The sequence below is a fragment of the Enterobacter sp. 186315 genome, from assembly GCF_053290175.1.
Map to the genome: position 1 here is coordinate 1 of NZ_JBPTTK010000004.1, position 56,021 is coordinate 56,021.

Here is a 56,021-nt window from a genome sequence, read left to right on the forward strand (position 1 = left end):
CCGAACTCAGAAGTGAAACGCCGTAGCGCCGATGGTAGTGTGGGGTCTCCCCATGTGAGAGTAGGGAACTGCCAGGCATCAAATTAAGTAGTAAGCCGGTGCATAAATCCGGTGGTTACAGAAGTCTTCGGTGGAGCGGTAGTTCAGTCGGTTAGAATACCTGCCTGTCACGCAGGGGGTCGCGGGTTCGAGTCCCGTCCGTTCCGCCACTTTTTGAAAGCCCTGAGCTAACGCTCAGGGCTTTTTTCTTGTTTGTAAGATAATTATTGCGAAATTAGCAAAAATCCTCTGCGTTTTACGTCCTTTTTCACCATAACAAGACCCGCCATAATCCTCCTTAGTTAACGAAAACTATGATTAACGAGGAATAATATGAGTATCCCTGCATTTGGTCTCGGCACTTTCCGCCTGAAAGACGACGTTGTAATTGAATCTGTAAAAACTGCTCTTGAGCTGGGCTATCGCACCATTGATACGGCACAGATCTATGAGAATGAAGCCGCCGTTGGCCAGGCCATCGAAGAGAGCGGTGTACCCCGCAATGAATTATTCATTACCACTAAGATCTGGATTGAGAATCTCAGCAAAGAAAAGCTGATCCCAAGCCTGAAAGAGAGCCTGAAAAAGCTGCGTACTGACTATGTCGATCTGACGCTGGTTCACTGGCCATCACCAAACGATGCTGTCTCTGTTGAAGAGTTCATGCAGGCGTTACTGGAAGCGAAAGAGCAAGGTTTAACCCGCGAAATCGGTATCTCGAACTTCACGATCCCGCTGATGGAAAAAGCGATCGCGGCCGTCGGGGCGGAAAACATTGCTACAAACCAGATCGAGCTGTCGCCATACCTGCAAAACAGAAAAGTCGTGGACTGGGCAAAACAACATGGCATTCATATCACCTCTTACATGACGCTGGCCTACGGTAAGGCGCTGAAAGATGAGGTGATTAATCGCATTGCAGAGAAACATAGTGCAACAGCTGCTCAGGTGATTCTGGCGTGGGCGATGGGGGAAGGCTATGCCGTCATCCCATCATCAACCAAACGCGTAAACCTGGCGAGCAACCTGCTGGCGCAGGATCTTAAGCTGGATGACGAAGACAAAAAAGCGATCGCCGCTCTGGATTGCAACGATCGCCTGGTGAGTCCGGAAGGCCTGGCTCCGCACTGGGATTAATAATACCCTCTCCCTCTATGCCCTAAACCCTCATACAGCTCCTTCGGGAGCTGTTTTTGCATGTTCACTCAGGAAGTCGATAAAGGCACGTATGCGCGTACTTACCGCCCTGTCGCTGTAATATACCGCGCTAAACGGCATCTCGACCGGCAGTCGCTTATCCGCCATTAACTCCACCAGTTCCCCTCTGGCGATCTCTTTGTCGATCATATAATCGGACAAACACGCGATGCCATTCCCTTCCAGGCAGAGCTGCTTGAGGGTCTCCCCGCTGTTTGACGATAAACCGCAGTTAATTACATGCAATTGTCCATCGCTACACGCCACGGGCCAGGTATTGAGTGATACCGGCTCGGTAAATCCCAGGCAAAGATGCTGCTTTAAATCCTCAACCGTTTCAGGCTTGCCGTGCCGGGCAATGTACTCCGGCGAAGCGATAATTTTTCGGTAGCTGGCAAACAGAGGACGCGCGCGCAAGCTGGAATCCGTTAGCGTGCCTGCGCGGATCGCCACATCAACTTTCCGTTCGATTAAGTTGATAAATGTTTCGGATGACACTAAAGACAGTGTCATTTCCGGATAGCGCTCCCGGAAGGGCTTTATCAAGGGCATCAGATAATGAAGCACTACTGGTGTCGCGGCATCGATGCGCAGTAAACCGCGCGGCGTGCTGCGCGATTCCATAATCTCTGTTTCCGCTGCCGCCATTTCCTGCAACACCGACTGCACCCGGCGAAAATAGCGCTCGCCTTCTTCCGTAAGGCTTAGCTGCCGGGTTGTCCGGTTGAGCAGGCTGACGCCCAGCTTCATCTCCAGCTTTTTGACAGAACGGCTTATGGCGGAGTTTGCCTGCCCAAGCTGTTCGGCCGCCCGGCTGAAGCTACCGCTTTCCACTACGGCGACAAAGATTGCCAGCTCTTCGGATGTTGCTTTCATTGTTGCTCCACCTGCAAAATTCTATTGATACTTTGACCATTTTTGTTATTTAAGCACTGGCGCATACTTCCTGTCATCTTAATCCTGATGATACGGAGTATTTTATGCCGCTGGCGCTACTTGCCCTGACGATCAGTGCCTTCGCAATTGGCACAACCGAGTTTGTTATTGTGGGTCTGGTCCCGACCATCGCTGACCAACTCGCTATTTCGCTGCCTTCTGCCGGGCTGTTGGTTTCTATCTATGCACTGGGTGTTGCCGTAGGCGCACCTGTACTAACCGCACTGACCGGCCGTTTTCCGCGTAAGCAATTATTGATGGCCCTGATGGTTCTGTTCACTGCCGGGAACATTCTGGCGTGGCAGGCCCCTGACTACAACACGCTGGTTATTGCCCGATTACTGACCGGCCTTGCCCACGGTGTGTTCTTCTCCATTGGGTCAACGATCGCAACCAGCCTGGTGCCGAAAGAAAAAGCGGCATCTGCTATCGCGATTATGTTCGGCGGGTTGACCGTGGCGCTGGTGACGGGCGTTCCACTGGGCACGTTCATCGGTCAACACTTTGGCTGGCGTGAAACCTTCCTCGCCGTATCGCTGCTGGGGGTGATTGCTCTGGTCGCCAGCCTGCTGCTGGTACCCTCGAACATACCAGGACGTGCCAGCGCAAGCCTGCGCGATCAGGTGAAGGTACTGACGCATCCGCGCCTGCTGATCATCTATGCCGTTACCGCTCTTGGTTACGGCGGCGTGTTTACTGCCTTCACCTTCCTGGCGCCGATGATGCAGGATCTGGCGGGCTTCTCGCCGAGTGCTGTCAGCTGGATATTGCTGGGATACGGTGTTTCGGTGGCAATTGGAAATATCTGGGGCGGTAAACTTGCCGATAAACACGGCGCTGTCCCCGCGCTGAAGTTCATTTTTGCTGCACTGGTTGTGCTGCTGATGGTCTTCCAGTTCACCGCGTCGATGCAATATGCCGCGCTGGCAACCGTACTGATGATGGGCATCTTCGCGTTCGGCAACGTCCCTGGCCTTCAGGTCTACGTCGTGCAAAAAGCAGAACTGTATACGCCCAATGCCGTCGACGTTGCGTCGGGCCTGAACATCGCCGCGTTTAATATTGGTATCGCGCTGGGTTCTATTATCGGTGGGCAGACCGTGGAGCATTTTGGTTTGACGCAGACGCCGTGGATTGGCGCCGTGATTGTTCTTGTCGCTTTCTTACTGATTGGCGTGAGCGGACGCCTTGATAAACCCGCTCGCGTGGCGATAGGTTGAGATGCAGTAAGCGCTTGCTTACAAAACAAGAAAGGGGTTTCTCAGTAATTGCGTTGAAAGTATGACCTAAAATCCCTATAACATTAGAACCAGTCCGTTTTTCGGGCTGGTTCATGTTATAGAGGCTGTTTCCTAAAGTGCGAAAAAATACCTATGCCATGCGTTATGTTGCCGGATTACCTGCGGAGCGTATTTTGCCTCCAGGGTCGTTTTCGAGCCTCAGTCAGGCATTGCCGGCTGGTACACCGCTGAGCAGTGATGACAAGATCCGCGTGCTGGTGTGGAACATCTTTAAACAGCAGCGTGCCGATTGGTTATCCGTTCTCAAAAACTTCGGTAAAGATGCGCATCTCGTTCTCCTGCAAGAGGCGCAAACCACGCCCGAGCTGGTGAGGTTTGCGACCACTAACTATCTCGCGGCCGATCAGGTTCCAGCCTTCGTCTTGCCGCAACATCCCTCGGGCGTGATGACGCTCTCGGCTGCACATCCTGTCTACTGTTGCCCGCTTCGTGAACGCGAACCCATTTTGCGCCTGGCAAAATCAGCGCTGGTGACCGTTTATCCACTGCCGGACAGCCGTCTGCTGATGGTCGTGAATATTCACGCAGTGAATTTCAGTCTCGGCGTGGATGTCTACAGTAAACAGTTATTACCGATTGGCGATCAGATCGCCCATCACAGCGGACCTATCATCATGGCCGGGGATTTTAATGCCTGGAGCCGCCCGCGTATGAATGCGCTGTACCGCTTTGCGCGTGAGATGTCGCTGCGTGAAGTTCGTTTTGGTGATGACCAGCGCAAGAAAGCCTTTGGTCGTCCGCTCGATTTTGTGTTCTATCGCGGTTTAAGCGTTCACGATGCCTCCGTGCTGGTCACGCGCGCGTCCGATCACAATCCTCTACTCGTTGAATTCAGTCCCGGCAAACCTGAGAAATAATGGTGTGTCAGGTCTGCCGTGGGGCAGGCCTGTTCGGGTGCTGCCCTTTGATTTTTCCAACAACAAAAGGACAGTAAGATGACAACAACACGCTCCCATCATGACAATGTAGAAAAACAGTTTGGCTCTCAGGCAAGCGCTTATCTGAGCAGCGCCGTTCACGCGTCGGGCCGCGATCTGACGCGACTGAGCGAGCGTCTGGCCGCTTTCCCGCAGGCACACTTGCTGGATTTAGGCTGTGGGGCAGGGCACGCCAGCTTTACCGCTGCGCAGCAGGTTGCTCAGGTTACGGCATATGATTTATCCGCCCAGATGCTGCAAGTGGTGAGTGACGCCGCGAAAGCGAAGGGGCTGAATAACGTGGCGACGCGTCAGGGTTACGCAGAATCATTACCCTTTGCCGATGAATCGTTCAAGGTTGTCATCAGCCGCTACTCTGCACACCACTGGCACGATGTCGGGCAGGCCCTGCGCGAGGTAAAACGCGTATTGAAGCCGGGTGGGATTTTCATCGTTATGGACGTAATGTCGCCCGGTCATCCGGTCAGGGACGTCTGGCTGCAAACGGTTGAAGCGCTGCGCGATACGTCGCATGTTCGCAACTATTCAAGCGGGGAGTGGTTACAGATGACGGCGGAGGCCGGGCTGATTTCACGCTCGTTGATCACCGACCGTTTGCCGCTGGAATACAGCTCCTGGATTGCGCGTATGCGCACACCTGAAGCATTAAGCGAGGCGATTCGGCTGTATCAGGAGAGTGCATCCGCAGAGGTGAAGGCCTATTTTGAGTTGCAGGCAGACGGCTCGTTTACCAGCGATACCATCATGGCTGAAGTGCAGAAAGCCGGATAACGTAACGCAGGCCAAATAAAAAAGGCACCGAGGGGAATCGTTGCCTTTTTTGTTCAGAGTTTTTTATCAGGAATCAGGCGTTGCGCTATTTTTAACAAACAGCGTCAGCTGATCGCCCGGTTGCAGATTCGCAGTATCGTTATTCCAGCGCATCACATCTTTGATGTTCACGCCGTGACGTTTTGCGATACTGGACAGCGAGTCACCTTTACGCACGCGATAGGTAATACTATCGCTGTTGTTGGCAAGACGCTGCGCGCTGCTACCTGCGCCAACCGTCAGATTCTGACCCACTTTCAAACCCGATCCGCGCAGATTGTTCCACTGCTGAAGATCTTTTGCACTCACGCCAAGACGTGAAGCAATGCCTGAAAGCGTATCACCTGAACGAACCTTATAGCTGCGGCTGTTCACTGTTGAGGTGTCTGCGATCAGCGTTGACTGAACTGCGGCAATCTCACCAGAGGCTAAGGACTCACGTAACTGCTCTGCATGTTTCTGCGGAACCATTACGTACTGAGGGCCACTGGCACCCAGCGTAGAGCCTTTAACACCGGCATTAAAGGTTTTAAGTTTACTTACCGACATTCCCGTCATATCGGCAACCTGTTGAATATCAACCGGGCTGCTGAGGCGGACGCGCGCCAGTGCACGACTTTCGTCTGGTGTTGGCAGTTGTACACCATAACGCTTGCTGTTCTTGAGAATATCGCTCAATGCCAGCATTTTCGGTACGTAAATCTTGGTTTCCTGTGGCAGTGAGAGCGACCAAAAATCGGTGGATTTTCCACGGGCTTTATTCGCTTTCATTGCCTTCATAACACGACCTTCACCGCTATTGTACGCTGCGACAGTTAATAACCAGTCGCCGTCAAACATCTTGTTCAGACGTTGCATCATGTCGAGAGCGGCAGTCGTGGAGGCGACTACATCGCGACGCGCATCGTAGCTGCGGGTCTGTTTCAAACCATAATTGCGCCCTGTGCTCGGAATGATCTGCCAAATGCCTGCGGCATTGGCACCAGACGTTGCGTGTGGGTCAAAAGCGCTCTCCACTATGGGTAGGAGTACCAGCTCCATCGGCATGTTACGTTTCTTAACTTGCCCGGCTATCCAGTACATATACGGCTCTGCCCGTAACGTTACATCGTGGAGATAGCTCTTATTTCTCAAATACTTCTGCTTCTGTTCGCGAATCCGGGTATTTTCCGGAATTCCCATCTTTAGCTCGTCGCCAATAGAGGCCCACAAGTCTTGTTCCTGCGCGAAAGTTGTCCCATCGTCCAACCATCGCGCCTGACTTGTAAACTTCCCTGCTTCCCCTTGACCAGCCGCAGAAAGGCTCTGTGCGTGCTGTTGTACGTTACTGCCATTCTGAGACTGGCAGCCAACAAGCAGGACAGAGGCGAGTAATATCGCTTTTGCCTTCATGTGTGTGTCAATAGTTGCTTAAAAGACGAGCGATGATAACGGCGAAATTTTCAAAAGGCAACCCGGATTTATCGGAAGTTATCTTTCTTTGACCTTAACCATGCAAAACGCTCTTCTGGGTGTTGCAAATTTGTTTCTTTGTTAATTTTATCAATTAAATCAATATCATTAGTTCGTAAAAATAAATTTATTCTTCGCTCATTTTTAAGAATTACGGGTAGTGTTTTTTGGTTTTTTGCACGTAACTCCTTCACTTTGTGGTAATAATCTTGAATCGCTTGATCCTCGGGCAAGATGCTCGCGGCAAACTTCATATTCCCTAAAGTATACTCATGTGCGCAACATATGACGGTATCATCGGGCAGTGCGCAAATCTTCTGTAAAGACTGATACATCTGGACGGGCGTGCCCTCGAACAGCCTCCCGCAGCCGCCAGAGAACAGCGTGTCGCCGCAGAATAGATAAGGTTTACTGTAGAAACACAGATGTCCAGAAGTGTGACCGGGCGTAGCAAATATGGAAAATTCCGACCCGCGTATGAGGATTTTTTCGCCCTCTTCGACTACTTGCGTTGTTCCCTTATCTTGTGTCTCAGCCGGTCCATACACTACAAGATGCGGATATTTCGCCCGTAACGCAGGAACACCGCCCGTGTGATCGTTATGGTGGTGGGTAAGTAGGATGGCGTCGGGATGCCAGTTATTTTCTGAAATTGCGCGTAAAACCGGTGCCGATTCGCCAGGATCGACAATAATGCAGTGCCGATCGTCGTCAACTAAAACCCAGATGTAGTTGTCCTCGAAGGCGGGAATACTGATAAGATTCATAAATTACCTCTATTTACGTGGCAGGTGTTTTGATGAAACCGGCAAGGATACCTCTGACTGTCGCAGCACCGGAACGTTGGGCAGAAATGCCCTGGGGTGAATACTATCGCGAAGCCTTAGAACAACAGCTTAAGCCCTGGCTCGCAAAAATGTATGGTTTTCACCTGCTTAAGATTGGCAATCTCAGCGCGGAAATCAACACGGAAAGCTGTGCTATTTCCCATCAGGTGAATGTCTCTCTTAGCGGAATGCCTGCCCAGGTAAAGGCCGATCCGCTGCATTTACCCTTTGCTGAAAAATCCGTTGATGCCTGCTTGCTGGCGCATACGCTGCCGTGGTGCAGCGATCCGCATCGCCTGCTGCGTGAAGCCGATCGCGTGTTGATTGATGACGGCTGGCTTATTCTCAGCGGTTTTAATCCAATGAGCCTGATGGGATTACGCAAGCTGGTGCCCGTACTGCGCCGTACCTCTCCCTATAACAGCCGCATGTTCTCCATGATGCGCCAGCTCGACTGGCTTTCTCTGCTGAATTTTGAAGTAATGAGCTACGGGGGTTTTCAGGTTTTGCCCTGGGCGCGGCAGGGCGGGCAGCTGCTGAGTACACATCTGCCCGCGCTGGGCTGTATGCAGTTTATCGTGGCGCGTAAACGGACGATCCCCCTTACGCTTAATCCGATGAAACAGAGCAAATCGAAGACGCGAATTCGCCAGACCGTTGGCGCAACGCGGCAGTACCGCAAGCCCTGATCAGGACTCCGCCTGATAACCCACGTCTTCCAGGGTCGGATTCGACGCCGCAGCGCGAGCCAGCTCGTCGCAGCGTTCGTTTTCCGGGTGGCCGGCGTGGCCTTTTACCCACTCCCATTTGATTTGATGCTGCCCCAGGGCCGCATCCAGGCGTTTCCAGAGATCGACATTCTTAACCGGCTTTTTGTCAGCCGTTTTCCAGCCACGTTTTTTCCAGTTAAAGATCCACTGGGTAATCCCCTGGCGAACGTACTGGCTGTCGGTGCTCAACACCACGTCACAGTGCTCTTTTAACGCTTCCAGCGCTACGATCGCGGCCATCAGCTCCATGCGATTGTTGGTCGTCAGGCGATAACCTTCGCTGAAGGTTTTTTCATGCTGGAGATAGCGCATAATCGCGCCGTAACCGCCTGGTCCCGGGTTCCCGAGACAAGATCCATCGGTGAAAATTTCTACCTGTTTGCGCATCTCTGGTAGACTTCCTGTATTTGAAACGTTCAGTAAAACGATAAGTCTGACATAAATGACCGATATGAGCACTGCAATTACTCGCCAGATTGTTCTCGATACCGAAACCACCGGTATGAACCAGATCGGCGCACACTACGAAGGCCACAAGATTATCGAAATCGGTGCCGTTGAAGTGGTGAACCGCCGTCTGACCGGGAACAACTTCCATGTGTATCTCAAACCCGATCGGCTGGTGGATCCCGAAGCGTTTGGCGTCCACGGTATTGCCGACGAGTTCCTGCTGGATAAGCCGACTTTCGCCGATGTCGCTGACGAATTTCTGGAATACATCAGAGGCGCTGAGCTGGTCATTCACAACGCATCGTTCGATATCGGCTTCATGGACTACGAGTTCAGCAAGCTTAACCGCGATATTCCGAAGACCAACACCTTCTGTAAAGTGACCGATAGCCTGGCGCTGGCAAGGAAGATGTTCCCCGGCAAGCGTAACAGCCTTGATGCGCTCTGCTCGCGCTATGAAATAGATAACACCAAACGAACCCTGCACGGCGCATTGCTCGATGCCCAGATCCTGGCGGATGTCTACCTGACCATGACCGGCGGTCAGACGTCGATGGCGTTCAGCATGGAAAATGAAGGGCAGCAGACGCAGGGCGAATCGGGTATTCAGCGGGTAGTGCGTCAGGCGAGCCGCCTGCGCGTGGTGTTAGCCAGTGACGAAGAGCTGGTGAATCACGAATCCCGTCTGGATCTGGTGCAGAAGAAGGGCGGCAGCTGCATGTGGCGTGCATAAAAAGTGCCGGGATGGTTGTAAAAGCATCGTCCGGGCGATTTTTGCAGCAAACGATTCAAAACTGAAGAAAAAGCGTTGACGAGTTTGGTAGTAGTCCGTAATATCCGCCTCGTTCCCCACACGGGAACAGTGGAGCGGTAGTTCAGTCGGTTAGAATACCTGCCTGTCACGCAGGGGGTCGCGGGTTCGAGTCCCGTCCGTTCCGCCACTATTCAGAAAGCCTGAATCAGAAATGATTCAGGCTTTCGTCGTTTTATCCCCTCAGAAATACTTATCTAACCCTCTTGTTTGTTAACAAAAAATTAATATGCGTAGTGCAATTAATTAACATTTGCACATTAATAGTGCGTTATTTGCACTGATTGTGTGCAAAATATCCCCACGTCGTAAATACTCTCGTTTCAATGTGTAACAATCTTGTAAAAATAACTCTCTTTAAATCATCCAGTTAACGAGCATTTTCCAGAAAGTTCCTGAACCAATGGTTTATTGGTTCGTAATTTGCTTAATCATTAGGACGGTAAGTGTTGGGGTATATCCATAACTTATTGTTAATAAAAATAAAGAAATGATGACAGCGAGCGAACCAATATGGAAAAACCGTCACGGTTTCTGGCAAATTCCAGTACCGCGCTTGAGCAGTTGCGCGGGCTAATCAACCAGCATGAGTCAACACCAGGCATTCCGCTGCCCACTGAACGTGAGCTGTCGGAGACACTCGGCGTAGGACGACGTGAAGTCCGTCGTGCGCTGGACGTGCTGGAAGAAGAAGGGCGGATTTGGCGTAAGCAGGGCAAAGGCACGTTTATCGGCCCGGCTGCTCCCGTAGAGCCGCTGGCGCTTCAGGGGCTGATACAACAGACCAATTTGCTGGAAGTGATGGAAGCTCGTCTGCAACTCGAGCCGGGCCTCGCCCGTCTTGCGGCACTGCGTGCCACCAGGGAAAACCTCGCGCTCATGCAGCGCATGCTGGAACGCATCGATAAGGTCAGCCCGGATGACCGCGATCTCAATGAACTGTGGGATAGCGCCTTTCACCGCGCCATAGCGGAAGCTGCGGGCAACCGCCTGATGCTGGGGCTGTTCGATGCCATAGATGCGGTCAGGCGTGAACCCGGCTGGCAGCATCTGCGCGAACTGGCCCGCACCCCCGAACGCGTTGATCACTACAACGACCATCATCACAAGATCATGACTGCCATCGTGCATCGCCAGCCCAATGAGGCCGCCGCCGCGATGCGCGAACACCTGCTCAGCCTGCAAACAGCCCTGATTCAGGCTATCCATCTTGAGGACGATTTCACCCTATGACGACGATCCCGTTTAAGGAAACTACGCCCGTTCTGCGGCTGCAAAATCTCAACGTCCAGTTTGCGGGGTCTCCCGTGAGCGTGCTCGATGGTATCTCGTTGACCGTCAAGGCGGGCGAAACGCTGGCGCTGGTGGGGGAATCGGGCTGCGGAAAAAGTATTACCTCGCTCGCGCTGATGGGGCTGCTGCCCGCCAGCGCGAGGATCCTCAGCGGTGAGATGCAGTTTCGCCGTCACGATCTGCGAAAGCTCTCCCCGCGGGAATACGCCGACCTGCGCGGCAGCGAGCTGGCGATGATTTTTCAGGAGCCGATGACCTCGCTTAACCCGGCCTTCACGCTTGGCGATCAGCTGAGCGAGGCGGTGATGCGCCACCAGAACGTTTCTCGTGAAGAGGCGATGGACGCCGCGCTGCGCATTCTGGAAAAAGTCCAAATCCCGGCGGCGGAAATGCGCCTTAAGGCCTATCCGCACCAGCTCTCGGGCGGCATGCGCCAGCGCGTAATGATTGCGATGGCGCTGATCAACCATCCGCGCTTGCTGATTGCCGACGAACCGACCACCGCGCTGGACGTGACCATTCAGGCGCAAATTCTCTCCCTGCTCAACACCTTAAAAGAAGACACGGGCACGGCGGTATTGATGATCACCCACGACCTGGGCGTGGTGGCGGAGGTCGCGCAGCAGGTGGCGGTGATGTATGCCGGGCAGGTGGTGGAGCAGGGAAGCGTGGAGGCGATATTTGCCGATCCGCAGCACCCGTACACTATCGGCCTGATGGGCTCCATTCCCTCCCTGGGCGCGCGTAAAGGCCAGCTCTCCACCATTCCGGGGGCCGTCCCGCTGCCGGAATCAATGCCGAAAGGCTGCCGTTTTGCCACCCGCTGCCCGTTCGCGCAGACGCGCTGTCACGAAGAAAAACCATCCCTTACTACGCTGGGCGCCGGACATCAGGTGGCCTGTTTCCGCGTGCCGCTTGAGCACCACATTGCGCTGGGAGAGATCGCATGACGACACCCATTCTCGAAGCCCGCGACCTGAGCAAGCTGTTTCCCGGCCCGAAAAAGCTCTTTACCCCGTCGCGTTTTGTCACCGCCGTTGACCGCGTTTCCCTTGCCGTAATGCCGGGCGAAACGCTGGCGATTGTCGGGGAGTCCGGTTCCGGTAAATCCACGCTTGGCCGTCTGCTGCTGCGCCTGCTGGCGGCGAGCGAAGGACGCGTCTTTTATCAGGGCGAAGAGATCACCCACGCCTCCGGCGCGCGCCTGAACCAGCTCCGACGCGAGCTGCAAATTATTTTTCAGGATCCTTTTGCCTCGCTGAACCCGCGCATGACCGTCGAGCAGATTGTCGGCGAGCCGCTGTGGCTGCATCAGAATATGAAGAAAGCCGATCGCCAGTACCGCGTGGCGGAGTTGCTCAATACCGTCGGGCTGCCCGCCGCCTGGGCCGGGCGCTATCCGCACGAGTTTTCCGGTGGACAGCGGCAGCGTATCGGCATTGCCCGCGCGCTGGCGTCAGGGCCAAAGCTGCTGCTGGGGGATGAACCCGTGTCGGCGCTGGACGTGTCCGTGCAGGCGCAGGTCGTTAACCTGCTCGAAAGCCTGAAGCACCAACTGGGGCTGACGATGGTGATTGTCGCCCACGGCCTGGCGGTGATCCGCCATATGAGCGACCGCGTGGCGGTGATGTATCTCGGGCAAATCGTGGAGCTTGCCACCGTCGATGAGATTTTTGACGCGCCGCTGCACCCCTATACCCAGGCGCTGATCGCCTCCGCGCCGCAGATGCAGCCGGGAGCGGAGCGCACGATGCCGCTCTTACAGGGCGATCTGCCCAACCCGGCGAATCCGCCGTCAGGGTGTCGTTTCCATACCCGCTGCCCGTACGTGACGGACGAATGCCGCCAGGTTGAGCCCATCAATCAGGTGCTGGACGGCGGGCGCCAGGTGGCCTGTCACCGCTGGCAGGAGATCAATCGCGACCGCAGTGTGATCCAGATTGCACCGCCGTCTGCCGCATTTTTGCGCCGCCGCGCGCTGTTTGAACACGCGGCCACTCACTCCTCCCTTCCTTCAAGGAACTCATGATAATGACAATGCGTAATTCTCTTTTGACCGTACTGGGAAGTGTAATGTTGCTTGGCGCGGCGCTGCCCGCCCACTCTGAAAGCGTGCTGCGAATCGGCCTCGGGGCCGATCCGGACATGCTCGACCCGCATCTGGCACGAACCTATTACGGGCGTTTCGTTTTCGCCTCCCTGTGCGACAGGCTGGTGGACGTGGACGAGCACCTGAAGGTGGTGCCGGGGCTGGCGAAGGACTGGGCCTGGAGCGACGACGGGAAAACCCTGACCATGAACCTGCGTGAAGGGGTGACCTTCCACGACGGTGAAAAATTCGATGCGGCGGCGGCGAAATATAATCTCGACCGCGCGCTGACCCTGAAAGGCTCGCTGCGCAAAAGTGAAATCTCGTCCGTCGAGTCCATCGACGTGACCGGCCCGATGCAGATCGTGCTGCACCTGAAAACGCCCGATGCCGCGCTGCTGATGCAGCTGACCGACCGCGCGGGCGCGATGATGGCCCCCGAGGCGGCGAAAAAGCCTGACTTTGCCGCGCATCCGGTCTGCTCTGGCCCCTATAAATTCGACAGCCGCGTGTCCCAGGACCGCATTGTTCTGACCCGTTTTGACAACTACTGGAACAAAGGCGCGTACCACTTCGACAAAATTATCTACCTGCCGATCCCGGATGCCTCGGTGCGTCTGGCGAACCTGCGCGCGGGGGATCTCGACTTGACCGAGGGCGTGGCGGCAAGCGATGTGAAAACCGTGGAGGCCGACAGCAAGCTGGCGCTGGCGAAAGTGACCGGGCTGGGTTATCAGGGGATCACGTTTAATATTAACAACGGCAAAGTCCCGGCCAACGATCCGTTTAAAGACGCCCGCGTGCGCGAAGCTTTCTCGCAGGCGATTGACCGCGATGCTTTAAACCAGGTGGTGTTCGAAGGGCTGTATACCCCGTCAAATCAGGCGTTCTCTCCGGTTAGCCCGTACCACGTCAAGCTGCCGGTGCCTCCGCGCGACGTCGACAAGGCCAAAGCGCTGCTGAAGGCTGCGGGCGTGACCACGCCGCTGACGGTGAATCTGCTGGTGCCGAACAACCCAACCTCGCAGCAGGTCGGCCAGGTGCTTCAGGCGATGGTTGCCGAGGCGGGCTTTAACCTGAATCTGCAAATGACCGAATTTGCCACGCTGCTCGACCGCCAGCAGAGCGGTGACTATCAGCTGAGCTTCTCCGGCTGGTCAGGTCGCCCGGATCCGGACGGCAGCATCTACGGCTTTATCAACAGCAAAGGCACGCTGAACGACGGGCGCTACAGCAACGCGCAGGTTGACGAATGGCTGACCCAGGCGCGCCAGAGCACCGATCAGGCCGCGCGCCAGCCGCTGTATGACAAGGTGGTCAAGCAGCTGCAAACCGATATGCCTATCGCCTACCTCTACTTCGAGCCGCGTATTTTTGGCCTGAACAAAAGCGTGCAGGGCTTTAAACCTTATCCGGACGGCATTGTGCGTCTGGCCGGCATCACGCTGGCGAAATAACCGAAGTGCCGAGGAGAAACCATGCTTGAACTGATTTGCAAACGTCTGCTGCTGGCGATCCCGACCCTGCTGCTGGTGAGCATGATGGTCTTCGGGCTGCAAAAGCTGCTGCCCGGCGACCCGCTGATCGCCATGGCCGGTGAGGAGCGCGATCCGGCGGTCATCGCCCAGCTGCGCGCGGAGCTGAACCTGGATGCGCCCATTCCTGTGCAGTATTTCCACTGGCTGACGCGCGCGCTACAGGGCGATCTTGGTGTCTCCTTACGTACTCACGAACCGGTGACGCAGCTGATTGCCAGCAAGCTGCCGGTGACGGTGGAGCTGTCGCTGCTGGCGATGATTATCGCGCTGGTGTTTGGCATCGGCATGGGGATCCTCGCTGCGGTGAACAAAAACAGCTGGATCGACCATAGCGCGAACTTCGTGGCGATCTCGGGGATCTCGATACCGCACTTCTGGCTGGGGATCCTGCTGATTCTGGTCTTCTCGGTGAATCTGCAATGGCTGCCCGCCTCCGGGTACGTGCCGTTTAGCGAAGATCCGCTTCAGAACCTGCGTACCCTGCTGCTTCCGGCCTCGGTGCTGGGCACCGGGCTGGCGGCTACGCTGATGCGCCACACCCGCGCGTCGATGATTGCCGTGCTAAAGGCCGATTACATCCGTACCGCGCGGGCCAAAGGGCTGCTGCCGAAAGCGGTGATTTTAAAGCACGCCTTTCGCAACGCGCTGGTGCCCGTTATCACGCTCACCACGCTGCTGTTCGGCGAGCTGCTGGGCGGGGCGGTGCTGACCGAGCAGGTCTTCACCATTCCGGGCTTTGGCAAGATGATCGTCGATTCGGTGTTTAACCGTGACTATGCGGTGGTGCAGGGCGTGGTGCTGATCGTAGCGATTGGCTTCCTGCTGCTGAACCTGCTGGCCGACGTGCTGTATGTGCTTATCAACCCGAAAATGCGAGGTTAATCATGGCGGAACTGACCACTCAACCCGTTGCGCCCGCGCTGCCGCGCGCGCAGAACCGGGTGCTGAAGAAATTCCTCGCCAACAAAAGTGCGGTGATCGGTGCGGTTATCGTGGGCTTTTTTGTCCTGCTGGCGCTGCTCGCTCCCTTTATTGCGCCCTTTGATCCGGTCAAAGCCAACTTTCTGGCGGTGCGTAAAGCGCCGTCGGCGATGTACTGGTTCGGTACGGACGAGCTGGGACGCGATATCTTGTCGCGCATTGTCTGGGGGGCGCGCACCTCGCTGATGGCTGGCTGTATGTCGGTGGTGATTGCCGTGGTGATTGGCGTCCCGCTCGGGCTGGTGGCGGGTTATTTCCAGAAGATGTGGGACGGGGTGATCTCGCGCTTTATCGAGGCGCTGCTGGCCTGTCCTTTCCTGATCATGGCGATCGCCCTGGGCGCCTTTTTAGGCCCAAGCCTCACCAACGCGATGATCGCCATTGGCCTTTCGGCGATGCCGATCTTTGCCCGCCTGACGCGCGGCCAGGTGATCGCCATTCGCAACGAAGAGTATATCGACGGCGCGCGGGCGATTGGCCTGCCGGACCGCTGGATCATTATCAAATACGTGCTGCCTAACGTGATGTCGCCGATCCTGGTGCAGGCCACGCTGGCGATTGCCTCGGCGATCATTGCCGAAGCCAGCCTGTCGTTTTTAGGGCTGGGCCAGCAGCCGCCGAACCCGTCATGGGGCTCGATGCTCAATACGGCGAAAGGCTTCCTTGAACAGGCGCCGTGGATGTCCGTTTTCCCCGGTGTCGCGATTTTCCTGGCGGTGCAGGGCTTTAATTTACTCGGCGACGGGCTGCGCGATGCGCTCGATCCGCGCCACGACTAAGGAGTCATGATGACCAAAGCGCTTGATTTTACTTCCGGTTACGATTCACGACGCCCGCCGATGATGGGCCATAACGCCGTTGCCACCTCTCAGCCGCTGGCGGCGCAGGCGGGCATGAAAATGCTTCAGCTGGGCGGTAACGCCGTGGATGCGGCGATTGCGACCGCGATGGCGCTGACCGTCGTCGAGCCGACCGGTAACGGGATTGGCAGCGACGCGTTTGCCATCGTCTGGGACGGCGAAAAGCTTCACGGTCTCAACGCCTCCGGCCGTTCACCGGCCAGCTGGCACGCGGATCTGTTTACCGGTAAAACCGCCGTGCCGGAAATTGGCTGGGACGCGGTAACCGTGCCGGGCGCGGTATCGGGCTGGGTGGCGCTGGCGGAACGTTTTGGCACTTTACCGCTCACCACGCTGGCGCAGCCTGCCATTGACTATGCGCGCAACGGCTTCCCGGTTTCACCGCTGATTGGTCACCTGTGGCAGCGCGGCTACAACAAGCTGAAAGATCAGCCGGGCTTTAGCGCCTGCTTTGCGCCGGAAGGCCGCGCGCCGCGCATCGGGGAGATTTTCCGTAACCCGGCGCAGGCGAACTCGCTGGAGCTGATTGCGAAAACCAACGGCGAAGCCTTTTATCGCGGCGAGCTGGCGCAGAAAATCGCCGCCTTTGCAAAAGAACACGGCGCGCACCTGACCGCCGAGGATCTGGCCAACCACCGCGTGGACTGGGTCGATCTGCTGTCCCGTGATTTCGCCGGCGGCTCGGTGCAGGAGCTTCCGCCAAACGGGCAGGGGATCGCCACGCTGATCGCGCTCGGTATCCTGGAGCAGTGCGAAATTGAAAAACATCACCCGGACTCGGTGCAGGCGCTGCATTTATCCATTGAGGCGATGAAGCTGGCGCTGGCGGATCTTGACCGCTACGTGGCGGACGAAGCGCATATGGAGTTCGCAGCGAAAGAGCTGCTGAGCGATTGTTATCTGACGTCGCGCGCGGCGCTGATCGACCCGGACAAAGCGTCTGATTTCACCTACGGTTCGCCGACCCAGAGCGGGACGGTCTTCCTGGCGGCGGCGGACGCCAGCGGCATGATGATCTCCTTTATTCAGTCCAACTATATGGGCTTTGGATCGGGGGTGGTGGTGCCGGATACCGGGATCAGCCTGCAAAACCGCGGCTGCGGTTTTGTGCTGGATCCGAAACACCCGAACGCGCTGGCGGGCGGCAAGCGTCCGTTCCACACCATCATTCCCGGCTTTGCGATGGACGGAAACGGCCAGCCGCTGATGTCCTTCGGCGTGATGGGCGGCCCGATGCAGGCGCAGGGGCATATGCAGATGGCGCTGCGCATTATGTTGCACGGGCAAAACCCGCAGGCGGCCATCGACGCGCCGCGCTGGCGCGTGGTGCAGGGCAGGGAGGTGATCGTTGAATCTACGTTCGATCGCAATACAATCGCCGCCCTGCGCGAGCGCGGACATCAGATCGTGGTGGAAGATCCGTTGCAGGATTATAACTTCGGCGGTGCGCAGGTGATTTACCGGATGCCGGAAGGGCATTACGTGGCCGCGACGGAGAGCCGTAAAGACGGGCAGGCGTTGGTGAGTTAATGTTTATCCTCCCTCTCCCTTTGGGAGAGGGGCGGGGTGAGGGGAAATTTTATCCAATGCTAAACGGATCCGCATCCTGCCAGGCCGGAAACTTCTCGCGGTACTCCTTCAGCGCCGTCAACGACAGCTCGGCATCAATACGCGTCGCCTGATGCGGCTCGGCGGTGGCGATAATCTCGCCCTGCGGGTTCACCACCCGGCTGTCGCCACGATAGTGATGCCCGTTGCCGTCGGTCCCCACGCGGTTACACCCTGCGACGTACGCCTGATTCTCGATGGCGCGCGCCACCAGCAGCGCCTGCCAGTGCAGAGAGCGCGGTGCAGGCCAGTTGGCGACGTACAGCGCCAGGTCGTAATCGTTGCGGTTACGCGACCAGACCGGGAAGCGCAGGTCGTAGCACACCAGCGGCAGAATGCGCCAGCCGCGCCACTCAAACACCACCCGCTCATTACCCGCTTCATAGTGATGATGCTCGTCCGCCATGCGGAACAGGTGACGTTTATCGTAGAAATGCACCTTGCCTTCCGGCTCAACCAGCAGGAAACGGTTCACCGGACCACGCTCGGTTTGCAGCGCGGCGCTGCCCGCGATCAGGGCGTTGGTCTGCTGCGCCTTTGCCTGCATCCAGGCCACCACATCCGCCTCCGGCATCGACTGTTTCGCCGCTTCCATCGCAAAGCCCGTGGTGAACATCTCCGGCAGGACAATCACATCGCGCCCGGTAATCTCTTCCAGCTGACGGTCAAAGTGGCGCAGGTTGGCAGGGCCATCCATCCACACTAAAGGTTGTTGTAAAATCGTAATCTTCAAACCAGGCACAGTTAAGACTCCTCGTTGAACAGCGTCCGGACACTGTAGCACGACGGAATTATAATTTGTGCCAATAAAAAACCCCGCACGAGGCGGGGTTTGTGGAAGCGAAACGCGCTATGCGGCTTCAGGTTTGCGGACTTTCTCCGGCAGCTTTACCGGCTGTGTCGCCAGCTCTTCCGGGTCGAAATCATCCACGTTAATGCTGCGCAGACGGCTCTCTTCGGCCTTCACCAGAATCGCGGCTTCATCATTATTAATGATACCGCCCGCCAGGGCCTGTTTTGCCAGCTCATCCAGACGGGTGAACGGCAGGTTTTTGCCCAGCTGTTTGCAGATTTTCTGGTGAATCGGATCGGCGGCCATCACGTCCAGCAGCGCCTCTTCCAGCAGACCCACCGGGTTGTGCTCGGTTGGTTCAAGATACTGCCCACGGCCGATGCGGGAGCGGGTCGCGCTCGGGATTTGCAGGATCTTCGCCACTTTATGCTCAAGCCTGTCGGACGGCGCCAGATGATGACGACCGGTCGGGAAGATCACCACGCGCAGGGCGCCCGCCACAAAACGGTTCGGGAAGTTCGCCAGCAGATCGTCAATCGCCTGCTCGGCCTGATACATCGCATCCTGCACGCCCCAGTGAACCAGCGGCAGATCCGCTTCCTGACGGCCTTCGTCGTCGTAACGCTTCAGAACCGCAGAGGCGAGGAACACCTGGCTCAGCACGTCACCCAGACGGGCAGAGATACGCTCGCGACGCTTCAGGCTACCGCCCAGCACCGCCATCGATACATCGGACAGCAGAGCCAGGTTGGCGCTCAGGCGGTTCAGATGCTGATAGTAACGTTTGGTCGCATCGCCGGTTGGCGTCGCGCTGGTCAGGCCGCGCGTCAGGCCGAGCCAGAAGCTGCGTACCTTGTTGCTGCCCACGTGGCCGATATGTTTGAACAGCAGCTTGTCGAAGGCGTCCACGTCGTTATTCTGCGCGGCGGCCATCTCTTCCAGCACGTACGGATGGCAGCGAATTGCCCCCTGGCCGAAGATCATCATGCTGCGGGTCAGAATGTTCGCCCCTTCAACGGTGATGGCAATCGGTGCGCCCTGATAGCCGCGCGCCAGGAAGTTGCCTTCGCCGAGCATAATGCCTTTACCGCCCGCGATATCCATTGCATCAATGATTGACTGCTGCGCGCGGTGGGTACAGTGGTACTTCACAATCGCCGACAGCACGGCCGGTTTTTCGCCGAGCATAATGCCGTAGGTAATCAGAGAAGCGGCGGCGTCCATCACGTAGGCGTTGCCCGCGATACGCGCCAGCGGCTCTTCGATACCTTCCATCTTGCCGATAGAGATTTTGAACTGACGGCGGATATGGGCGTAAGCACCAATCCCCATCGCCACCGACTTCAGTCCACCGGTGGAGTTGGACGGCAGGGTGATGCCACGACCGACCGACAGACATTCCACCAGCATACGCCAGCCCTGACCGGCCATTTTCGGGCCGCCGATGATGTAATCAATCGGCACGAAGATATCCTGACCGCGCGTCGGTCCGTTCTGGAACGGCACGTTCAGCGGGAAGTGACGACGACCAATTTCAACGCCCGGCGTGGAGGTTGGGATCAGCGCACAGGTAATGCCCAAATCCGCTTCACCGCCCAGCAGTTTTTCCGGGTCAGAGAGCTTGAATGCCAGACCCAGTACCGTAGCGATAGGAGCCAGCGTAATGTAGCGTTTGTTCCAGGTCAGGCGCATACCCAGCACCTGCTCGCCCTGCCATTCGCCCATGCAGACCACGCCGGTATCCGGAATAGCACCCGCATCGGAACCCGCTTCCGGGCTGGTCAGCGCGAAGCACGGAATTTCCTGACCACGCGCCAGGCGCGGCAGATAGTGATTTTTTTGCTCTTCAGTGCCGTAATGTTGCAGCAGTTCGCCCGGGCCTAACGAGTTAGGTACGCCAACGGTGATCGCCAGGATCCCCGACACGCCCGACAGTTTTTGCAGCACGCGCGCCTGAGCGTAAGCGGAGAATTCCAGCCCGCCGTACTCTTTCTTAATGATCATCGCGAAGAAGCGATGCTCTTTCAGATACGCCCACAGCTCCGGCGGCAGATCGGCCATTTCGTGGGTGATCGCGAAGTCGTTCGCCATGCGGCACGCTTCTTCAACCGGGCCGTCGATAAAGGCCTGCTCTTCAGCCGTCAGGCGCGGCTGCGGGTAGTTATGCAGCTTTTTCCAGTCCGGGTTGCCCTGGAACAGATCGCCTTCCCACCAGGTGGTGCCTGCATCAATCGCCTCTTTCTCGGTACGCGACATTGGCGGCATCACTTTACGGAAGCCCCGGAACACCGGTGCGGAGATCATCGACTTGCGCATCGGGACGAGGTTAAACGGCAGCAGAATGATGGCCAGTGGAACCAGAAGCCAGATAGTCCACAAACCCGCGAGGCCAAGCGCAGCCGTCCAGGCCAGCAGAATCAGGCTGCTCAGGAATAAGCTGACGCGGTGATAGAACAACACACCGAGCAGAACAACGGTTGCGATAATGCTCAAAATCATCATAAAGAAAAGCTCCCTTGCTTGTAGGAGGTCTGACCACTTGTGATGATATGGTTGTAGTGGATGTTATTTCCTTTAGCAATGTGTTTACAAAATAATTACAACCTGGTTCACATTGTTCAGCTTTTCGTCGGCACGAAAAAATAAAACAGCAGCAGAATCGGCAGGCTTTAACTTCTCGCTTTTGCGCCTATCCGGTACACTGCACAGTGTTATTTTCATCAATGCTGAAGGATTATCCTCATGTACCAGGATCTTATTCGTAACGAACTGAACGAAGCGGCGGAAACGCTGGCTAACTTTCTGAAAGATGAAGCCAATATTCACGCTATTCAGCGCGCGGCGGTCCTGCTGGCAGACAGCTTTAAAGCCGGTGGCAAAGTGCTCTCCTGCGGTAACGGCGGTTCACACTGCGATGCGATGCACTTCGCGGAAGAGCTGACCGGTCGCTATCGCGAGAACCGTCCGGGCTACCCGGCGATTGCGATTTCCGACGTCAGCCACATCTCCTGCGTGGGCAACGACTTCGGTTACGACCACATCTTTTCCCGTTATGTGGAAGCGGTAGGCCGTGAAGGCGACGTGCTGCTGGGTATTTCCACTTCAGGTAACTCTGCGAACGTGATCAAAGCCATTGCGGCGGCGCGGGAAAAGGGGATGAAAGTGATCACCCTGACCGGGAAAGACGGCGGTAAGATGGCGGGTACAGCGGATATTGAAATTCGCGTTCCGCACTTCGGTTACGCTGACCGCGTTCAGGAAATTCACATTAAAGTGATCCATATCCTGATCCAGTTAATCGAAAAAGAGATGGTTAAGTAAGACTTCGCTGGGGGCACTTTTGCCCCCGCTGTTGTGGAGGTGACGTATGTGCGAACTGCTCGGGATGAGCGCCAATGTGCCAACCGATATCTGCTTTAGTTTCACCGGGCTGGTACAGCGCGGGGGAGGAACCGGGCCGCATAAAGACGGCTGGGGCATTACCTTCTACGAGGGTAAAGGCTGTCGCACGTTCAAAGATCCACAACCCAGCTTTAATTCACCGATTGCCAAACTGGTGCAGGATTACCCGATCAAGTCCCGTTCGGTGATCGCGCATATTCGCCAGGCGAATCGCGGCGAGGTGGCGCTGGAAAACACCCATCCGTTTACCCGCGAACTGTGGGGCCGCAACTGGACCTACGCCCACAACGGGCAGCTCACGGGCTATAAAACGCTGGAAACCGGTAACTTCCGCCCGGTGGGTGAAACGGACAGCGAAAAGGCGTTCTGCTGGCTGCTGCACAAGCTGACCGAGCGTTATCCGCGCACGCCGGGGAACATGGCTGCCGTCTTCAAATACATCGCGTCGCTGGCGTCTGAACTGCGTGAGAAGGGCGTGTTTAACATGCTGCTCTCTGACGGGCGGTACGTAATGGCGTTCTGCTCAACGAATCTGTTCTGGATCACCCGTCGCGCGCCGTTTGGCGTGGCGAAGCTTCTGGATCAGGACGTGGAAATTGATTTTCAGAAAGAGACCACACCGAACGATGTGGTCACGGTCATTGCGACGCAGCCGCTGACGGGCAACGAAACCTGGCAAAAGATTATGCCAGGCGAGTGGGTACTATTTTGTCTCGGGGACCGCGTAATTTGACGCCAGCTGCGGCTGGACGACTTCGTGGCTCAGCGGCTTGCTGACCACGTACCGGCCATCAATCACCGACACAACAGGCGGCTTGTGGGTCTGCTCGAAGTAGTCATAGCCTGGCTTCAGCTGCTTCCAGAAATCCGCGAAGTACGAGTACTTGTGGCGAGCCATGTTGGCGTCGGTCATGCGGAACGGATAAATGCTGATCTGCACGTTCGGTTGACCAAAGACTAACGCGCCGGTCACGAACTGGAAAATCTCATCAATACCGCTGTCGGTCATCGCATAACAGCCGACCGATACGCAGGCACCGTGGATCATCAGGTACTTACCTTCATAACCGTGCGCTCGATCGTAGGCATTCGGGAAGCCGATATTGATCGCTTTATAGAAGCGGCTGTCCGGTTTTAGCTGGCTACGCTGAACGTTGTAAAACCCTTCCGGACTTTTGAAGTCGCCCTGACGCTGTTTTGGCCCCAGCCCACCGGAATAGTTACAGATTTTGTAGCTATCAAGCAGCTGATAGGTCTCGCCCATTTTGACAAACAGATCGAGTGTGCGCTCTTCCTTGAAGATCTGAATATAAACCGGCGATCCCATCAGTTGTTGTTTATATTCTTTGCTGATTGGCGTGGTAGAGCTATTGCTGCTGAGCAGCCCGGCAAATGACACACACGGAATCAGAAGCATCGCAATGAACAATGCGATTTTACGCATACTACAAGTTCCTTGATAAAGCTAAAAACCAACTTGCCAGGACGGCAAAAGAGACCCGTAATCAGAGTAATCTGGATTTAGGAGCGCTCACATTAGCACCGCTGTAGTTTTTCGCAAGAGCGAACGGCTGGGTTTACAAAATAGTTTTATCCTCATATCGCATTCACATCACCATGACGCCAGAAACTTTGCGTAATGGCTCGCATTTTGACGCGCACTACGGCGGTTTCCCTGCACCCAAAGAGGCGAAAATGGTACACTCGCGGCCTCTCTGGATTATTGTTCATGGATACTTGCTAACCACATGTTTAGAATTAAAAAAGGACTTGATCTCCCGATTGCAGGCGTGCCCGAACAGCACGTTTCGCCCGGCCCTGACGTGCGTCATGTCGCCATTTTGGGTGACGACTACGTCGGGATGCGCCCGGCAATGCTGGTGCAGGAAGGCGAACGCGTCATAAAAGGCCAGGCCCTCTTCGAAGATAAAAAAAATCCTGGCGTCATGTTCACCGCACCTGCCAGCGGCACCGTTGCGGCGATCAACCGCGGCGAGCGTCGCGTGTTGCAGTCGGTCGTGATCCGCATTGAAGGCGACGAGCAGCGCGCGTTTTCGCGTTTTGACGCAGACGATTTCGCCACGCTCGGCCGCGATGTTGTGCAGGCCCAGCTGCTGGAATCCGGCCTGTGGACGGCGTTTCGCACCCGTCCCTTCAGCAAATCTCCGGTACCCGGCTCCGTTCCGGCGGCGATTTTTGTTACCGCTATCGACACCAACCCGCTTAGCGCCGATCCCGAGCCGATTATCCTTGCCCAGCGCAAAGCCTTCGATGCCGGGCTGACGCTGCTTACCCGGCTGACGGAGGGGAAAGTCCACGTCTGTCAGGCCAGCGGCGGCAAGCTGGGCGGGCATCCGCAAGGGCAGGTGACCTTTAACGAATTCGCCGGTCCGCATCCTGCCGGGCTTCCCGGCACGCACATCCACTTCCTTGAGCCTGTCAGCCTGGCGAAGCAGGTCTGGCACCTGAATTATCAGGACGTGATTGCCATCGGTAAGCTCTTTATGGCGGGCGAACTGTGCGCCGAGCGCGTAATCGCACTCGGTGGGCCACAGGCCGCGCGTCCGCGTCTGGTCAGCACCCTGATGGGCGCCGATATCAACGAGCTGCTGGCGGGTGAAGCAAAAGAGGGTGAAAACCGTCTGATTTCCGGCTCCGTGCTGAGCGGCAGACACGCTACGGGCGCGCAGGCGTTTCTGGGGCGCTTTCATTTGCAGGTCAGCATGCTTCAGGAAGGGCGTGATAAAGAGCTGTTTGGCTGGGTGCTGCCGGGGGCAGACAAGTACTCCGTCACCCGCACCACGCTCGGCCACTTCCTGCGTCACAAGCTGTTTAACTTCTCGACCAGCACCCACGGCGGTGAGCGTGCGATGGTGCCCATCGGCAACTACGAGCGCGTAATGCCGCTGGATATTCTGGCTACGCCGCTGCTGCGCGATCTGCTGGCCGGGGATTCCGACAGCGCGCAGGCGCTGGGCTGCCTGGAGCTGGATGAAGAAGACCTGGCACTTTGCACCTACGTTTGCCCAGGAAAATACGAATACGGACCCGTATTGCGCGAGGTGTTAACCCGCATTGAGCAGGAAGGATAACTGATGGGCTTAAAACACCTCTTCGAAAAAATGGAGCCGCACTTTACGCAGGGCGGCAAGCTGGAAAAGTACTATCCGCTATATGAAGCGACGGTAACCATTTTCTACACGCCTGGGCAGGTCACGAAAGGGGCCGCGCACGTTCGCGATGCCATCGACCTGAAGCGCATGATGATTCTGGTCTGGTTTGCGGTCTTCCCGGCGATGTTCTGGGGAATGTACAACGTCGGGCTGCAAACCATTCCGGCGCTGCATCACCTGTACGACGCCTCCCAGCTGTCGCAGGTTATTCAGTCTGACTGGCACTACCGTGTCGCTCAGATGCTCGGGGTGAGCTTTTCCGCCGATGCGGGCTGGATAAGCATGATGACCCTGGGCGCGGTTTTCTTTGTGCCCATCTACCTGACGGTGTTTGTCGTCGGCGGGTTCTGGGAAGTGCTGTTTGCCATTATTCGCAAACATGAAATCAACGAAGGCTTCTTTGTTACCTCCATCCTGTTTGCCCTGATTGTGCCGCCAACGCTGCCGCTGTGGCAGGCGGCGCTGGGGATCAGCTTCGGCGTGGTGATTGCTAAAGAGATCTTCGGCGGCACCGGGCGTAACTTCCTCAACCCGGCGCTGGCGGGACGCGCGTTCCTGTTCTTCGCCTATCCGGCGCAGATCTCCGGGGATTTAGTGTGGACGGCAGCAGACGGCTTCTCCGGTGCGACGCCGCTTTCTCAGTGGGCGGCACGCGGCGGTGAAACGCTGATGAATAACGCCACCGGCCAGCCCGTGACCTGGTTTGACGCGTTTTTGGGCAACATCCCGGGGTCTATCGGTGAAGTCTCAACGCTGATGATCCTGATTGGCGGGGCGATTATTCTGTTCGGGCGTGTCGCCTCCTGGCGCATTGTGGCGGGCGTCATGCTCGGCATGGTGCTTACCGCAACGCTCTTCAACCTTATCGGCTCTGATACCAACCCTATGTTCTCCATGCCGTGGTACTGGCATCTGGTGCTGGGTGGTTTTGCGTTTGGCATGATGTTTATGGCAACCGACCCGGTATCGGCATCGTTCACCGACAAAGGGAAATGGTGGTATGGCGCACTCATTGGCGTGATGTGCGTATTGATTCGCGTGGTCAACCCGGCTTATCCGGAAGGGATGATGTTGGCCATTTTGTTTGCCAATCTGTTTGCGCCGCTATTCGATTATCTGGTGGTGCGCGCCAATATTAAGCGGAGGAAGGCGCGTGGCTGATATCAAAAATAACGACAGCATCGGCAAAACCTTGCTGGTGGTGCTGGTGCTTTGCCTGGTCTGTTCCATCGTGGTTGCTGGCTCTGCCGTAGGGTTAAAGCCGCTGCAACAGGAGCAGCGCGCGCTGGATAAACAGCGCAATATTCTGGCCGTTGCGGGTCTGATGCAGGAAGGCATGACCACAGACGACGTGGCCAAAATTTTTGCTGAACGCATCTCGGCGCGGCTGGTAAATTTAAAAACCGGTGAGCTGCTGGATAAAGACCCGGCGAAATACAACCAGGCGCTGGCGCTGAAAGACCCGCAGATGAGCATCGCGCTTGAGGCATCGCAGGATCCGGCGGGCATTAAGCGTCGCAGCAATATCGCTGAAATCTATCTGGTGCGGGACGAGCAGAAGCGCGTCCAGGAGATGGTGCTGCCGGTGTATGGCAACGGCCTGTGGTCAATGATGTACGCCTTCGTGGCGCTTGATACGGACGGCCGCACCGTCAAGGGCATCACCTACTATGACCAGGGCGAAACGCCGGGGCTGGGCGGTGAGGTGGAAAACCCTAACTGGCGCGCGCAGTTTATCGGCAAAAAAGTCCTCGATGATAGCGGCCAGCCTGCGCTGAAGGTGGTGAAAGGCGCCGCGCGTCCGGGGGATGAATACGCCGTTGACGGGCTTTCCGGGGCGACGCTGACCTCTAACGGGGTACAGCACAGTTTTGATTTCTGGATGGGGGAGCTGGGTTTCGGCCCCTTCCTGAAAAATGTACGTGAAGGAGCGCTGAACAATGGCTGATGCGGGCGAATTGAAAGAAGTTAAAAAGGTGCTCATTGGCCCGCTTTTAGCCAACAACCCGATTACGCTACAGGTGCTCGGGGTCTGTTCGGCGCTGGCGGTGACCACCAAGCTGGAAACGGCGCTGGTGATGACCGTGGCGGTAACGCTGGTGACGGCGTTTTCCAGCATGTTCATCTCGATGATCCGCCACCACATTCCGAACAGCGTGAGGATCATCGTGCAGATGGCGATCATCGCCTCGCTGGTGATCGTGGTCGATCAGCTGCTGCGCGCGTTTGCCTATGAAACGTCAAAACAGCTCTCGGTGTTTGTCGGCCTGATCATTACCAACTGCATTGTGATGGGGCGAGCGGAAGCTTACGCCATGAAGATGCCGCCGCTGGCGAGCTTTATGGATGGGATCGGCAACGGCCTCGGCTATGGCGTGATCCTGCTGATGGTGGGTTTCCTGCGCGAGCTAATTGGCAGCGGCAAGCTGTTTGGTATCACCGTGCTGGACACCGTCCAGAACGGCGGCTGGTATCTGCCAAACGGGCTGTTCCTGCTCGCGCCAAGCGCGTTTTTCATTATCGGTTTGCTGATTTGGCTGATTCGTACGTTGAAGCCAGAACAGCAGGAAAAGGAGTAACCGACAATGGCTCATTACCTGAGTTTATTCGTGCGCGCGGTGTTTGTTGAAAACATGGCGCTCGCATTCTTCCTTGGCATGTGTACGTTCCTTGCGGTTTCCAAAAAGGTATCGACGGCATTTGGCCTGGGCGTGGCGGTCACCGTGGTGCTGGGTTTATCGGTGCCGATTAACAATCTGGTGTACAACTTTGTGCTGCGCGATGGCGCGCTGGTTGAGGGCGTTGATCTTAGCTTCCTTAACTTCATCACCTTTATTGGCGTGATTGCGGCGCTGGTTCAAATCCTGGAGATGATCCTCGATAAGTACTTCCCGTCGCTCTATAACGCGCTCGGGATCTTCCTGCCGCTTATCGCGGTGAACTGCGCCATTTTCGGCGGCGTGTCGTTCATGGTTCAGCGCGATTACAACTTCAGTGAATCCATTGTTTATGGGTTTGGTTCCGGTATCGGCTGGATGCTGGCGATCGTGACCATGGCGGGGATCCGCGAAAAAATGAAGTATGCCAACGTGCCGGCAGGCCTGCGCGGCTTAGGGATCACCTTTATCACCACCGGGCTGATGGCGCTGGGCTTTATGTCCTTCTCCGGCGTGCAGCTTTAAGGGCTTCGATATGGAAATTATTCTTGGCGTGGTGATGTTCACGCTCATAGTACTGGTGCTGTCGGGGCTGATTCTGGCCGCGCGCTCAAAGCTTGTGAATTCAGGCGACGTCATTATTGATATCAATGACGAACCGCAGAATCAGATCCGCACTCCGGCGGGTGACAAGCTGCTTAACACCCTTTCCGGTAACGGAATATTTGTCTCTTCCGCCTGTGGCGGCGGTGGCTCCTGCGGCCAGTGCCGCGTTACGGTGAAAGAGGGCGGGGGGGATATTCTTCCGACCGAGCTTGCGCACATCACCAAGCGCGAAGCAAAAGAGGGCTGCCGTCTGGCCTGCCAGGTGGCGGTGCGCCAGAACATGAAGATTGAGCTGCCGGAAGAGATCTTCGGCGTGAAGAAATGGGAGTGCGAGGTTATCTCTAACGATAACAAAGCCACCTTCATTAAAGAGCTTAAGCTGCGCGTGCCGGAAGGAGAAAGCGTTCCGTTCCGTGCGGGTGGGTATATTCAGATTGAATGCCCGGCGCACACCGTTGCCTATGCCGATTTCGACGTGCCGGATGAATACCGCGCTGACTGGGATAAATTTAACCTCTTCCGCTTTGTCTCTGAGGTGAAAGAACCTGCTCTGCGCGCCTATTCCATGGCGAACTACCCGGAAGAGAAGGGCATTATTATGCTCAACGTGCGTATCGCCACCCCGCCGCCTAACGTGCCGGACGCGCCGCCGGGCGTAATGTCCTCCTATATCTGGTCGCTGAAAGCGGGGGATAAGGTGACGATCTCGGGTCCGTTTGGGGAGTTCTTTGCTAAAGATACCGATGCCGAAATGGTCTTTATCGGCGGCGGTGCGGGCATGGCGCCGATGCGTTCGCATATCTTTGACCAGCTCAAGCGGCTTAGCAGCACGCGGAAAATCAGCTTCTGGTACGGCGCTCGCTCCCTGCGCGAGATGTTCTATGAGGACGAGTTCGAGCAGCTGGCGCGTGAAAACCCGAACTTTACCTTCCACGTGGCGCTCTCGGATCCACAGCCGGAAGATAACTGGACGGGCTATACTGGCTTTATTCATAACGTTCTCTATGAGAACTACCTCAAGCAGCACGCGGCACCGGAAGACTGTGAGTTCTACATGTGCGGCCCGCCGATGATGAACGCTGCGGTGATCAAGATGCTGAAAGATCTTGGTGTGGAAGACGAGAACATCATGCTTGATGATTTCGGAGGCTGATGATGCTGACGTTTCTGGCAACATTTGCGGTGTTTGTGCTGGTGGTGTTCGGCATGTCGTTAGGCTGGATCATTAAGCGCAAAAGCATTCAGGGTAGCTGCGGCGGGATCTCCTCCATTGGGATGGAAAAAGTCTGCGACTGCCCGGAACCCTGCGATGCGCGTAAAAAACGCATGGCCCGCGAACAGCAGCGCATTATCTAAGTGTAATCAGGCCGGGTAGGGCAAGCCGCCGCCCGGCGTTTTTACATCTGCTTCTCAACCCTCATTTGTTTACTGTATACTTATCCAGTGATGAGTGAGGGCTTACTATGCGCAAAATAATCCATGTCGATATGGACTGCTTTTTTGCCGCAGTGGAGATGCGTGACAACCCGGCGCTACGGGACATTCCCATCGCCATTGGCGGCAGCCGCGTGCAGCGTGGGGTGATCAGCACCGCCAACTATCCTGCGCGTAAATTTGGCGTGCGCAGCGCGATGCCCACGGCGATGGCGCTTAAACTCTGTCCTCATCTCACCCTTCTGCCCGGGCGATTTGATGCCTATAAAGAAGCCTCTTTGCATATTCGGGAAATCTTCTCCCGCTACACCTCGCTGATTGAACCTCTGTCCCTGGATGAAGCCTATCTGGACGTCACCGACAGCCTGCACTGCCACGGCTCGGCTACTCTGATGGCCCAGGAGATCCGCCGCACCATTTCTAATGAGCTCAACCTGACCGCGTCGGCCGGGGTCGCGCCGGTGAAGTTTCTCGCCAAGATCGCCTCTGATTTAAACAAGCCTGACGGCCAGTACGTCATCACCCCCGAAGAGGTGCCCGCGTTTTTAAAGACCCTGCCGCTCGGCAAAATTCCCGGCGTCGGGAAAGTCTCCGCCGCAAAGCTTGAAAGCATGGGGCTTCGCACCTGCGAAGACGTGCAGCGCAGCGACCTGGCATTGCTGCTTAAGCGCTTCGGGAAGTTTGGCCGCGTGCTGTGGGAGCGCAGTCAGGGCATTGACGATCGCGACGTGAATAACGAGCGGCTGCGTAAATCGGTCGGGGTCGAGCGCACCCTGATTGAAGATATTCATGAGTGGTCGGAGTGTGAAGCCATCATCACGGAACAGCTTTACCCCGAGCTGGAGCGGCGTTTAATCAAGGTGAAGCCCGACCTGCTGATCGCGAGACAGGGTATCAAACTCAAGTTCAACGACTTCCAGCAGACCACGCAGGAGCACGTCTGGCCGCGCCTGAACAAAGACGACCTTATCGCCACGGCAAAAAAAGCCTGGGATGAACGGCGGAGCGGGCGAGGCGTAAGGCTGGTGGGACTGCACGTCACGCTGCTGGATCCGCAGTTAGAACGTCAGCTGGTGCTGGGGTTGTAAAAAAGCCCGGTGCGCTGCGCTTACCGGGCCTGCGTTGTTCACCCTCACGTTGGGAGAGGGCGGGTGAGGGAATTACTTAACCGGGATCGCTTTCAGCAGTTCCGTCAGCAGGGTCCAGTAATGGCCCACGCTTTCAATATGAACCTGCTCATCCGGGGAGTGTGGCCCGGTGATGGTTGGCCCAATAGACACCATATCCATGTCCGGATACGGTTTCTTGAACAGACCGCACTCCAGACCCGCGTGGATAACCTGAATGTTCGGCGTGCTGTTGAACAGACGCTGATAGGTTTCACGCACCAGCGCCATGACCGGAGACGTTGCATCCGGCTGCCAGCCCGGGTAGCTGCCTTTTGCAGACGTTTTCGCGCCCGCCAGCGTGCCCAGAGATTCCAGCATGCTCACAACGTACTCTTTACCGGTGTCGATCAGAGAACGGATCAGGCAGATGATTTCCGCGCTGTCGTCGCTCATGGTCACCACGCCCACGTTCAGGGAGGTTTCTACCACGCCCTTCGCCACGTCGGAGTTGCGGATCACGCCGTTTGGCGTCGCGTTCAGCAGCTGAACAAAGCTATCGCGAGACTGTGCGGTCAGCGCGGCTTTATCCGTGGTCACGGATTCGAGCACCACGGTCAGGTTTTTCTCTTTCTCAGAGAGTTCGTTTTTCAGGATGTCCAGATAGACGCTGGAGAGCTTTTTCAGCTCGTCCGCTTTCGCTGACGGCACCGCAACGGTAGCGAAGGCTTCACGCGGGATTGCGTTACGCAGCGTACCGCCGTTGAAATCAACCAGACGCAGATCCAGCTCGGCCGCGTGGCCCGCCAGGAAACGCGCCAGCAGTTTGTTGGCGTTGCCCAGACCCAGATGGATATCACCACCGGAGTGACCGCCTTTCAGCCCTTTCAGCGTCAGCTTGAAGGTCTGGAAGCCCGCAGGGATCGCTTCACGGGACAGCGGCAGGGTAGAGATGAAATCAATACCACCGGCACAACCCATGTAGATCTCACCCTCTTCTTCGGAGTCGGTGTTGATCAGGATATCCGCCTGCAACCAGTTCGCTTGCAGACCGAACGCGCCGTCCATGCCCGCTTCTTCGGTCATAGTCAGCAGCACTTCCAGCGGACCGTGCTCAACGCTGTCGTCAGCCAGCACGGCCAGGGCAGAAGCCATACCGATGCCGTTGTCCGCGCCCAGGGTGGTGCCGCGCGCTTTCACCCACTCGCCGTCGATATAAGGCTGGATAGGATCTTTGGTGAAGTCGTGAACGGTGTCGTTGTTTTTCTGCGGCACCATGTCCAGGTGCGCCTGAAGCACGACCGGTTTACGGTTTTCCATACCTGCGGTAGCAGGTTTGCGGATCAGAATATTGCCAACCTGGTCGCGCTCGGCGTGCAGCCCTTTTTCTTTCGCCCAGCCCATGATGTGTTCGGCAAGCTGTTCTTCGTGATAGGACGGGTGCGGGATAGAGCAGATTTTGGCAAAAATATCCCACAGGGGCTGTGGAGATAATTGAGACAGTTCAGACACGATAAGTCTCCTTGTCGATGCGCTGCAAAGAATGTTGCAGGTCACAGGGTTAGCAGGTTAATAGTTACCACAAGTCGGGCTTGCGAGATGCAACTGAGAATACCACTTTCTCTGGTTGCGGGTAGCATAAAGCATGTAAAAACTCAGGCGCCGGGCGCTAAACACTGGTTTTTAGTGCGTCAGATCTCTATAATCTCGCGCAACCTATTTCCCCCTTGAACACTTTTTAAGCCGTATATAAACAGGCTGGGACACTTCACATGAGCGAAAAATACGTCGTCACCTGGGACATGTTGCAGATCCACGCACGCAAACTGGCTGCGCGTCTGATGCCTTCCGAGCAGTGGAAAGGCATTATTGCCGTTAGCCGTGGCGGTCTGGTACCGGGTGCATTGCTGGCACGTGAGCTGGGTATTCGTCATGTCGATACCGTTTGTATCTCCAGCTATGACCACGACAACCAGCGTGAGCTGACCGTGCTGAAGCGCGCGGAAGGCGACGGTGAAGGCTTCATCGTTATTGACGATCTGGTTGATACCGGCGGTACCGCGGTGGCTATCCGCGAAATGTATCCAAAAGCGCACTTCGTCACTATCTTCGCTAAGCCGGCTGGTCGTCCGCTGGTTGATGATTACGTGATTGATATCCCGCAGGATACCTGGATTGAACAGCCGTGGGATATGGGCGTGGTATTCGTACCGCCAATCTCTGGCCGTTAATTCCGCCGCGAAATGCTTTTAACGCCCGGTTTTGCCGGGCGTTGTTTTTTTTAGCCTGCGGCGAGTTACAATAGACTCCATACGACGTATTCATGGAGGCAATGCAATGACGCAGGCAAACCTTAGCGAAACGCTATTCAAACCCCGCTTTAAACACCCGGAAACCTCGACGCTGGTGCGCCGTTTTAACCCGGGCGCCATGCCTTCAGTCCAGTCTGCCTTAGACGGCAAAAACGTGCCCCACTGGTACCGCATGATTAACCGCCTGATGTGGATCTGGCGCGGTATCGATCCCCGTGAAATCCTCGACGTGCAGGCGCGTATCGTCATGAGCGAGGCCGAACGCACCGACAGCGAACTCTATGACACCGTGGTGGGCTATCGCGGTGGAAACTGGATTTACGAGTGGTCCAAACAGGCGATGCTCTGGCAGCAAAAGGCCAGCCAGGAGCAGGACGCCGCGCTCAGCGGAAAATACTGGCTTCACGCCTCCAACCTTTACAGCATTGCTGCTTATCCCCATCTGAAAGGCGACGAACTGGCCGAGCAGGCCCAGGCGCTGGCAAATCGCGCTTATGAAGAGGCGGCTCAACATCTGCCGGTGCGGATGCGCGAGCTGGAGTTCACCATTCCGGGCGGCGCGCCCGTCACCGGGTTCCTGCATATGCCGGACGGGGAAGGCCCGTTCCCGGTGGTGTTGATGTGCGGCGGCCTGGACTCCCTCCAGACGGATTATTACAGCCTGTTTGAGCGCTACTTTGCACCAAAAGGGATCGCCATGCTGACGCTTGATATGCCGTCGATTGGCTTCTCTACGAAGTGGAAGCTGACTCAGGACTCAAGCCTGCTGCACCAGCACGCGCTAAAAGCGCTGGAGAATATTCCGTGGGTTGACCACACCCGGGTTGCCGCATTCGGCTTCCGTTTCGGGGCAAACGTGGCGGTGCGCCTGGCCTATCTGGAATCCTCGCGCCTCAAAGCGGTGGCCTGTCTCGGCCCTGTAGTCCACGCGCTGTTAAGCGAACCCGCCCGTCAGGGCAACGTGCCTGAGATGTACCTGGATGTGCTCGCCAGCCGACTTGGTATGCATGATGCATCAGACGAAGCGCTGCGCGTGGAGCTCAATCGTTACTCGCTAAAAGTGCAGGGATTGCTGGGGCGTCGCTGCCCTACGCCGATGCTCTCCGGCTACTGGAAAAACGATCCGTTCAGCCCGGAAGAGGAGTCACGCTTAATCACGTCGTCATCTGCGGATGGCAAGCTGCTCGAAGTGCCTTTCAGCCCGGTGTATCAGAATTTTGACAAGGCGCTCAAAGAGATTACGCGCTGGTTAACGCAGAGGTTGTGTTAATAGATTGCTAAATTTTGCTGGTTTGATAAAACAGTGGATTCACAAAAGGAGATCGCAATGACGTTACCGAGTGGACACCCGAAAAGTAGATTGATTAAGAAGTTCATGGCTCTTGGCCCGTATATTCGAGAAGAGCAGTGTGAAGAGAATCGCTTTTTTTTCGACTGCCTGGCTGTATGCGTCAATGTGAAGCCTGCACCTGAAAAACGTGAGTTTTGGGGCTGGTGGATGGAAATGGAAGCAGAAGAAAAGCGCTTTACCTACAGCTATCAGTTTGGGCTGTTCAACAAAGACGGCAACTGGCAGGCCGCGCCAATCAAAGATCAGGAAGTGATTGACCGCCTCGAACATACCCTGAAAGAGTATCTCGAAAAGGCCAGAGCGCTGCTGGCAACGCTGGATCTGAAGCTCGAACCTGCGGATGATTTTTCCAGCGAAGCGGTGAAGCTGACGGCGTAATCATGTGACCCTGTTGCCCGGTGGCGCTGCGCTAACCGGGCCTACAAAACTCTACTCCCTCTCCCTGTGGGAGAGGGCCGGGGTGAGGGCACCAGACCGCACTAATTCCCGACAAAAAAAAGCCTGGCATTAGGTGCCAGGCTTTTTTATTGGAGCAAAATCAGAACTGGTACGTCATACCCAGGGCAATGATATCATCGCTGCTTACGCCCAGTTTATTATCGTCATCGATCTGGTTGATTTTATAATCCACAAACGCGGACATATTTTTGTTGAAATAATAGGTCGCGCCCACGTCGATATATTTCACAATATCTTCGTCGCCGATCCCTTCAATATCTTTGCCTTTAGACTGAACATAGCCCAGGGAAGGACGCAGACCAAAATCGAACTGATATTGAGCAACCACTTCGAAGTTCTGAGCTTTATTCGCAAAGCCACCGGAAATTGGGGTCATATTGCGGGTTTCAGAATACATGGTCGCCATATAAATGTCGTTTGCGTCATATTTCAGACCGGTGGCCCAGGCTTCTGCTTTATCACCTTCACCGCGCGCCAGCAGGTTCTGGTCGTTGGTGCGGTCAGAGTTGGTGTACGCGCCGCTGATAGCGAAATCGCTGCCGCCGAAGTCATAGGTCAGAGAGGTACCGAAGCCGTCACCGTTCTGTTTTTTGGCATCACGACCTTCGTTTTTGCCCTGGTATTGCAGGGTCATGTCCAGGCCATCAACGGCGCCGAAGAAGTCGGTGTTGCGGTAGGTTGCCAGGCCGCTTGAACGCTTGGTCATGAAGTTATCGGTCTGCGCGGAAGAGTCGCCGCCAAATTCCGGGAACATATCGGTCCAGGCTTCCACGTCGTACAGCGCGCCCAGGTTACGACCGTAGTCGAAAGAGCCGACGTTTTTCAGCTTCAGACCCGCAAAGGCCAGACGGGTTTTCTGCGTTGCGTCGCTCTCGGCTTTGTTGCCGGAGAATTCCGCTTCCCAGCGACCATAACCGGTCAGCTGATCGTTAATCTGCGTTTCGCCTTTAAAGCCGAAACGAACGTAAGTCTGGTCACCATCTTTAGAGGCATCATCGCTGATGTAGTGCATTGCTTTGACTTTGCCGTACACGTCGAGTTTATTACCGTCTTTATTATAAACTTCGGCTGCCTGTACAGATGCAGAAGCAACAACGCTCATTACCACTAATGCCAGAGTACTCTTTTTCATTTTCAATCCTGAGTTTTATAAACGCGCTAATATTCGCTGAGCAATAAACGCGGGTTATTGCTCCGTGAAAAACAGGAAGGGTTTTATCGTTCTGCAATGAACGTTTTATGACAATCTAAGAATAATTTTAAAAAACGGTGATTTATTATTTCAGTAATAAAATTGTCAAATTCTGCCGCTACGCTTCCTGATCCCGCGCAACAAAGTGTTCCACTTTATGCTATGGCAGTTGGCAACGGCGCTGAGTCCTGTTACAACGTCTGTTTGACATCATTTCCCTTATTGTTGAACGGCAGAGAATCATGAGTGACAGCCAGACGCTGGTGGTAAAACTCGGTACCAGTGTGTTAACAGGCGGATCGCGCCGCCTAAATCGCGCCCATATTGTTGAGCTTGTACGCCAGTGCGCGCAATTACATGCCGCAGGGCATCGCATTGTGATTGTGACGTCCGGGGCCATTGCCGCCGGGCGCGAACATCTGGGCTACCCCGAACTCCCCGCAACCATCGCCTCCAAGCAGCTGCTGGCCGCCGTGGGGCAGAGCCGACTCATTCAACTCTGGGAACAGCTGTTTTCTATTTATGGCATTCACGTCGGGCAGATGCTGCTGACGCGCGCCGATATGGAAGACCGCGAGCGCTTCCTGAACGCCCGCGATACGCTGCGTGCGCTGCTCGACAACAACATCGTGCCGGTAATTAACGAAAACGACGCCGTGGCAACCGCTGAAATTAAAGTAGGCGATAACGATAACCTCTCCGCGCTGGCGGCGATTCTGGCGGGCGCCGATAAGCTCCTGCTGCTGACCGACCAGCAGGGGCTGTTTACCGCCGATCCGCGCAACAACCCAAATGCTGAGCTGATCGCCGACGTTCACGGTATTGACGATGCGCTGCGCGCCATCGCGGGCGACAGCGTGTCCGGCCTGGGCACCGGCGGTATGGGCACCAAATTACAGGCCGCCGACGTGGCCTGTCGCGCGGGCATCGACACCGTGATCGCCGCCGGCAGCCGCCCGGGCGTCATTGGCGACGTGATGGAGGGCATCTCCGTCGGAACGCGCTTCCACGCCCAGGAATCCCCGCTGGAAAACCGCAAGCGCTGGATTTTCGGCGCACCACCGGCGGGTGAAATCACCGTGGATGAAGGGGCAACCTCGGCAATTCTGGAAAGAGGGAGTTCATTGCTTCCAAAAGGAATTAAAAGCGTGACAGGCAACTTCTCGCGTGGTGAAGTGATCCGCATCCGCAACCTCGAAGGGCGCGACATCGCCCACGGCGTCAGCCGCTACAACAGCGACGCCCTGCGCCGCATTGCCGGGCATCACTCCCAGCAGATCGACGCTATTCTGGGCTATGAATATGGCCCGGTTGCCGTGCATCGCGATGACATGATTATTCGTTAAGGAGCCTGAACATGCTGGAACAAATGGGCGCCGCTGCCAAAGCCGCCTCTTACAAACTGGCGCTCCTTTCCAGCCGCGAGAAAAACCGCGTGCTGGAAAAAATCGCTGATTATCTGGAAGCCCAGTCGCAGGAAATTTTGCTCGCCAATGAGCAGGATCTGCTCGAAGCGCGTCGCAACGGCCTTAGCGAAGCCATGCTCGACCGCCTGGCGCTGAACCCGGCGCGCCTGAAAAGTATCGCCGACGATGTTCGTCAGGTGTGTAATCTGGCCGATCCGGTCGGGCAGGTGATTGACGGCGGGCTGCTCGACAGCGGCTTGCGCCTCGAACGCCGCCGCGTCCCGCTGGGGGTGATCGGGGTGATTTACGAAGCGCGTCCGAACGTGACCGTTGATGTTGCCTCCCTTTGCCTGAAAACCGGTAACGCCGCTATCCTGCGCGGCGGGAAAGAGACCTGGCGCACCAACGCCGCCACCGTGCGCGTTATCCAACAGGCGCTGGAAGAGTGCGGTCTGCCGGCGGGAGCCGTCCAGGCTATCGAAAGCCCGGATCGCGCGCTGGTCAACGAGATGCTGCGTATGGATAAGTACATCGACATGCTGATCCCACGCGGCGGTGCGGGTCTGCACAAGCTGTGCCGCGAGCAATCGACGATTCCGGTGATCACCGGCGGTATCGGCGTGTGCCATATTGTTGTGGACGACAGCGCCGAGATTGCGCCTGCGCTGAAAATTATCGTCAACGCCAAAACCCAGCGTCCGAGCACCTGTAATACGGTGGAAACGCTGCTGGTGCATCAGGGCATCGCCGCTGAGTTCCTGCCTGCGCTGAGCAAGCAGATGGCAGAAAGCGGCGTCACGCTTCACGCCGATGCCAGCGCGCTGGCGCTGCTGAAAGCGGGCCCGGCGACCGTGGTCCCGGTAAAAGCGGAGCAGTACGACGACGAGTTCCTGTCGCTGGATCTGAACGTGAAGGTGGTTGCGGATCTGGATGACGCTATTGCGCACATTCGTGAACACGGTACGCAGCACTCTGACGCGATCCTGACCCGCACCTTACGCAATGCCGACCGCTTCGTGAACGAGGTGGATTCTTCTGCCGTTTACGTTAACGCCTCAACCCGCTTCACCGACGGCGGCCAGTTTGGTTTAGGCGCAGAAGTTGCCGTCAGCACCCAGAAGCTGCACGCGCGCGGCCCGATGGGGCTGGAAGCGCTGACCACCTACAAGTGGATCGGCTTCGGCGACGATACGATTCGTGCGTAAATAAAATCGGGGTGGTGCAAAATTAGCCGTTTGATTCACAAGGCCATTGACGCATCACCCTGTTAGATCTACTCTTTTGCCCCGTGGTTACGCTCGTAACCGGCCTCTCAGGGCCGATATAGCTCAGTTGGTAGAGCAGCGCATTCGTAATGCGAAGGTCGTAGGTTCGACTCCTATTATCGGCACCATTCAAACATCTTCTAACGTCTACTAAAGTTCACTCAAACCCCTTATACTCTGCATTGTGTCGCTCCTGATAGTATTTTTACGTCTACTGACATACCCCAAAATCTACATGCTTCTGGGGGTACATTCGGGGGTATGTGCTGTTCGGTCTTGTGGAGATACCCCCAATGAAGCTCAACGCCCGCCAGGTTGATACCGCTAAACCAAAAGATAAACCCTATAAACTTGCTGATGGTGGTGGGCTTTATCTTCTGGTTAACCCAAATGGCGCACGATACTGGCGGCTTAAGTATCGTGTGGCAGGCAAAGAAAAGCTGCTGGCTCTGGGAGTATATCCAGACGTTACCCTTGCTGATGCGCGAGCTAAACGTGATGAGGCAAAAAGGGGTATCGCTGGGGGTATCGATCCCAACGAAGCGAAACGGGAAGAAAAGATAGCCCGAGAGGCAAATGTCAGGAATACGTTTCAGGAAATTGCCTGTGAATGGCACTCCAGCAAACTATACAAATGGTCTGAGGGGTACGCCTCAGACATTATGGAGGCATTCAATAAAGATGTTTTTCCGTACATTGGTAAAAAACCAATCGCGGAAATCAAGCCGCTCGAATTGCTTAATGTGCTTCGCCGAATGGAGGGGCGAGGGGCAACGGAGAAGGCTAAGAAGGTTAGGCAGCGCTGCGGTGAAGTCTTCCGCTATGCCATTGTCACCGGCCGGGCTGAATACAACCCAGCGCCAGATCTCACCAGCGCTATGCAGGGGCATGAATCCAGCCACTATCCTTTCCTGAATGCGCCTGAGCTTCCCGCATTTTTTGAGGCGCTATCACGTTACTCAGGTAGTGAGCTGGTGGTATTGGCCGCGCGTTTGCTGATCATCACTGGTTTAAGAACAGGTGAACTCCGAGGAGCTACATGGCAGGAAATCGACGTTGATGCTGCTGTTTGGGAGATTCCGGCGGAACGAATGAAGATGCGCCGCCCACACATCGTGCCATTGTCATTACAGGCGCAAGCAATAATCATGCGTATCCGGGAAATGACAGGTCGCTATCCCTATATATTCCCTGGGCGTAATGATCCGCGTAAAACCATGAGTGAAGCCAGCATTAACCAGGTTTTTAAACGCATCGGGTATGCCGGGAGAGTAACAGGCCACGGTTTCCGCCACACCATGAGTACCATTCTCCACGAACAGGGCTATAACACCGCATGGATTGAAACGCAGCTCGCCCACGTCGATAAAAACTCTATTCGAGGCACATACAACCACGCTCAATATCTCGATGGCCGCCGGGAAATGCTTCAATGGTATGCCGACTATATGGATGCGCTGGAACACCGTGAAAACGTGGTTCACGGGCGTTTTGGTAAATCCTCATGACTGGTCGAATAGACAGTTATTCTATACCGGGGTAGACTTCTGTAGATGAACAAAGAATAGGCTATGTCTAGGCTGATCACCAAAAACCCGTATACCTCTGCGGGGAGGCATCGCCGCCAAAATTAGAGGGTGCGAGGTAGAATATGCCTGTTGTTGAAAACCTTCCTGATCTATCTCATTGGAAAACAGTACAGGAGTTTAGTATTACCCAGGCTGCGTTATTGCTTGCGGGAATTGACCCCTATGATTATGCAAATGGTCTTGAGGGAGTTAGAAGTACTCGTCATGAACGTTGGAAAATGGCTTGGGGAATATCCGAAGGGATCATAAGTGCTATCCGTCGTGGGGTGTTAACTCCAGTTCAATGTCTTTCGGTTAGATGGATCGGTGATGAATGGAATGGCTGTGAAGAATTTTATGAAATTAAGCCAACTGATCGTAAAAGTGACATATCAAAAGATAAAACAATAATTACTCGTGATTCACTATTTATGTGGGTTGAAAATGAGCGCGTTGATTTTGTACGTAAGCCATCCCCAGATAAAATAATTTCTTTCAGTTGTGAAACTATCTCCGATCAAAATGTTATTGATGTTGTTCCAGAGAAAAATGATGTTGGCATTCTATTACTTCCCAAATATGAACATCAAAGTGAAGGTTTGGAATTCGTTCAGGATGCTATAAAGGAACTTTGGTCAACTTATGATGAAGACGACCCCCAGACAGCTCCAACAAAAAAAGAAGTAATTGATTACTTGACGGAACGGGGGGCAGGTAAAAATATGGCGGAGGCGGTGAACCTTGTTTTACGCCCATCCTGTCTGCAAGGCATAGGAAGAAGGATAAAAAAATCAAAAGGATAGTGTGTGCCTACCATTCATGAGTAATGGTGGGTGCTCTACATGATTTTTCGTGGCATTAGTCATCATAAGTGTGTTTTACCTACCCATTATTAGTACCCCCCAATATTTTTGATTCATCGGCAAGGGTGGGTACACAACAAAATCATGCCTACCTATATTACTATGGTTTTTAGTGTAACTATCTCGTAAACCGCAATGGACGTTACGAGGTAAATATGTCTCAGTCATTAATTAGATTTGCCGAGGTACAAAAGCGTACTGGCTATAGTAAGGCGTGGTTATACCGTCTTATGAGCGAGAAACGTTTTCCCGCAGCAATTAAAATTGGTTCCCGCTCTATCGCTTTTATTGAAAGTGAAATTGACGAGTGGATTAATCAGCGCATCGCTGAGTCGCGTGGCGAGGTGGCGTAATGGAAAAGAAAAACCGCCCCGTACAGCAGGCGGCTAACTCAGATATTCGCACGTCTGATATTACGCCGACCACCAGCCCGGTACAAGTACCTAAGCGTACCCCAAAGAAACACCGCGCCCGCGTCTATATGCTGCGCACTGGCGTAGAGGGATGGACAGAAAATGATATTCTGCGCTACTGCCGTCTTTCATCCGGGCGTAATTATGCGTCTGAACTGGAGCGCCAGCTTGATATTCAACTAGAGCGTATCGACGAGAAAAACCCGGATGGTATCGGCGCACACCTGCGCTACCGCTTTTCCTGCCGTGGCGACGTTCTCAAGGTGATCCAACTTGTGAACCATAATGCCGCCATTAATGAACATCACGGGCTATCTCAGCAGGATATTGCCGACATTCTGAACCTCTACCCGGACGCATTTAACGCCGCATAACGGAGCCGAAAACATGACTATCGAAAAAAGCCGATTCAATTCGGAGGCCGCCCCACAATCCAGCGTTAACCAGGGCGAATATAGCACTAATGACTTTGCCGCTATTGTTCCCGTTATTTCCGGTCAAATTGGCGGGCGTGAGGCCAGTATTGTTAGTGCTAAGGCACTGCATACAGCGCTTGGAGTAGGTAACGACTTTTCAACCTGGATAAAACTACGCATTGATGAATATGGCTTTAGCCTGAGTGCTGATTACGTGGTTTTTGATTCCTCAGATTTCAGGAATCAAAGTTCAAATTTTGAACAGGGTAGCCCCGGATGGGTGACAAAGCGTGGCGGCGACCGTCGCAGTAAAGATTATGGCCTTTCTCTGGGAATGGCTAAAGAACTGGCAATGGTTGAGCGAAACGAACAAGGTCGCGCCGTTCGCCGTTACTTTATTCAGTGTGAAGAAGCCCTACAGCGCAGCGTGCCAGAGATTGCCGCTCAGTATCGCCGCCAGCTCAAAGCCCGCATCGGTGCCGCCAACCTGTTTAAACCGATGTGCGTAGCACTGGAAAGCGCCCGCGCAGAACAGGGTAAACAGACGCAGGCTCGCCACTACAGCAACGAGAGCAACATGATCGCCCGCATTGTTTTGGGTGGCATGACGGCGAAGCAGTGGGCGCAGGCGAATAGCATTACTGGCGAACCACGCGACAGCATGAACGCCGGGCAACTGGAACACCTCACCTACCTGGAGAGTACCAACATTACGCTGATTGATATGGGTATGGGATATGACCAGCGTAAAGCCGAGCTAATCCGCCTCTCTCAGCGCTGGTTAGCTAAACATCTGGGGGCTAATCATGCTTAATGCCGCCGTCCAGAATAAAGCCTTTCCCCTGGCTGGCCTGATGTGTACCTTGCGCGGGATCGTGCACGCGCATGAGGGTAAAGCTGGCATAACAGTGCCAGCTAATGCCAGCTCCTCATTTTCTCGTCGTGGTAACGAGGAGAGTTTCGAGACCAGTACGCGCACGGGACTTTTTGCACCAGTACGCGCACGCGAGGAAGGTTTTTCTGACATCACTACGCGAGGGGGAAATCATTCTACTGGCGGGAGTTTTCGGAGAAGTACGCGCGTGCGCGAAGGTGAGTTTCTGGAGTCCATAAAAAAGGGCTTGCCGACTATCGCCAACCCGGTTTATGGTTATAGCGCACCAGCCAAATCTGGTGCCGGGATTGGCGTCCTGCAATTATCCACAGCGCACAACCGCGCTAAATGCGGTTTTTTTGTGTGCGCCGCACGGCTACATCCTTCAATGGTGGGCTGGGCGAGGGCATCGAAAGATGCGCCGGTATCTGTGGAAGCCGGTACGCCAACCTCGTTCAGTTCACCACCAGTGATTGGCGTCTTTGGTGGTGATTTCAAACATCATTCCACAGAGGCTGCCGCTATGCTGGCTACTATCCCTACCCAAAATCCGCAATTCATCTGGTTAATCGCAGCCGTTCGGCGCGACATGCCGACAATTACCGCCAAAATCCATCACATCGCTGCTGAATCTGAGCGCGAAGCCCGCCGCACGCTGTCGCGGGATCACGTCTGTTTCTTTGCAGGCCGTATCCGTCTGGAGGTGGCCGCATGAACATTAACGCTTTATACCGCCATCCGTCCGAGCTTGAAGCCGAAGCGATGTTATCCCGCGAGCAGGCTTACCCGGATGATTTTACGCTGGCAGACCGTACAGCAGAACGGATGACCCGCGCCCGCGATGGGTTGGCTCACGTAATGACCGAATTAGCCCCGCACATGGACGCAGAGCAAACAGCAGCCGTCCAGTGCTGGCTGATGAAGGTTTTGGCTATTGTCGATGCCACCCTGATTGATGCGGAGGCCAGCGCATGAGCCAGTTACAACTGATTGATGCTGCCTGCCAGATTGAACAGGCACAGGCTGTTTTATCCATGTGGCTGGAGAGCACCTCCAATAAAACAGATCCCGATTTACCGCGCCTGATTGGTTCCATTCTGACGCTGTTACACGGTGTACCAGAAGCAATGAGCGAGGCTGAAAGCAAGCTGGCTGACCATGTAATGCGTGAATATCGGGAGGGCAAAGCATGAGCAACGTACTGACCATTAAACCGGGAAATCCCGACCTGTTCCACGCAGAAGCCACACCGCACGGCGTAAACATCATGACCCGCAATGATGCCGGGATGTATGAGCATGTTTGCCTTGTTCCCTATTCAGACGCGGTAACTCATCTCGATAGCGGCAGGTATGACGAAATCCCGGATGAAGGATTTGCCCTGCATTTTGCAGTGGCTGACGGCGGGGCGCGTGGCTGGTTCGACTTCACCGCGCAGCATAACGTCATTATGTGGCGCTGGCTGATTGCTGCGACGTTCGTTTCTGAGATGAAGCGCGAGAACGGCATCACCACGGTTACTGAACCTGACGGCACATCATCGCAGGTGGCGATTTACTCCAATGGCACAGCGGGCATTGTGGTTTACCCGTTTGCTGAACGGCTGGCGATGGCGAACAACCTTGAGGGCGCAATGATTGAGCGCTACGGCGTTGAGCAGGGAACAGAGAACGCCATTGTGTTCTACCGCGCCATGCTGGATACGGAGCGCGGTGAGCTGACCTCGTTCGGACGTGAAACGCTGGCAGAGCTACACGATCACTTCATTGCCGATCTGGATGAAAACGGCTGGCCTGAAATGCCAGCGACGCACTGAGGGGGCGACATGATGCGTAATATCGACCTTATCCGCGAAGTGACCACCGCCGCCGCTGGCAACTGGCCTTATGTGCTGGCTGGCCTGTCTATCGACGTGCCTGATTCATCACGCCGCCATGCCCCCTGCCCTGCATGTGGCGGTACGGATCGCTTCCGGTTCGACGACAACGGGCGCGGCGCTCACATCTGCAACCAGTGCGGCGCTGGCGACGGTTTAGACCTTATTAAGAAGGTGAACAACTGCGACACCACAGAAGCGGCGAGGCTTGCCGCTGATGTGCTGGGTATTGATTACCGGGCAGCGGAAACCGATCCGACAGCAGCCAGCCAGAGGCGGGAGCAAATGGAGTCTGAGCGCCAGCAGCGCGAGCAGGAGCGCCAGAAACAGGCCGCAGAAAGCGCAGGGCAGCGCCGGGCTACGTTTGCCAGCCTGTATGCAGAAAAGCGCCAGAGCGTCACACAGGGCGAATCTGAATACCTGATTGCTAAGGGGCTGGACGGGTTCACTTTCCCGCTATTGCCTGATGGTTCAGTCCTGCTTGAGCTGGTGGATGAGTCCGGCGCAGTGGCAGCCGCACAGACCATCACCCCACAGGGAGAAAAGCGCCTTCTGACAGGTTCAGCAAAGCGCGGGGCATACCATGCCGTAAACGCGCCAGAATCGCCGCAGAGCGTTTTAATTGCCGAGGGGCTGGCTACCGCCCTGTCCGTTCACCAGATGCGGCCTGACGCGATCACAGTGGCGGCAATTGACGCCGGGAACCTGATCCACGTTGCCGGAGTAATGCGCCGGAAACACCCGCAGTCGCAAATTATTATCGCCGCAGATAACGACCACCCTACAGCAGCCTCCGAAACCGGAGCCACCAACATCGGGAAGGAGGCCGCAGAGAAAGCCGCCTTATCCGTGGCTGGCTGGGTATCGCTGCCACCGACTGACAGCAAAGCTGACTGGAACGACTACCACCAGCAACACGGGCTGGAAGTCGCTACGGCTGCGCTTAACGATTCGATGTACCAGCCGCAGGGGGAATGCGTGAAACCACAACTACAGGCCATTGAGGGCGGTAAAACTGACCAGCCAGAGAAAGACCCGCTAAAACCCCGCATTGAGAGCCGCAAAGATGGCGTTTACTGGATCACGCCTAAGGTGGATAAGGAAAGCGGCGAGATTATCAACAATGAAAGCTGGCTGGCCTCACCGATGGACGTTATTGGCACCGGGCGGGACGATAAGGATCAGTATCTGATACTGCGCTGGCTGGCCTTTGGCGCAGGCATACCGACAACAGCGGCTATCCCCCTGGCTGATATTGGCGAGCGTGAAGGCTGGCGAACCATGAAAGCGGGCGGGGTTAACGTCACCACCAAAAGCAGCTTGCGGGCGATTCTGGCTGACTGGCTACAGCGTAGCGGCTCGCGTGAATTGTGGCGTGTTGCTCACGCTACTGGCTGGCAGTGTGGGGCATACATCATGCCGGACGGGGAGATAATCGGCACACCTGAGCATCCTGTTTTATTCAGTGGTCGCAGTTCTGCTGCTGCCGGGTACACAGTTGCGGGAACCTCAGAGAGCTGGCGTAAGAGTGTTGCGCGGCTGGCATACGGTAACTACGCGATGATGACAGGCATTGCCGCCGCACTGGCAGCACCGTTAATCGGGCTGGCTGGCGCTGACGGGTTCGGCATTCACTTCTATGAACAGTCGAGCGCGGGTAAAACCACCACGGCAAACGTGGCGAGTAGCTTATACGGCAACCCGGACTTACTACGCCTGACGTGGTACGGCACTGCGCTGGGGCTGGCGAACGAAGCCGCAGCCCACAATGACGGTCTGATGCCACTGGATGAAGTCGGACAAGGGGCAGACCCGGTAAGCGTGTCACAGTCTGCTTACGCGCTGTTTAACGGCGTGGGGAAATTACAGGGGGCGAAGGAAGGCGGCAACCGGGATTTAAAACGCTGGCGCACCGTGGCGATCAGTACCGGAGAAATGGACTTAGAAACCTTCATCGCCACCGCAGGACGCAAGACCAAAGCCGGGCAACTGGTGCGCCTGCTGAATATCCCGCTCAGTAAGGCGGTACGCTTCCACGACCACCAGAACGGCAAACACCATGCCGACGCGCTGAAAGATGCTTACCAGCGCCATCACGGCGCTGCCGGGCGGGGGTGGATCAGGTGGCTGGCAGACCACCAGCAGCAGGCGATTGATACCGTGCGCGAGTGTGAGGCCCGTTGGCGTAGCCTTATTCCTGCCGACTATGGCGAGCAGGTTCACCGCGTGGCCGCCCGCTTTGCCATTCTGGAGGCGGCATTGCTGTTAGGTGAAGTTGTCACCGGATGGGATGCTCAGACGTGTCGTGATGCGATAAAGCACAGCTACAACGCCTGGCTGCGGGAGTTCGGCACCGGCAACAAAGAGCACCAGCAGATCATCGAGCAGACTGAGGCGTTTCTTAATGCGTATGGATTCAGCCGTTTCGCGCCGTTCCCCTACAGTTCTGCTGACATGCCCGTTAAGGATCTGGCGGGGTATCGTCAGAAGGGGAACCACGACAGCGACCCTGTAATCTTCTACACCTTTCGCGGCGCATTCGAGAAGGAGATCGCGCAGAACTTTAATCCGACGCAGTTCGCCGAAGTTCTGAAAAATGCCGGGATGCTAAAACCTCCAGCTAGCGGGCGTGGTTATCAGCGTAAATCACCGCGTATCGACGGGCGACAGATTAACGTTTACGTCCTGACCTTCCGACCAGAAGATTATGACGAGCCAGAGGAATAGCATTTTTCACATACGTAAAAAGGGTGTTGGTTCAGTCAGTTCAGTTGGTTCAATATGTAAAATTTGTTGTTTTATAAATGATTTTATTTTCGTTTCGAACCAACACTGAACCAACAAATGCCAGTTTTGAACCAACATTCTTTGATAAGGGCATTCACTCTGGCAGGCAGTGAACCAACAGAAAACCCCTCTGAACCAACACAAAATCGCCGATGTTGGTTCAGTAAAACCCAGTGCTGGCGAGGGCTGGAGGTCAGTGAACCAACTGAACCAACTGAACCAGCACATTTTTATTTATATAGAAGCATTGAGTCAGTTTTGATCTTAGGCTACTGACGGGTAATTAGCTGCGTGCTAGGATTTATCCGAATATTACTAATGGGGATAGGGACATGAAAAGAACAATTTTAGCGTGCGTTATTGCTGCCACTCTTCTGTCCGGGTGTGGCCCAAAGGAATTAACTCCTGAGCAAAAGCAGGAAGTGAGCAATCTCAAGAGCGAGCTTTCGCAGACGGAAAAAGAAATAGCCGCAGCAACAGAGCAGCAGGGGCAGTTCACGGGTGGATTAATCAAAAATCTCACGACGGCCAGGCTTGAAGTGCTGGGAACGAATAAAGCCCTTTTAGAACAACGTATCAATGCTATCGAGTCGGGCGCTAAGATTGATTTAGCCATTAGCGGTGTTAAACCAGACCCAGAGGCGGCGGCGGCTTTAAAAACTGAAATTGATAAGCTTGCTCTCCAAATCAGCGATGCAAAAAAGGAAGCAAGCCAATACAGCGGTGGTCTCGTCCAGGTGCTGAAACTGTCGACTGTTGCGACTCAGGAACAGACAATGGCGATGCTACAACAGCGGTACCTTTCGGCGATGTATGGATTGGCCGAGGTTAAAGTCTCCACTGAGCAGGCTAATACGGTTGCTGCTGCAAAACAAACACCACAACCATCGCCAGCAGCCACTAACTCACCATTGTTACCCCCGGGCGAAGGACCGTTTGGTTTAGATGTTGGTTTATCTAAAAAGAATATTGAGGATATGACCGGCGAAGATCTTAAACCTGTGGCAAATAGTGCTGACCTTTACACATCTGCATCGTTGCCGAAAAAAAATGCTGACTTTGAGGCTTATGGGCTTTTAATCTCCCCAGATGCTGGCCTATGTCAAATAAGGGCTGTGGGTAAAAGCATTGATACTGATAGTTTTGGCATTGCTTTAAAATCCAAATATGAGGAACTTAGCGACTCACTATCCTCTATCTATGGTAAAGCTGATAAAAATGATTTCTTGATATCAGGTTCAATCTGGAAAGAGCCTAAATACTGGATGATGTCCTTGGATAAAAAGGAGCGGTTTCTGTCAGCGGAATGGAAAGGAACTAAAGAAAAACCACTGAAAAATAACCTGCTCTCCGTATCTATCGAAGCTAGAGCGGACGGTTCCGACAAGGGGTATATTTTTCTTCAGTATAACTTCACTAATAACGATATTTGCAAAGCCGAGATTGAAGGCGCGAAAAAAAGTTCCCTTTAGCTAACATATTGGATCATATTCGAAACCCGCTTCGCGGGTTTTTTATCGCTATCTTTAAGCGTCTCGAGAGTCAGCGACACGATTACTGATATTAAGAAGGAGGCACTGTATGTCACGATAAAGGGTGAGACAGTTCGCAGTATGGTTCCTAACAAAAAGGCTGTAAATTCTTGACTGTCCTAGACGGATTTTAAACCCTAGTAGCGCTAAACCCGCGCCAGCAGAGGGCTGGAAGCCAGAGCGTGATTTAGGTCGTCCAGAATATTCTGGTTCGCGCCACTGGTTCGCAGTACGCAGTCAGGTACACGGCAAAACTGCGCATTCAGCGTGCGTACCATCTGACGAATTCTAACGGCAGCATTGCGAATGCGCAAAATAGCGGAGAGGCTTGATATTTCTGGCTCTGGTGTAGTCCATTCGCAGTTAGTAGCACCACGGAGATGATAAGTTTTGATAAGGATTCCTAAGATTTCCTAAGTTTTAATTGCGTGATACGAAACCGATTCGCAGTTGCGTACCAGTCTGTAAGCCGCCTTATCGCTCGGTTTCTACAGTCGAACGCAGTACGCAAAGTGAAAAATCCTAAAAATACGAAACCCGAATATTGCGCAGTAAATTGCGAATTGCGCAGTTCACAAAAAATCTGCGCAAAACGAAACGGATACCAATGCGCAAACCATCCTCAACCCCGCGCGGTTACTGGCTTTATTGATGTGAAATTGCAAAATTGGTGCGCAATTTACAGTAAAATACGCATATTATTTCGTATTCAATTTGCGCACCGTTCGCAGTTAATGCGCAGTAATTCGCAGGAGGCCAGCCATTGAGAGACAGAACGCGCAGCTATACCACCGACCTGCCCCGCATAGGGTTGCCATTCCTTACGCACATGCGTAGCAGGCTGGCGGACGCCGAACCGGCGACGCAGATTTATACCCAGACTGAAAGCGGAACGTTATATACCTTCCGGCAAGCCGACAGCTACGCCATGACAATCAACGGCGTGACGCGGGTGATTCGCACTACAACCACGCAGGCCGGGTATGGCGTGCGGGAATGGTACGTTTGCCCCCATTGCGTGAAACGGGTAGCGAAGCTGTATATCGGCAAGAAAGACATTGGCTGCCGGGCGTGCTGGAAACTTCACTATAAAAGCCAGAGCGCCGACAAACTGGACAGGATGCGCATGAAGATACGCCAACAGCGATACGCGATATGGGGCAACAATGACCTTACCAACAACCTGTTTAATGATATTCGCATGTTCCCAAAACCAAAGGGGATGCGCTGGGCTACGTTTGACAGGAAGCGGGCAGAGTTGTCAGCAATGGAGATGGCTTACTGGCAGGCATTCAGTCCGGTAGTAGATAGAATAACGGGCGTGATTGAGCGTAAGACGGGGAAAGTAGCCAGAGGCATTGGCCTGACTCTGTAAAACAAAACGCCCGCATGGGGCGTCAGAGAACGGGATGGACTTCTGCGACAATTTGCATTCGCCGCCAATATAGCAAGCCGTCCACATCAAGCAATAAACTATCACCGGGAGGGGGAGGCCAAATCTCTGCAACCCTGAGCCTTACTGGCTGCCCGCCTCATCGAATGTTTATACCCGCGAAAAATAAAATTTAATCCGGGCGTGTTTCATCTTTCAAGTGGGAATGACGTATGACACCACGCGAACTAGCTTTATTGACCACCGCCAAATTGGAGCACGAAGGCCACCAGCTAACCCCGGTAGATCAACGGGAGATTGAACGCTCAGTTAATGCCGATATAGCCCGGCGTGATAAATTCCGCGAAATGATGCGATCACCCGCCTACCAGTGGAAGAAGCCCGCGCCGCGCAGGTAGATTACCTTTATTCACCTTTATATATTCGAACAACAAAAACCCTCGCAGGTCTCGCCAATAAAGGGATGTAGCAGTAACTATGACCACCGAATGGTAAAGCTACGATGCCAGTCGCTGGTTTCCAAACTTGAGGTTTCCAGGACAGTTTCAACCAAATTGCGGATTATCAGTCAAACGCACCGGGTATCTTGCGCGGTGGATGGTGAGCCATCAAGCAGAATCTTTAAATGGCATTTTACGATGGGCAATACCCGTGGTTATATGCGATTATTAACGATAGTGGACAGTTATAGACGAAAACATACGGTAGGAGATTGGATAATGGCAGTTACAACCCTTAACAGCGTAGCGGATTACCTGCTTTGCTTTGCTCAAGAGCATGGGGATGTTATGACGCCGCTGAAATTACAAAAAATGGTGTTTTATGCTGATGCCTGGTACATGGCTCTCAATGATGACAAAGAATTGATCGCTGACCAGTTTGAAGCATGGGTACATGGCCCCGTTGCACGAGATCTATACATTCGATTTGCTGACTACAAATGGCAACCGATCACCAGCGAAATAAAATGCCCGGAACTTCCGGACGATGTTTCAGAGCACCTGAGCGAAATCTATAACGTATTCGGCAGGTTTTCGGCCTATGAGCTTGAGCAGATGACCCATCAGGAAAAGCCCTGGCTAATTGCTCGTGGTGATACTCCATCTGATGCCCCGTGTCGTAACGGCATAGACAAAGGTGTCACTGCTGAATTTTACCGCAGCATGATGGATGCTTAACTATGGCTAAAGGGAAGATTAAAGCGGGGAAACTTCCGGTAGCAGATAACAAAATTGTTGCCGGAACGCCCAATCCGACGACAACAACCCTTAGCTTTTCTTTCCAGTACATTGATCCAGCACATGCGAAATTTGGTTTCTCCGGTCAGACAGCGGCTTACTTTTGTAAAGTACTTGAACGGCTTAAAGATATATCGAGCCTGACATCACTTGAGTTTACGACAAACCGGAATGCGGCGCTCAAATCCCACTGTATTGAGTGGAAAACGACCTCTGAGCCTGACGGTTTTACCCACCTTAACGAGCAATTCCAGAGCTTTACACCTTATCAGTTTGCGATATCACGTAATGAGTACGGCCGTATACATGGTTTTTTCATAGGCAGCGTGTTCCATGTTGTATGGCTTGATCCTGACCATCAGCTTTATCCCGGTCAGTAGCAGCAAAACACCCACCTAAACCTATACTATTCGTTCACGACGCATGTACCAGCTAAAGATAACCATCCGAGACAGCAAACCACCAATATGGCGGCGTGTGCTGGTTCCGGAGCAAATCCCCTTTAGTAAACTTCACACGGTGATCCAGTTGGCTTTTGGCTGGAATGACGAACACCTGTATATGTTCGAGAAAGGGCGTAAAGGTGATCCCGGTAGCGAGTATCGCGTATGGGGTGAGGATGAAAGCATGGGTAATGCGGCAATCACACCACTATGGGCAGCGCTCCAGAATGATGGTGACAAGCTGGTTTACACGTATGACTTTGGCGACTGGTGGGATTGCGTCATTGTGCTGGAGAAGCAAACACACGATACGAGTAATCAGCCCATTAGCTGCCTGCGTGGGAAAGGCACCACCCCGGCGGAAAACTCAGGCGGCTTGCATGGTTACAATGAATTGCTATTACAGGCCAGAGAGTCTGATAATCCTGAGCAGGCCGAGATCCACAATTTCCTGATGCTGGATATTGAACGCCGGGTTTACGACCTGAGCCGCATCAACGACAGATTGCAGGCTATTAACTGACCCGCATGTATTCACCTGATATTGCGTTATCAGCGCCGCCAGTATCGCGCATAACAGCACAATGACCGGGTAAACCGTAACGCACGACCGTTGCGTTAGTCTCACCGCCGCGCCGTACCTGACGAGACTCATACACCGTCACACGCTCAAGCAACCCACCAGCAACCATACTTTCAAGAGTTCGCCGGGTTGATTCGAGCTGGTGGCGCTTATCGAACGACGCCATGCCATGAAGAAGGTAGGCCACGCCCGACACATCGAACGGCGGCGCACCAATCTCACCAGTAACCCAATCGAGGCTATCAGGTTCAAAGTAGCTGAGTATCTCTTTTTTGCGGTTGGTCATTCTCATGGCTGGCAGGTTCCTTATTGTGGGATAGCACTATCATACAATAAGCGGGTTGAAGGGAGAGCGTTACCGCCTGATATGCTGTATGAATAACAACCAAATTTCAGGGGCGGAAAAAGATATGGGGGTACTTTTGGGGGTATCTATAAAAAATGAACAATAAAAAAGACAACAAAAACAAAGGTTATCGCCTATGTGTATTGTTCCTATTATCGCACTCTCTTAGTTTTCTAATAACCCTCTCTATAAACACTTTAGTGGGATGCTAAGTCACCATCACACCCCAACACGGCTTCCCAAATCCTCGGCACGCTCCTCCGTAGCGAGACCGGAAATCCCAATCTCGCTACCCAAGCGGCGATCTCACAAGCGAGACTTTCCGCTTAACCTAAAATCTCAAAACACCATCACGCCGTCATAAACGCATCCAAATCGTCAGCATTTTTGATTATCTGGTCTTCTTCAACGCCATACGCCTGCGCGAGAGTGATACTCGCTTCAAACAGCTGGCGGTTATTTTCTACGTTAAACGCCGCTGCCGTCAGGTCGCCCAGGGCTGCAAACTCTGCCAGTATGCGGTCAAGGATCTGTTGTTCGATAACGTTAAGCTGATTGGCGAACGCCTCCATTTCTGCCTGCAACGCCTTGCGGGCTTTGCCGTCGAGATTTTTGGCAACGGTGACCATAAACTTGCCGGACACCGAACCGATCAGCGCACCCAGCACCGGTACAGGAATTAACGCCTGACCCGCTGCGGTCATCGCACCGACAATGGCTGATTCGGCGCAGACGATAAGCCCGAGATCGGTAAATTCGTCCAGATCGATCTCACCACGTTGATAGGAGAGGGTGAGGCTGGCTACGCCCTTAGTGGCAGTTACCAACGCGCTGGCGAACGGTGCGCCCATCGAGGCGTAATTGGTCAGGGTATAAATGGCTCCGGCAGAAACCCCGCCGATGGCCGCGCCTTTCAGCGAGTCCAGCCCCACGTCCTGCCAGTCCTCGATGGAAAATTCACCACGAAAGATATTCTTGCCGTCGCGGTATTTTCGGTAGATCCCGGTTCCCAGGGCAAAGGCTCCGCCGAATGCGGCACCCATCGCAGTGGCGCGCAGTCCTTCCACCAGCGAAGGCTGGTGATCGTCGATGATCTCGGCGCGTTTTGCGTCGTTCTTCTCAGCCAGCTCCCGATCGTGCTCGTCCAGCGTTGAGTCTATTTTTCCCCACTGCACTTCGCTGTAATCAGAAACGCCCGGGCGAACCACCTGATCAAAAGGCAACTTGGTTTGCTTTTCAATTTCAGCGACTTTGGTTTTAATCGCCTCAATGGTGGAGGATTTCAGCCCTTCGACCTCTTTGCCGTCGAGAATGTCCCGAATCTCTTGCCAGGTGTCTTTCGGGATTTGATAAAACGAGCCGTCCTTGCCGAAGTTAGGATAAGAATCCATATGCTCCAGCACGGCCTTCAGGTTGTTGTTGGTACCGTTGATGAATTTAGACTGAACGTCAAAGCCGTCGATACGGTAGTCTTCCGGGGCGGTGCGACCCACCCCTTCAAAGGTAGCGCGAAACGTTGAGCCGTCCTGTAATTGCTCTTCAAGCGCCTGATGGGAATTGCGAACGGCTACCTCAACCTGCTCGGCTATCTCCCCGTGCTTGGTGCTCATGCTGCCGAGGATATTGCCGGGAGAGGCGACAAAATCGCGCACCTTCTGCATCTGCTCAGTTGCCAGATCAAAAGCAATATCCTGACGGGTGAGATGAAACAGCTCATCGTTAATCCGCGCCTGGTTGAGGGCATCCACCGCGCTGCCGAGCAGTTGATCGCCCACGGGGGTATGGGTATTCATTCGTTCCATCACTGGATCTTCTTGTTGATGAGTTTGGATAATGCATTGATGTGGTTGATCAGCGCGCCCAACTGCTCTCTTTGACCAGCATTGAACTCACTGAAGTCGCGCGGGGCGGTTTTCTCCAGCGTGTCTACGATGCTCTCCGTGCCGTGATAATGCTCAGACGTAAGGTTTTTCAACTCTTCCGTACTGCGTTCCACGACGCGCAGTTTTGTGATTTGCGAGCGTACTTCACGCTCTTCTTCCTGGGCCTGCTCGATGATTTTGCCGTTCTTACGGCGCGCCAGTAAGGTGCCGCTGGCGATGCCCACCGCACCGATCCCCCAGCCAACCGGGCCGGCCAGCGCCAGTAACGCGCTTCCTGCGGACATCCCGCCACCGCCTGCCACGAGCGCGCCGCCGCCCAACCACGCCAGCGCCGCATTGGTGGCTGCTGCACCGCTTAAGGTCGCAATCGCGGTTCCCGTCGACGCGGTGCCGAAGGTCGTTGCAATCGCCAGCGCGGCGGTAGGGGCGAATGCCGCAACGCCCGCACCTACAGCAACACCCGCAGCCGCAGCACCCTTGCCCACGTGGGATGCGCGGTACTCTTCTTCCAGCTTTTCAACCACGTCGTCAAACTCGGCGATTTCAGCTTTCAGCTCGCTCCAGGATTTGTCGAACTCTTTTGGCGAGTTTGCCAGGCGGTTGATGAAATGCTCCCCGCGCGCAATCAGGTCTTTACTGCACTTCTGGCGCAGCTCAAATAGCCCTGTGATGGCGTTTTGCGTGTCCTTTGCCTGTGACTCATAGCGCGTGGTGGCTCGGGAAAGGCTCTCTAAGGCTTCTTTTCTCTCT

General features: G+C 54.9%; 56 protein-coding genes, 3 tRNA genes and 1 rRNA gene (1 of these 60 running past the window's edge). 48 read left to right on the forward strand and 12 right to left on the reverse strand.

Features of this window, described 5'->3' with window-relative positions; genetic code table 11:
* The 3 genes from rrf to dkgB all read left to right on the forward strand — a co-directional run.
* Positions 1 to 77, forward strand: a 5S ribosomal RNA gene (rrf, locus tag ACSVHP_RS05850); the annotation flags it as partial.
* 55 nt (positions 78 to 132) lie between these two features.
* Positions 133 to 209: transfer RNA gene (locus tag ACSVHP_RS05855), tRNA-Asp, on the forward strand.
* 163 nt (positions 210 to 372) lie between these two features.
* Entirely contained in the window at positions 373 to 1,176 is an 804-nt protein-coding gene (dkgB, locus tag ACSVHP_RS05860) for a 2,5-didehydrogluconate reductase DkgB (protein ID WP_234675877.1), read from the forward strand.
* Between the two features lie 30 nt (positions 1,177 to 1,206).
* On the opposite strand, the gene yafC is transcribed toward dkgB, so the two are convergent.
* Positions 1,207 to 2,112 carry a DNA-binding transcriptional regulator YafC gene (gene yafC, locus ACSVHP_RS05865; RefSeq protein ID WP_234675875.1) on the reverse strand — a complete coding sequence of 302 codons (906 nt, stop codon included), beginning with the start codon at positions 2,110 to 2,112 and terminating at the stop codon, positions 1,207 to 1,209.
* A 104-nt stretch (positions 2,113 to 2,216) separates the two neighbouring features.
* On the opposite strand from yafC, the gene ACSVHP_RS05870 reads away from it, so the two are divergent.
* From ACSVHP_RS05870 to ACSVHP_RS05880, 3 genes are all read left to right on the forward strand, one after another.
* Complete coding sequence (locus ACSVHP_RS05870; RefSeq protein WP_447551261.1) at positions 2,217 to 3,392, forward strand: MFS transporter; 1,176 nt, start codon at positions 2,217 to 2,219, stop codon at positions 3,390 to 3,392.
* A gap of 137 nt (positions 3,393 to 3,529) precedes the next feature.
* Complete coding sequence (locus ACSVHP_RS05875) at positions 3,530 to 4,330, forward strand: endonuclease/exonuclease/phosphatase family protein (protein WP_234675871.1); 801 nt, start codon at positions 3,530 to 3,532, stop codon at positions 4,328 to 4,330.
* 78 nt (positions 4,331 to 4,408) lie between these two features.
* Entirely contained in the window at positions 4,409 to 5,182 is a 774-nt protein-coding gene (locus tag ACSVHP_RS05880) for a class I SAM-dependent methyltransferase (protein ID WP_447551262.1), read from the forward strand.
* Between the two features lie 66 nt (positions 5,183 to 5,248).
* Here ACSVHP_RS05880 and mltD read toward each other — a convergent pair whose 3' ends face one another.
* Complete coding sequence (gene mltD, locus ACSVHP_RS05885; protein ID WP_417313427.1) at positions 5,249 to 6,613, reverse strand: murein transglycosylase D; 1,365 nt, start codon at positions 6,611 to 6,613, stop codon at positions 5,249 to 5,251.
* A gap of 68 nt (positions 6,614 to 6,681) precedes the next feature.
* Positions 6,682 to 7,440 (reverse strand): hydroxyacylglutathione hydrolase, encoded by a 759-nt coding sequence (gloB, locus tag ACSVHP_RS05890; RefSeq protein ID WP_447551263.1) that lies wholly within the window; start codon positions 7,438 to 7,440, stop codon positions 6,682 to 6,684.
* A gap of 32 nt (positions 7,441 to 7,472) precedes the next feature.
* On the opposite strand from gloB, the gene ACSVHP_RS05895 reads away from it, so the two are divergent.
* The gene (locus tag ACSVHP_RS05895) at positions 7,473 to 8,189 is read left to right on the forward strand and encodes a class I SAM-dependent methyltransferase (RefSeq protein ID WP_447551264.1); all 717 of its coding nucleotides are present in this window, start codon (positions 7,473 to 7,475) and stop codon (positions 8,187 to 8,189) included.
* On the opposite strand, the gene rnhA is transcribed toward ACSVHP_RS05895, so the two are convergent.
* Complete coding sequence (gene rnhA, locus ACSVHP_RS05900) at positions 8,190 to 8,657, reverse strand: ribonuclease HI (protein WP_234675862.1); 468 nt, start codon at positions 8,655 to 8,657, stop codon at positions 8,190 to 8,192.
* A gap of 64 nt (positions 8,658 to 8,721) precedes the next feature.
* Here rnhA and dnaQ point away from each other — a divergent pair, with 64 nt between their 5' ends.
* The 9 genes from dnaQ to ACSVHP_RS05945 all read left to right on the forward strand — a co-directional run bounded on the left by dnaQ (position 8,722) and on the right by ACSVHP_RS05945 (position 17,822).
* On the forward strand, positions 8,722 to 9,453 hold the full coding sequence (dnaQ, locus tag ACSVHP_RS05905; RefSeq protein ID WP_234675860.1) for a DNA polymerase III subunit epsilon: 732 nt from the start codon (positions 8,722 to 8,724) through the stop codon (positions 9,451 to 9,453).
* A 131-nt stretch (positions 9,454 to 9,584) separates the two neighbouring features.
* A tRNA-Asp gene (locus ACSVHP_RS05910) sits at positions 9,585 to 9,661 on the forward strand.
* A gap of 383 nt (positions 9,662 to 10,044) precedes the next feature.
* Positions 10,045 to 10,764 (forward strand): FadR/GntR family transcriptional regulator, encoded by a 720-nt coding sequence (locus ACSVHP_RS05915; RefSeq protein ID WP_234675858.1) that lies wholly within the window; start codon positions 10,045 to 10,047, stop codon positions 10,762 to 10,764.
* Entirely contained in the window at positions 10,761 to 11,774 is a 1,014-nt protein-coding gene (locus ACSVHP_RS05920; RefSeq protein WP_447551265.1) for an ABC transporter ATP-binding protein, read from the forward strand. Before ACSVHP_RS05915 ends, ACSVHP_RS05920 begins: the two co-directional genes overlap by 4 nt.
* On the forward strand, positions 11,771 to 12,853 hold the full coding sequence (locus ACSVHP_RS05925) for an ABC transporter ATP-binding protein (RefSeq protein ID WP_447551266.1): 1,083 nt from the start codon (positions 11,771 to 11,773) through the stop codon (positions 12,851 to 12,853). Before ACSVHP_RS05920 ends, ACSVHP_RS05925 begins: the two co-directional genes overlap by 4 nt.
* Before the next feature lie 2 nt (positions 12,854 to 12,855).
* Positions 12,856 to 14,370 carry an ABC transporter substrate-binding protein gene (locus tag ACSVHP_RS05930; protein ID WP_447551267.1) on the forward strand — a complete coding sequence of 505 codons (1,515 nt, stop codon included), beginning with the start codon at positions 12,856 to 12,858 and terminating at the stop codon, positions 14,368 to 14,370.
* Positions 14,371 to 14,391: 21 nt separating this feature from the next.
* A complete protein-coding gene (locus ACSVHP_RS05935; RefSeq protein ID WP_234675850.1) occupies positions 14,392 to 15,333 on the forward strand; it encodes an ABC transporter permease in 942 nt (313 codons plus the stop codon).
* A gap of 2 nt (positions 15,334 to 15,335) precedes the next feature.
* Positions 15,336 to 16,211: an ABC transporter permease gene (locus ACSVHP_RS05940; protein WP_234675847.1), complete on the forward strand. Its 876-nt coding sequence runs from the start codon at positions 15,336 to 15,338 to the stop codon at positions 16,209 to 16,211.
* Positions 16,212 to 16,220: 9 nt separating this feature from the next.
* Positions 16,221 to 17,822, forward strand: a complete 1,602-nt coding sequence (locus ACSVHP_RS05945) for a gamma-glutamyltransferase family protein (RefSeq protein ID WP_447551268.1) — start codon at positions 16,221 to 16,223, stop codon at positions 17,820 to 17,822.
* Between the two features lie 49 nt (positions 17,823 to 17,871).
* Here ACSVHP_RS05945 and ACSVHP_RS05950 read toward each other — a convergent pair whose 3' ends face one another.
* Both ACSVHP_RS05950 and fadE read right to left on the reverse strand, forming a co-directional pair.
* Positions 17,872 to 18,642, reverse strand: a complete 771-nt coding sequence (locus ACSVHP_RS05950; protein WP_417315663.1) for an amidohydrolase — start codon at positions 18,640 to 18,642, stop codon at positions 17,872 to 17,874.
* A 108-nt stretch (positions 18,643 to 18,750) separates the two neighbouring features.
* The gene (gene fadE, locus ACSVHP_RS05955; protein ID WP_234675841.1) at positions 18,751 to 21,195 is read right to left on the reverse strand and encodes an acyl-CoA dehydrogenase FadE; all 2,445 of its coding nucleotides are present in this window, start codon (positions 21,193 to 21,195) and stop codon (positions 18,751 to 18,753) included.
* Positions 21,196 to 21,435: 240 nt separating this feature from the next.
* Between fadE and lpcA the strand changes: the two genes are divergently transcribed.
* Together lpcA and ACSVHP_RS05965 are read left to right on the forward strand one after the other, a co-directional pair.
* On the forward strand, positions 21,436 to 22,014 hold the full coding sequence (gene lpcA / locus ACSVHP_RS05960) for a D-sedoheptulose 7-phosphate isomerase (RefSeq protein ID WP_417315667.1): 579 nt from the start codon (positions 21,436 to 21,438) through the stop codon (positions 22,012 to 22,014).
* Positions 22,015 to 22,060: 46 nt separating this feature from the next.
* On the forward strand, positions 22,061 to 22,828 hold the full coding sequence (locus tag ACSVHP_RS05965) for a class II glutamine amidotransferase (RefSeq protein WP_234675837.1): 768 nt from the start codon (positions 22,061 to 22,063) through the stop codon (positions 22,826 to 22,828).
* Here ACSVHP_RS05965 and dpaA read toward each other — a convergent pair.
* Positions 22,799 to 23,539 carry a peptidoglycan meso-diaminopimelic acid protein amidase gene (gene dpaA / locus ACSVHP_RS05970; RefSeq protein ID WP_417315669.1) on the reverse strand — a complete coding sequence of 247 codons (741 nt, stop codon included), beginning with the start codon at positions 23,537 to 23,539 and terminating at the stop codon, positions 22,799 to 22,801. The genes ACSVHP_RS05965 and dpaA overlap by 30 nt on opposite strands.
* A 304-nt stretch (positions 23,540 to 23,843) precedes the next feature.
* Here dpaA and ACSVHP_RS05975 point away from each other — a divergent pair, with 304 nt between their 5' ends.
* The 8 genes from ACSVHP_RS05975 to dinB all read left to right on the forward strand — a co-directional run bounded on the left by ACSVHP_RS05975 (position 23,844) and on the right by dinB (position 31,053).
* Positions 23,844 to 25,187 (forward strand): Na(+)-translocating NADH-quinone reductase subunit A, encoded by a 1,344-nt coding sequence (locus ACSVHP_RS05975; protein ID WP_447551269.1) that lies wholly within the window; start codon positions 23,844 to 23,846, stop codon positions 25,185 to 25,187.
* A 3-nt stretch (positions 25,188 to 25,190) separates the two neighbouring features.
* Positions 25,191 to 26,429 (forward strand): NADH:ubiquinone reductase (Na(+)-transporting) subunit B, encoded by a 1,239-nt coding sequence (locus ACSVHP_RS05980; protein ID WP_447551270.1) that lies wholly within the window; start codon positions 25,191 to 25,193, stop codon positions 26,427 to 26,429.
* Positions 26,422 to 27,216, forward strand: coding sequence for a Na(+)-translocating NADH-quinone reductase subunit C (locus ACSVHP_RS05985; protein ID WP_234675829.1), 795 nt, complete (start codon positions 26,422 to 26,424; stop codon positions 27,214 to 27,216). Before ACSVHP_RS05980 ends, ACSVHP_RS05985 begins: the two co-directional genes overlap by 8 nt.
* The gene (locus tag ACSVHP_RS05990) at positions 27,209 to 27,847 is read left to right on the forward strand and encodes an NADH:ubiquinone reductase (Na(+)-transporting) subunit D (RefSeq protein ID WP_436354873.1); all 639 of its coding nucleotides are present in this window, start codon (positions 27,209 to 27,211) and stop codon (positions 27,845 to 27,847) included. Before ACSVHP_RS05985 ends, ACSVHP_RS05990 begins: the two co-directional genes overlap by 8 nt.
* Before the next feature lie 6 nt (positions 27,848 to 27,853).
* The gene (nqrE, locus tag ACSVHP_RS05995; RefSeq protein ID WP_014069020.1) at positions 27,854 to 28,450 is read left to right on the forward strand and encodes an NADH:ubiquinone reductase (Na(+)-transporting) subunit E; all 597 of its coding nucleotides are present in this window, start codon (positions 27,854 to 27,856) and stop codon (positions 28,448 to 28,450) included.
* Positions 28,451 to 28,460: 10 nt separating this feature from the next.
* Entirely contained in the window at positions 28,461 to 29,684 is a 1,224-nt protein-coding gene (gene nqrF / locus ACSVHP_RS06000) for an NADH:ubiquinone reductase (Na(+)-transporting) subunit F (RefSeq protein WP_417315676.1), read from the forward strand.
* A complete protein-coding gene (gene nqrM, locus ACSVHP_RS06005; protein ID WP_234675824.1) occupies positions 29,684 to 29,887 on the forward strand; it encodes a (Na+)-NQR maturation NqrM in 204 nt (67 codons plus the stop codon). The genes nqrF and nqrM overlap by 1 nt, the downstream gene beginning before the upstream one ends.
* Positions 29,888 to 29,994: 107 nt before the next feature.
* Positions 29,995 to 31,053, forward strand: coding sequence for a DNA polymerase IV (dinB, locus tag ACSVHP_RS06010; protein WP_417315678.1), 1,059 nt, complete (start codon positions 29,995 to 29,997; stop codon positions 31,051 to 31,053).
* 72 nt (positions 31,054 to 31,125) lie between these two features.
* On the opposite strand, the gene pepD is transcribed toward dinB, so the two are convergent.
* Positions 31,126 to 32,583 (reverse strand): cytosol nonspecific dipeptidase, encoded by a 1,458-nt coding sequence (gene pepD, locus ACSVHP_RS06015; protein ID WP_234675820.1) that lies wholly within the window; start codon positions 32,581 to 32,583, stop codon positions 31,126 to 31,128.
* A 260-nt stretch (positions 32,584 to 32,843) separates the two neighbouring features.
* Here pepD and gpt point away from each other — a divergent pair, with 260 nt between their 5' ends.
* The 3 genes from gpt to crl all read left to right on the forward strand — a co-directional run bounded on the left by gpt (position 32,844) and on the right by crl (position 35,112).
* Positions 32,844 to 33,302 (forward strand): xanthine phosphoribosyltransferase, encoded by a 459-nt coding sequence (gpt, locus tag ACSVHP_RS06020; protein WP_010427903.1) that lies wholly within the window; start codon positions 32,844 to 32,846, stop codon positions 33,300 to 33,302.
* A gap of 106 nt (positions 33,303 to 33,408) precedes the next feature.
* The gene (frsA, locus tag ACSVHP_RS06025) at positions 33,409 to 34,653 is read left to right on the forward strand and encodes an esterase FrsA (RefSeq protein ID WP_447551271.1); all 1,245 of its coding nucleotides are present in this window, start codon (positions 33,409 to 33,411) and stop codon (positions 34,651 to 34,653) included.
* Positions 34,654 to 34,710: 57 nt separating this feature from the next.
* Positions 34,711 to 35,112, forward strand: a complete 402-nt coding sequence (crl, locus tag ACSVHP_RS06030) for a sigma factor-binding protein Crl (RefSeq protein WP_447551272.1) — start codon at positions 34,711 to 34,713, stop codon at positions 35,110 to 35,112.
* Between the two features lie 160 nt (positions 35,113 to 35,272).
* Here crl and phoE read toward each other — a convergent pair whose 3' ends face one another.
* Positions 35,273 to 36,325 (reverse strand): phosphoporin PhoE, encoded by a 1,053-nt coding sequence (gene phoE, locus ACSVHP_RS06035; RefSeq protein ID WP_447551273.1) that lies wholly within the window; start codon positions 36,323 to 36,325, stop codon positions 35,273 to 35,275.
* Between the two features lie 302 nt (positions 36,326 to 36,627).
* On the opposite strand from phoE, the gene proB reads away from it, so the two are divergent.
* From proB to ACSVHP_RS06130, 19 genes are all read left to right on the forward strand, one after another.
* The gene (gene proB, locus ACSVHP_RS06040; protein ID WP_447551274.1) at positions 36,628 to 37,731 is read left to right on the forward strand and encodes a glutamate 5-kinase; all 1,104 of its coding nucleotides are present in this window, start codon (positions 36,628 to 36,630) and stop codon (positions 37,729 to 37,731) included.
* A gap of 11 nt (positions 37,732 to 37,742) precedes the next feature.
* Positions 37,743 to 38,996, forward strand: coding sequence for a glutamate-5-semialdehyde dehydrogenase (gene proA / locus ACSVHP_RS06045; RefSeq protein ID WP_447551275.1), 1,254 nt, complete (start codon positions 37,743 to 37,745; stop codon positions 38,994 to 38,996).
* A gap of 112 nt (positions 38,997 to 39,108) precedes the next feature.
* A tRNA-Thr gene (locus ACSVHP_RS06050) sits at positions 39,109 to 39,184 on the forward strand.
* Between the two features lie 165 nt (positions 39,185 to 39,349).
* Positions 39,350 to 40,564 carry a tyrosine-type recombinase/integrase gene (locus ACSVHP_RS06055; protein WP_087855512.1) on the forward strand — a complete coding sequence of 405 codons (1,215 nt, stop codon included), beginning with the start codon at positions 39,350 to 39,352 and terminating at the stop codon, positions 40,562 to 40,564.
* A gap of 143 nt (positions 40,565 to 40,707) precedes the next feature.
* A complete protein-coding gene (locus ACSVHP_RS06060) occupies positions 40,708 to 41,427 on the forward strand; it encodes a hypothetical protein (RefSeq protein WP_087855513.1) in 720 nt (239 codons plus the stop codon).
* A gap of 215 nt (positions 41,428 to 41,642) precedes the next feature.
* A complete protein-coding gene (locus ACSVHP_RS06065; protein ID WP_048241341.1) occupies positions 41,643 to 41,840 on the forward strand; it encodes a helix-turn-helix transcriptional regulator in 198 nt (65 codons plus the stop codon).
* Positions 41,840 to 42,274 (forward strand): hypothetical protein, encoded by a 435-nt coding sequence (locus ACSVHP_RS06070; protein ID WP_033146207.1) that lies wholly within the window; start codon positions 41,840 to 41,842, stop codon positions 42,272 to 42,274. Before ACSVHP_RS06065 ends, ACSVHP_RS06070 begins: the two co-directional genes overlap by 1 nt.
* 13 nt (positions 42,275 to 42,287) lie before the next feature.
* A complete protein-coding gene (locus ACSVHP_RS06075) occupies positions 42,288 to 43,130 on the forward strand; it encodes an antA/AntB antirepressor family protein (protein WP_100126967.1) in 843 nt (280 codons plus the stop codon).
* Entirely contained in the window at positions 43,123 to 43,905 is a 783-nt protein-coding gene (locus ACSVHP_RS06080) for a host cell division inhibitor Icd-like protein (protein WP_226879348.1), read from the forward strand. Before ACSVHP_RS06075 ends, ACSVHP_RS06080 begins: the two co-directional genes overlap by 8 nt.
* A complete protein-coding gene (locus ACSVHP_RS06085) occupies positions 43,902 to 44,165 on the forward strand; it encodes a hypothetical protein (protein ID WP_058648769.1) in 264 nt (87 codons plus the stop codon). The genes ACSVHP_RS06080 and ACSVHP_RS06085 overlap by 4 nt, the downstream gene beginning before the upstream one ends.
* A complete protein-coding gene (locus ACSVHP_RS06090) occupies positions 44,162 to 44,383 on the forward strand; it encodes a hypothetical protein (RefSeq protein WP_047724781.1) in 222 nt (73 codons plus the stop codon). Before ACSVHP_RS06085 ends, ACSVHP_RS06090 begins: the two co-directional genes overlap by 4 nt.
* Complete coding sequence (locus ACSVHP_RS06095; protein ID WP_152043993.1) at positions 44,380 to 45,006, forward strand: hypothetical protein; 627 nt, start codon at positions 44,380 to 44,382, stop codon at positions 45,004 to 45,006. The genes ACSVHP_RS06090 and ACSVHP_RS06095 overlap by 4 nt, the downstream gene beginning before the upstream one ends.
* A gap of 12 nt (positions 45,007 to 45,018) precedes the next feature.
* Positions 45,019 to 47,793: a DUF927 domain-containing protein gene (locus tag ACSVHP_RS06100; protein WP_447551455.1), complete on the forward strand. Its 2,775-nt coding sequence runs from the start codon at positions 45,019 to 45,021 to the stop codon at positions 47,791 to 47,793.
* Positions 47,794 to 48,185: 392 nt separating this feature from the next.
* Entirely contained in the window at positions 48,186 to 49,325 is a 1,140-nt protein-coding gene (locus ACSVHP_RS06105) for a hypothetical protein (RefSeq protein WP_125375323.1), read from the forward strand.
* An 823-nt stretch (positions 49,326 to 50,148) separates the two neighbouring features.
* Positions 50,149 to 50,760 (forward strand): hypothetical protein, encoded by a 612-nt coding sequence (locus ACSVHP_RS06110; RefSeq protein ID WP_152043994.1) that lies wholly within the window; start codon positions 50,149 to 50,151, stop codon positions 50,758 to 50,760.
* A 230-nt stretch (positions 50,761 to 50,990) separates the two neighbouring features.
* The gene (locus ACSVHP_RS06115) at positions 50,991 to 51,176 is read left to right on the forward strand and encodes a hypothetical protein (RefSeq protein WP_125375321.1); all 186 of its coding nucleotides are present in this window, start codon (positions 50,991 to 50,993) and stop codon (positions 51,174 to 51,176) included.
* A gap of 321 nt (positions 51,177 to 51,497) precedes the next feature.
* Positions 51,498 to 51,956 carry a Panacea domain-containing protein gene (locus tag ACSVHP_RS06120; RefSeq protein ID WP_045350892.1) on the forward strand — a complete coding sequence of 153 codons (459 nt, stop codon included), beginning with the start codon at positions 51,498 to 51,500 and terminating at the stop codon, positions 51,954 to 51,956.
* A gap of 2 nt (positions 51,957 to 51,958) precedes the next feature.
* Complete coding sequence (locus ACSVHP_RS06125) at positions 51,959 to 52,396, forward strand: hypothetical protein (RefSeq protein ID WP_226879351.1); 438 nt, start codon at positions 51,959 to 51,961, stop codon at positions 52,394 to 52,396.
* A gap of 43 nt (positions 52,397 to 52,439) precedes the next feature.
* Positions 52,440 to 52,982, forward strand: coding sequence for a plasmid pRiA4b ORF-3 family protein (locus ACSVHP_RS06130; RefSeq protein WP_002436674.1), 543 nt, complete (start codon positions 52,440 to 52,442; stop codon positions 52,980 to 52,982).
* Here ACSVHP_RS06130 and ACSVHP_RS06135 read toward each other — a convergent pair.
* The 3 genes from ACSVHP_RS06135 to ACSVHP_RS06145 form a co-directional block, all read right to left on the reverse strand.
* Positions 52,975 to 53,334 carry a hypothetical protein gene (locus ACSVHP_RS06135; RefSeq protein WP_022651572.1) on the reverse strand — a complete coding sequence of 120 codons (360 nt, stop codon included), beginning with the start codon at positions 53,332 to 53,334 and terminating at the stop codon, positions 52,975 to 52,977. The genes ACSVHP_RS06130 and ACSVHP_RS06135 overlap by 8 nt on opposite strands.
* 404 nt (positions 53,335 to 53,738) lie before the next feature.
* Positions 53,739 to 55,190 carry a hypothetical protein gene (locus ACSVHP_RS06140; RefSeq protein WP_447551276.1) on the reverse strand — a complete coding sequence of 484 codons (1,452 nt, stop codon included), beginning with the start codon at positions 55,188 to 55,190 and terminating at the stop codon, positions 53,739 to 53,741.
* Positions 55,190 to 56,021 carry the 3' portion of a hypothetical protein gene (locus ACSVHP_RS06145; RefSeq protein ID WP_447551277.1) on the reverse strand. It continues 14 nt past the right edge of the window, so the window shows 832 of its 846 coding nt (coding positions 15–846); its start codon lies off the right edge, out of view — the gene reads right to left on this strand; its stop codon occupies positions 55,190 to 55,192. The genes ACSVHP_RS06140 and ACSVHP_RS06145 overlap by 1 nt, the downstream gene beginning before the upstream one ends.

What these genes read in the sequence shown, in the direction of transcription:
- dkgB (WP_234675877.1), top strand. Translation starts at nt 373, where the DNA reads ATGAGTATCCCTGCATTTGGTCTCGGCACTTTCCGCCTGAAAGACGAC.
- yafC (WP_234675875.1), bottom strand. Translation starts at nt 2,112, where the DNA reads ATGAAAGCAACATCCGAAGAGCTGGCAATCTTTGTCGCCGTAGTGGAA.
- ACSVHP_RS05870 (WP_447551261.1), top strand. Translation starts at nt 2,217, where the DNA reads ATGCCGCTGGCGCTACTTGCCCTGACGATCAGTGCCTTCGCAATTGGC.
- ACSVHP_RS05880 (WP_447551262.1), top strand. Translation starts at nt 4,409, where the DNA reads ATGACAACAACACGCTCCCATCATGACAATGTAGAAAAACAGTTTGGC.
- mltD (WP_417313427.1), bottom strand. Translation starts at nt 6,613, where the DNA reads ATGAAGGCAAAAGCGATATTACTCGCCTCTGTCCTGCTTGTTGGCTGC.
- gloB (WP_447551263.1), bottom strand. Translation starts at nt 7,440, where the DNA reads ATGAATCTTATCAGTATTCCCGCCTTCGAGGACAACTACATCTGGGTT.
- ACSVHP_RS05895 (WP_447551264.1), top strand. Translation starts at nt 7,473, where the DNA reads ATGAAACCGGCAAGGATACCTCTGACTGTCGCAGCACCGGAACGTTGG.
- rnhA (WP_234675862.1), bottom strand. Translation starts at nt 8,657, where the DNA reads ATGCGCAAACAGGTAGAAATTTTCACCGATGGATCTTGTCTCGGGAAC.
- dnaQ (WP_234675860.1), top strand. Translation starts at nt 8,722, where the DNA reads ATGAGCACTGCAATTACTCGCCAGATTGTTCTCGATACCGAAACCACC.
- ACSVHP_RS05915 (WP_234675858.1), top strand. Translation starts at nt 10,045, where the DNA reads ATGGAAAAACCGTCACGGTTTCTGGCAAATTCCAGTACCGCGCTTGAG.
- ACSVHP_RS05920 (WP_447551265.1), top strand. Translation starts at nt 10,761, where the DNA reads ATGACGACGATCCCGTTTAAGGAAACTACGCCCGTTCTGCGGCTGCAA.
- ACSVHP_RS05925 (WP_447551266.1), top strand. Translation starts at nt 11,771, where the DNA reads ATGACGACACCCATTCTCGAAGCCCGCGACCTGAGCAAGCTGTTTCCC.
- ACSVHP_RS05930 (WP_447551267.1), top strand. Translation starts at nt 12,856, where the DNA reads ATGACAATGCGTAATTCTCTTTTGACCGTACTGGGAAGTGTAATGTTG.
- ACSVHP_RS05935 (WP_234675850.1), top strand. Translation starts at nt 14,392, where the DNA reads ATGCTTGAACTGATTTGCAAACGTCTGCTGCTGGCGATCCCGACCCTG.
- ACSVHP_RS05940 (WP_234675847.1), top strand. Translation starts at nt 15,336, where the DNA reads ATGGCGGAACTGACCACTCAACCCGTTGCGCCCGCGCTGCCGCGCGCG.
- ACSVHP_RS05945 (WP_447551268.1), top strand. Translation starts at nt 16,221, where the DNA reads ATGACCAAAGCGCTTGATTTTACTTCCGGTTACGATTCACGACGCCCG.
- fadE (WP_234675841.1), bottom strand. Translation starts at nt 21,195, where the DNA reads ATGATGATTTTGAGCATTATCGCAACCGTTGTTCTGCTCGGTGTGTTG.
- lpcA (WP_417315667.1), top strand. Translation starts at nt 21,436, where the DNA reads ATGTACCAGGATCTTATTCGTAACGAACTGAACGAAGCGGCGGAAACG.
- ACSVHP_RS05965 (WP_234675837.1), top strand. Translation starts at nt 22,061, where the DNA reads ATGTGCGAACTGCTCGGGATGAGCGCCAATGTGCCAACCGATATCTGC.
- dpaA (WP_417315669.1), bottom strand. Translation starts at nt 23,539, where the DNA reads ATGCGTAAAATCGCATTGTTCATTGCGATGCTTCTGATTCCGTGTGTG.
- ACSVHP_RS05975 (WP_447551269.1), top strand. Translation starts at nt 23,844, where the DNA reads ATGTTTAGAATTAAAAAAGGACTTGATCTCCCGATTGCAGGCGTGCCC.
- ACSVHP_RS05980 (WP_447551270.1), top strand. Translation starts at nt 25,191, where the DNA reads ATGGGCTTAAAACACCTCTTCGAAAAAATGGAGCCGCACTTTACGCAG.
- ACSVHP_RS05990 (WP_436354873.1), top strand. Translation starts at nt 27,209, where the DNA reads ATGGCTGATGCGGGCGAATTGAAAGAAGTTAAAAAGGTGCTCATTGGC.
- nqrE (WP_014069020.1), top strand. Translation starts at nt 27,854, where the DNA reads ATGGCTCATTACCTGAGTTTATTCGTGCGCGCGGTGTTTGTTGAAAAC.
- nqrF (WP_417315676.1), top strand. Translation starts at nt 28,461, where the DNA reads ATGGAAATTATTCTTGGCGTGGTGATGTTCACGCTCATAGTACTGGTG.
- nqrM (WP_234675824.1), top strand. Translation starts at nt 29,684, where the DNA reads ATGATGCTGACGTTTCTGGCAACATTTGCGGTGTTTGTGCTGGTGGTG.
- dinB (WP_417315678.1), top strand. Translation starts at nt 29,995, where the DNA reads ATGCGCAAAATAATCCATGTCGATATGGACTGCTTTTTTGCCGCAGTG.
- gpt (WP_010427903.1), top strand. Translation starts at nt 32,844, where the DNA reads ATGAGCGAAAAATACGTCGTCACCTGGGACATGTTGCAGATCCACGCA.
- frsA (WP_447551271.1), top strand. Translation starts at nt 33,409, where the DNA reads ATGACGCAGGCAAACCTTAGCGAAACGCTATTCAAACCCCGCTTTAAA.
- crl (WP_447551272.1), top strand. Translation starts at nt 34,711, where the DNA reads ATGACGTTACCGAGTGGACACCCGAAAAGTAGATTGATTAAGAAGTTC.
- phoE (WP_447551273.1), bottom strand. Translation starts at nt 36,325, where the DNA reads ATGAAAAAGAGTACTCTGGCATTAGTGGTAATGAGCGTTGTTGCTTCT.
- proB (WP_447551274.1), top strand. Translation starts at nt 36,628, where the DNA reads ATGAGTGACAGCCAGACGCTGGTGGTAAAACTCGGTACCAGTGTGTTA.
- proA (WP_447551275.1), top strand. Translation starts at nt 37,743, where the DNA reads ATGCTGGAACAAATGGGCGCCGCTGCCAAAGCCGCCTCTTACAAACTG.
- ACSVHP_RS06055 (WP_087855512.1), top strand. Translation starts at nt 39,350, where the DNA reads ATGAAGCTCAACGCCCGCCAGGTTGATACCGCTAAACCAAAAGATAAA.
- ACSVHP_RS06060 (WP_087855513.1), top strand. Translation starts at nt 40,708, where the DNA reads ATGCCTGTTGTTGAAAACCTTCCTGATCTATCTCATTGGAAAACAGTA.
- ACSVHP_RS06065 (WP_048241341.1), top strand. Translation starts at nt 41,643, where the DNA reads ATGTCTCAGTCATTAATTAGATTTGCCGAGGTACAAAAGCGTACTGGC.
- ACSVHP_RS06070 (WP_033146207.1), top strand. Translation starts at nt 41,840, where the DNA reads ATGGAAAAGAAAAACCGCCCCGTACAGCAGGCGGCTAACTCAGATATT.
- ACSVHP_RS06075 (WP_100126967.1), top strand. Translation starts at nt 42,288, where the DNA reads ATGACTATCGAAAAAAGCCGATTCAATTCGGAGGCCGCCCCACAATCC.
- ACSVHP_RS06080 (WP_226879348.1), top strand. Translation starts at nt 43,123, where the DNA reads ATGCTTAATGCCGCCGTCCAGAATAAAGCCTTTCCCCTGGCTGGCCTG.
- ACSVHP_RS06085 (WP_058648769.1), top strand. Translation starts at nt 43,902, where the DNA reads ATGAACATTAACGCTTTATACCGCCATCCGTCCGAGCTTGAAGCCGAA.
- ACSVHP_RS06090 (WP_047724781.1), top strand. Translation starts at nt 44,162, where the DNA reads ATGAGCCAGTTACAACTGATTGATGCTGCCTGCCAGATTGAACAGGCA.
- ACSVHP_RS06095 (WP_152043993.1), top strand. Translation starts at nt 44,380, where the DNA reads ATGAGCAACGTACTGACCATTAAACCGGGAAATCCCGACCTGTTCCAC.
- ACSVHP_RS06100 (WP_447551455.1), top strand. Translation starts at nt 45,019, where the DNA reads ATGCGTAATATCGACCTTATCCGCGAAGTGACCACCGCCGCCGCTGGC.
- ACSVHP_RS06105 (WP_125375323.1), top strand. Translation starts at nt 48,186, where the DNA reads ATGAAAAGAACAATTTTAGCGTGCGTTATTGCTGCCACTCTTCTGTCC.
- ACSVHP_RS06115 (WP_125375321.1), top strand. Translation starts at nt 50,991, where the DNA reads ATGACACCACGCGAACTAGCTTTATTGACCACCGCCAAATTGGAGCAC.
- ACSVHP_RS06120 (WP_045350892.1), top strand. Translation starts at nt 51,498, where the DNA reads ATGGCAGTTACAACCCTTAACAGCGTAGCGGATTACCTGCTTTGCTTT.
- ACSVHP_RS06125 (WP_226879351.1), top strand. Translation starts at nt 51,959, where the DNA reads ATGGCTAAAGGGAAGATTAAAGCGGGGAAACTTCCGGTAGCAGATAAC.
- ACSVHP_RS06130 (WP_002436674.1), top strand. Translation starts at nt 52,440, where the DNA reads ATGTACCAGCTAAAGATAACCATCCGAGACAGCAAACCACCAATATGG.
- ACSVHP_RS06135 (WP_022651572.1), bottom strand. Translation starts at nt 53,334, where the DNA reads ATGAGAATGACCAACCGCAAAAAAGAGATACTCAGCTACTTTGAACCT.
- ACSVHP_RS06140 (WP_447551276.1), bottom strand. Translation starts at nt 55,190, where the DNA reads ATGGAACGAATGAATACCCATACCCCCGTGGGCGATCAACTGCTCGGC.